This is a genomic window from Microbacterium sp. NPDC055903 (assembly GCF_053615555.1).
In genome coordinates, this window is record NZ_JBSHCA010000001.1 from 1,922,489 (window position 1) to 1,976,616 (window position 54,128).

Sequence of the window (54,128 nt, forward strand, 5' to 3'; positions counted from 1 at the left end):
ATCGTCCCCGCCGTGCCTGCGGAGACCTGAGCAGGCGACGCACCCGCGCGGGCGTCATCGGCTCCGCCGCTAAGATTCCCCCGTGGCATCCAAGAGGCAGAGCTCCCCCAAGAAGCGCCCCCGTACGACGGGGAACCCGGCCAAGCGCCCGGTCGTCGAGGCACCGCCGGTCACGGCGCACGACTGGATCGGCGCCGCGCGGCTGCGCACCCTTCCGCTGGCCGTCGCCCCCGTCGTGATCGGCACGGGAGCGGCGCAGCTCGTCGACGGGCTCTTTCATTGGGTGATCGCGCTGGCGTGCCTCGCCGTGGCCGTGCTGCTGCAGATCGGCGTCAACTACGCCAACGACTACTCCGACGGCATCCGCGGGACCGATGCGCACCGCGTCGGTCCCGCCCGGTTGACGGCCTCGGGGCGGGTGAAGCCCCGCGCCGTGCTCACGGTTGCGCTGGCGTTCTTCGCGCTGGCGGCGATCGCGGGGCTCGCCATCGTCATCCGGACGCAGCAGTGGTGGATGCTCGCGGTCGGCGCCGTGTGCATCGTCGCCGCCTGGTTCTACACCGGCGGCAAGCGGCCGTACGGGTACATCGGGCTCGGCGAGGTGTTCGTGTTCGTGTTCTTCGGTCTCGTCGCCACCCTCGGCACGACCTGGGTGCAGGCGCTCGCGCTGCCGCAGGAGGCATGGTGGGGAGCCATCGCCGCCGGCCTGTTGGCGTGCGCCGTGCTGCTCGCGAACAACCTCAGGGACATCGAGCAGGACGGTGTCGCCGGAAAGCGCACCCTCTCGGTGCTGATCGGGCGTCGCGGCACCCAGGTGCTCTACACGGTGTTCCTGCTCGTGCCGTTCGTGATGTCGACGCTGCTCGCCCTGCTGTACCCGATCGCGTGGCTCGCGCTCATGGCGCTGCTGGCCGGGCTCCCCGCGCTCGCGATCGTCTGGAGCTACCGCAAGGCGAACGAGCTGGTGATCGCGCTGGGGCTGACCTCGCTGACCGCCCTCGTCTACGCAGGCGCCCTGTACTGGGCCTTCACGGGCTGACGGCTCGCAGGAGCAGCGTCACCTCTCGGCGGTCCCGGCATCCTCGCCGGTGGCCGACGCGTCGTCGAGTGCGGCGTCCTCTGCCGCTGCGTCATCCGCCGCGGTGCCGAACGCGCGGCCCTCGGCGCGCGCCTCGCGCCGCTCGTGGATGACACCGGATGCGTCTGAGAGCGGTCGCCGCAGGAACAGGAACGACAGGCTCGTGCCGATGAGCGCTGCGAAGATCGCGGTGAGCCACCAGAACTCCCGCAGGATCGGGAAGAACAGCCACATGATCGCCAGCGGGACGAGGAAGGCCAGCAGCCGCAGCACGGAGTAGACGAACAGGGGCGGCAGCTTCTTCATCCCTCCAGCTTAGGCGCGCTCATCTGGGCGACCGGCGGGTGAGCACGCTCGTCTCGCGTCACGCGACGTCATCCGCAGACTCCGGGCGTTATCCCAGGCGCCGAGGCTGGCCGCCCTCATCGCGGGCGGGTAACGTCGTCTGCGTTGCACACATCGCGGCGATCCGGGCGGTCCCGGGCTCCGGTTCATACCTGAGAGCGTTGCGGGTTCGACTCCCGCCGTCGCGTCCAGGCCATCGATATTCCGGCATACTGGCATCAAACCCCGCCAGAAACTCGAGAATCCGACGACGATGACCGCAACCGTCCTGCTGCCGCTGATCCGCGCGCAGAGATGGGACGAGGTGGGCCGAGCGCTGGATGCGACCTTCTACCGCCACCTCTTGACGGACCCTGTTCCATTGCGCGCGGCCTTCGAGCTGCTGCCGGAGGAGTGGTTCGAGCGGTATCCGAGGCATCGCATGACCAGAGCGATCGCGACGACGGCCGGTCCTCGTCAGCTCGTCGATGACGACGCCTTCGACGCTTTCGTCCAATGGGTCGACTCCCAGTCGGCCCCGCAGACGAGGGATCTGCTGGGGATCGAAGGCACGCATCTGCGTCGGTTGATCGCCGTGGGGAACATCACCGGTGCGGTATCGCATGCGGGACGCATCCGACAGCTGATCCACGACGCCGCCGACACCCGCGGGTTCGAGGACGTCCTGCCCGCGCTCCTGCTCCGCGTCGGTCAGGTCCATGTGCTGGACGGAGATCTCGCCGCCGCCGCAGACAGCCTCATCACTGCGCGCAGGTTCGCGCTCGCCGACGTGCCGCATCCCGTCGATCGCCATCTGCGCACTCATCTCGCCCTCATCGACGCGCTTCACGAGCAGTACGGGGAGGCGGCCAGGAGATTGCCTGCGCCGGCAGCGCCCGTCGATGAATGCCGTTCGCCGATGCAGGAGCAGCTGCACATCATCGAACTCCTCGTCCGGGCGTTGATCGTCGTCTGCTCAGGGTCGATCCGGCAGGCGGAGGCTGCACTCGCCGCGATCGCGCACGAGGACGAGCTCAGCGACCTGTGGTGGGTCGGCGTGCTCGCACGCGCTCGCGCGATCGCGCAGTGGCGGAATCCGCGGGACGGGATCACGCTCATCCGCCGAGCGCTGCGCGACCACGCCTCGAGCAGTGCGCCTGCCCTTCTGGCTGGGCAACTGCTGCGCGCTGAGCTCGCAGGGTTGCACCAGGCGACGGGTGCACTCGCCGCCGCGGAGGAAGCGCTCGATCCACTGGATGATGACAGCGACGTCTTCGCGGTGCGGGCGGCCAGGATCCGGGGGCTGCTGCTGCGGGGCGACACGGATCGTGCCGAGCAGCTCCTGCACTCCTGCGATCGGGCGGATGCCGAGCGCCCCAGCGGCATCGCCCTTGCGCTGACGATCGCACGGCTGAGAGGGCGGCCCGTCGAAGCATCCGCGCTCGCGCAGTTCGCCGGTGTGTGGCGGGCGGCAGATGCGCCGCACGCCCTTCATCAGCTTCCCGTCCCCGAGCGGGGCAGGATCCTCTCGGAGCTGTTCCCCGAGAGGGAGGCGTTCCGATCTCGGTACGACTATCCGGCGCTGACGAGCATCCCGCGGCTGTCGGCGAGGGAGTGGGCCGTCCTGCGTGCGCTGCGGGAGTCGTCCGCCACCGCAGAGATCGCAGAAAGACTGCATGTCTCGGTCAACACGGTGAAGACCCACCGGCGGAACCTCTACGCGAAGCTCGGTGTACGGCGCAGAGAGGATGCTCTCGTGCTGGCCGAGCGGCTGTGGGGTGAGCAGTTCACCGTACGAGGGTGAGGGGCGGGGGTGAATTCCGTGCCGTTCCCTTCTTCCGCTCCGTTCCTGACGATTGACTGGACGGGCGTGGGCCGTCCGTCCGCGCATCGACTGATCCGGGGAGGAATCAGAGCATGTCCATGATGGGCAAGAGAGCGCGCCTGCACAGGCGCGCGAGACAGAGGTCGGTAGGACGAGCGTTCGCTGCCGGAATCGGCGCGATCGCGCTGGTCGGCGCATCCCTCATCGGCGTTGCGAACGCCGCCGCAGCCGCGCCGGGCACGCCGGGCACGCCGCAGGCCAACACCGTCGTCTTCGAAGAGGACTTCGAGAACGGACCTGGCACGGCGCCGCAACTCCTGACGGCGTACGTCGGCGACGGCGGACAGACATACACCGCAGCCCCATCCTGGTTGACCGCGTGCAACGGCATCATCGTCAACTTCAACATCCCGCACACGACGGTCGGGAACTGCGCCAATTCCGGCGACTCGGCCAACCTGCGCCAGCTGGCATACGTGCTCGGCGTGCACAGCGGCTCTGCGACACCGGGAGCGAACGACGTCGTCGCCGCCTACACCGAGAACAACCCCGGGGCCAACGCCATCGAGTTCGAGACGGTGGAGAACATCACGCTCGCCTCGGCCTCCGGGCGCTTCCTGACGTTCAGCGTGGACACCGCGGCCGTCAACTGCCAGGTATCGGCTCCGATCTACCAGTTCTCATTCCTGGATGAAGAGGGCACCGAGACGAACGTCGGAGGACAGCTCAACGCCTGCACCTCGGGGACGACGGCCACCGCACCGGCCATCGGATCGCTTCCTTCGCGTGCGCTCAACGTCGGCACGTACACCTCGAACGGTTCCGTGCTCTTCGACGGCGCCACGCTCGGAATCCGGATGAGGAACGCGAACGGATCCGGTGTCGGCAACGACGCCGCCTTCGACAACATCCGCATCCTGGACGTCACACCTCAGCTCGACAAGTCCTTCAGCCCGGCATCGCTGGTCGCCGGAGAGACGACCACGCTCACGCTGACGGTGACGAACACGGACGATCTCGCCGCGAAGAACGGCTGGTCCTTCACGGATGCGCTGCCCACTGGTCTGACGATCGCGGACGGCTCGGCAGCGACCACCTGTCCCGCGGGGATCGTCGACGCACCGGTCGGCGGCACCACGATCACGGCTTCGGGCAACCTCTCGGCAGGCATGGCCTCGTGCACCGTGTCGGTGAACGTCACCTCGCCAGAGGCCGGGTCGTTCACGAACGGTCCGGACAACATCACGAGCACAGGGCTCAACCAGCCGGCCGACACCACCGTCGAGTTCGTCGAGCAGGCGCCCGCGATCCGGGTCGTGAAGTCGGCATCGCCGTCCTCCGAGGAGGAGTTCACGCTCGGCCAGGAGATCACCTACTCGTTCATCGTCACCAATACCGGAAACGTCGCCCTCGCCGACGTCGAAGTGCAGGAGGGCGACTTCACGGGATCGGGTGAGCTGTCCGACGTGGTCTGCCCAGAGGGCGCAGCCGAGCTCGCACCCGCCGCTTCGATCACCTGCACCGCCGAGTACACGGTGACGCAGGAGGATCTCGACGCCGGGTCGATCACGAACAGCGCCACGGCGACGGGCACGCCGCCCCAGGGGGAGCCTCCCGTCTCGGAGCCTTCCGAGGTCACCATTCCGTCCGTCACGCCCGCTCCGGCCCTCACGATCGACAAGTCCGCCGACGTGGAGACCGTATCCGAGGAGGGTGAGGTCATCACCTACTCGTTCCTCATCGAGAACACCGGCAACGTCACGCTCAACGACGTCTCCGTGACCGAGGGCGATTTCTCGGGCACCGGCGAGCTGTCGGAAATCGTGTGCCCCGCTGCCGCGGGCTCGCTGGCGCCGGGAGCCGATGTCACGTGCACGGCGACGTACGTCGTCACGCAGGCGGATATCGACGCCGGCTCGATCACCAACGCCGCCACGGCCACGGGAACTCCGCCGAACCCGGGGACGACGCCACCGGTCTCGCCCTCCGACGAGGTCACGGTCGACGCGCCACCGGCTCCTGCGATGACGATCGACAAGAGCGCCGATGTGGAGACCGTCACGGAGGCGGGCGAGACGATCACGTACTCGTTCCTCGTCACGAACACCGGTAACGTCACCCTGACGGACATCGCGATCCTCGAAGGCGAGTTCTCCGGCACCGGAGAACTCTCCGAGATCAGCTGCGCCGCCGCCGCGGCGTCGCTGGCCCCCGGTGCCGATGTCACCTGCGAGGCCACGTACACGGTCACGCAGGAGGACGTGGACGCCGGCTCGATCACGAACGCCGCCGTCGCGAACGGCACGCCGCCCAGTGGTGAGCCGATCGAATCGCCGTCGGACGAGCACACCGTCGACATCCCCGCCGCACCGGCGATCACGGTCGTGAAGTCGGCCGATGAGGCCGCCCAGGCGGACATCGCCGTCGGACAGGAGATCACCTACTCGTTCCTCGTGACCAACACGGGCAACGTGACGCTCACCGACGTGGCCGTCCAGGAGGGCGAGTTCTCGGGCGCGGGCGAGCTGAGCGCGGTGCTGTGCCCGGAGGATGCCTCCGTGCTCGCGCCGGGCGATCAGGTCACGTGCACGGCGACCTACACGGTGGTTCAGGCAGACGTCGATGCGGGAACGGTGACCAACACCGCTACCGCCACGGGGAACCCGCCGAGCGGCGAGGCTCCGGTGTCGCCGGAGTCGGCGGTGGCTGTTCCGAGCGCCCCGGCGCCCGGCCTGGACGTCGTGAAGACGGCGAGTGTCGAGGAGGCCTCGACCGTCGGGCAGGCGATCACGTACTCGTTCGTCGTGACGAACACCGGCAACGTCACGCTCGAAGACGTCTCCGTGGACGAGGGCGAGTTCAGCGGTACGGGCGCCTTGTCGGCGATCGACTGCCCCGAGGGCGTCGCCTCGCTGGCGCCGGGAGCGCAGGTCACGTGCACGGCGACATACAGCGTGACGCAGGCCGACCTGGATGCCGGATCGATCAGCAACACGGCGACCGCCGGGGGCACGACGCCCGGTGGGGAGCCGTTCTCCTCTGATCCCTCGACCGCCGAGGTCGAGACGCCGGGAACGCCCCTGGCCTCGACCGGCGGTGCGAACGTGCTCCCCTGGGGCATCGGGGCCGGCGCGCTCCTGATGCTCGGAGCGGCGCTCGTCCTGCGGCGTCGATTCGCTCGCGCCGACTGAGGCGCGGTGACCAGTGAACGGCCGGGTGGACACGATCCGCCCGGCCGTTCCGGTCCGCAGACAGCCCCGATGACGCGCTCCCGGCCACCGCGCAGACAGCGCACCTAGACTGGAACCGTGCTCCGACTGTTGTTCATCGCCGGCATCATCGCCGTCGCGTTCTGGGTGTTCAGCATCGTCGACTGCGCCGTGCAGCCGGCGACGCGGCATCGCGGTGTGTCCAAGGGCGTCTGGATCCTCATCGTCGTGCTCATCCCCGTGATCGGCGGCATCCTCTGGTTCACGATCGGCCGCTTCCGGGCGGGGGGACGCAACGCGCCGCGCACCGTCGCCCCCGACGACGACCCCGCGTTCCTGCGCAGCATCAGCACCACGGAACAGGATGCCCGCATCCGCCGCCTCGAGGAAGAGCTCGCCCGCCTCGACGACGAGACGGACGGCACGACCGACGACCCCCGCTCGTGAGCGCATCTCCGGCGACGGACGCCGCCGCCACGCTGCTCGCCGCGCTCATCGAGCACGGCGTCCAGGACGTCGTGCTCTCGCCAGGATCGCGCTCGCAGGCGCTCGCGCTCGCCGCCTCCGGATACGCCGCGCAGGGCGCGCTGCGCCTCCACGTCCGCATCGATGAGCGCGTCGCCGGGTTCACGGCGCTCGGTCTCGGACGCGAGCTCGGCGCGCCGGCCGTCGTCGTCTGCACATCGGGTACGGCGGCCGCCAACCTGCTCCCCGCAGCCATGGAGGCCTTCCACGCCGGGGTGCCCCTGATCCTGCTCACCGCCGATCGCCCGCCGGAGCTCCGCGGGGTCGGAGCGAATCAGGCCACGGCGCAACCCGGCATGTTCGAACCGTGGGCTCGGCTGTCCGTCGACGCGCCCACCCCTGAGCCCGGCGACGCCATCGACTGGGCGGACCTCGGAGCCCGCGCGGTCGCCGTCGCGATGGGTGCGGAGAGCGCAGACGCCCGCGCCGGAATCCGAGGGCCAGTGCATCTGAACCTCCCATATCGCGAGCCGCTCTCGGATGCCGCGGACGGCGAGCAGGCGCCCGCCGTCCGCGGTGCCGCGCCGAGCCCCGCGTCGGAGGCTCCTCTCGTCGTGCCTCGTGGTCCACGCACCGTCGTCATCGCCGGCGCGGATGCCGGTTCGGATGCGGAGCAACTCGCGCACGAGGGCGGATGGCCGCTCATCGCCGAGATAGTCAGCGGTGCCCGCTTCGGCAGGAACATCGTGAACGGCTATCGGGAGCTGCTGCGGATGGCGGAGCTCGGCGGTCGCATCGAGCGCGCGCTGGTGTTCGGGCATCCGACGCTGAGTCGCGAGGTGACCGGGCTCCTGCGTCGCGGGGACGTCGAGGTGATCGCCGTTCGTCGAGGGGGAGAGGCGCTCGATCTCAATGGCCGTACCCGTGACGTTCCCGCCCTCGCCGTGGAGGCGGGCGAGCGCGACAGCGCGTGGCTCGGCGCGTGGCTGACCGCCTCATCGCGCGCGGCGGTCGATCTCAGCGAGACCGCGCCGGATGCCGAGGGGCTCGCCTCCAAGGATGCGGGGGAGCGCCGCGACGCCGTCCGCGGGGAGCTGGCCGCGATCCGACGTCCGCTCGACCGCGAGCTGCTGGTGGATGCCGTATGGCGGGCGACCTGGCCGCACGACCGACTCGTCTTCGGCTCCTCGCGTCTCGTCCGCGTCGCCGATGCGGTGCTGGGCGGCAAGAAGGTGCCCGTGCACGCCAACCGGGGACTCGCCGGCATCGATGGAACCATCGCCACCGCGACCGGCATCGCGATCGCCGGCCAGGCGGGCGGCGCGCCGGGGGTCACCCGCCTCGTGCTCGGGGATCTCACGATGCTGCACGACGTCGGAGCGCTGCTGCTTCCCCCCGATGAGGACGAACCCCGCATCCAGGTGATCGTCGGCAACGACGGCGGCGGGACGATCTTCGACTCCCTCGAGGTCGCGGCCAGCGCGTCGGCGTCGGACCTCGACCGCGCGTTTTACACGCCGCACACCGTCCGCCTGGAGCACCTGGCTCTCGCGTACGGGTGGGAGTACCAGCGCGTCACCACCAGGGCGGCGCTCGATCAGGTGCTCACGCGCCCCGTGGGCGGGCGCCAGCTCATCGAGGTACCGCTGGCACGCTGAGCGGGGGCTGTGCTCCGCGCCCGTGCTCGGGCAGGATGGGCGCATGAGCAAGCGAGGCTGGACGGGCGAGGCATCCGAGATCCTGAAGGTCGGGGCGGGTTTCCGCCTCGACGGCGTCGACACCGCGAGCACCCCGGGATACGACGGGGGCAAGGCGCAGGGGGCGAAGGACCTCGCCGAGGGGCTGGAAGCGCTCGGGGCGCTGCAGGAGCGGCTGTTCGCCGCGAGCCGTGTGGGAGTCGCGACCGATGCGGTGCTCCTCGTGCTCCAGGCGATGGACTCCGCAGGCAAGGGCGGGATCGTCCGTCATGTCGTCGGCGGCGTCGACCCCCAGGGCGTGGCGCTCACCGCCTTCAAGGCGCCGAGCGAGGAGGAGCGCGCGCACGACTTCCTCTGGCGCATCGAGCGCCGGCTGCCGGAGCCCGGCTTCATCGGCGTCTTCGACCGGTCGCACTATGAAGACGTCCTCATCGCGAAGGTGCGCTCGCTGGCGGGGCCGGCGGAGATCGAGCGACGCTACGGCGCGATCAACGACTTCGAGGCGCGCGTCGCGGCGTCGGGCGCCCGGATCGTGAAGGTCATGCTGCACATCTCGCCCGAGGAGCAGAAGGAGCGGCTGATGGAGCGCCTCGACCGCCCGGACAAGCATTGGAAGTACAACCCCGGGGACGTCGACGAGCGGATGCTGTGGCCGGCGTACATGGCGGCCTACCAGACCGTGATCGAGCGGACGTCGACCGAGGTCGCGCCATGGCACGTCATCCCCGCCGACCACAAGTGGTACGCCCGCCTTGCCGTGCAGGAGCTGCTGCTCGCCGCGCTCGAGGAGATCGACCCGCAGTGGCCGCTGGCGGACTTCGATATCGCCGCCGAGAAGGCGCGCCTCGCCGCGACCTGACGGTCGCGCAAACGACGATCCGCTCAGGCCAGCGCGTCGACCAGCGGTCGGAACTTCACCCTGGTCTCCAGGAGCTCCGTCTCGGGGTCGGAGCCCGCGACGATGCCCGCTCCTGCATACGCCGTCACCGTGATCGCGTCGTCGGCGGCTCCCTGCGAGAACTGCGCGCAGCGAAGGGCGATCGCCCACTCGCCGTTGCCCGCGGCATCCACCCAGCCCACCGGACCGGCGTAGCGGCCGCGGTCGAAGGGCTCCAGTTCGCGGATGGCCGCGAGGGCGGCATCCGTCGGCGTCCCTGCGACGGCGGCAGTCGGATGCAGCGCGCCGACGAGGTCGAGCGCGGACTCCCCGGTGCTCAACTCGCCCTCCACATCGGTGGCGAGATGGAAGAGGTTGGGGAGCTTGAGGAGGAACGGCTGTTCGCTCGCTGCCAGGGCTCTCGTGTGCGGGCGCAGCGCCGACAGCACGCTCTGCACGGCGTACTGGTGCTCGTCGAGGTCCTTCGTGCTGGAGGCCAGGGATGCCGATGCGGCGACGTCGGCGTCCGGATCGGCACCGCGGCCGATGGTGCCGGCCAGGACGCGGGCGGTCACGGTCCCGTCCTGCACGGTCACGAGTGTCTCGGGGCTCGCGCCGATGAGGCCGTCGACGGCGAAGGTCCATGTGTCGGGGTAGCCGGTCGACAGAGCGCGCACCAGTCGCCGCAGGTCGGATCCCGCAGGGACCGTTCCGGCCAGGTCCCGTGCCAGCACCACCTTGCTGAGCTCGCCCGCCCTGATGCGTCCGACGGCGGTGGCGACGGACGCCTGGTAGCGCTCCGGGGACTGCGCGCCGGGGCCGACCGTGCCCGCCCAGTGCGGTCCGTAGCCGCGCTCCGCCGGCTCCGAGGACGGTGGCTCCTCGCCGTCGCGGTGGACGAGGGTGAGCCAGGTGCGGCCCTGGTGGCGGCCGATCAGCGCGGCGGGCACGCGCAGGATGCTGTCCGCGGTGGAGTCCTCGTCGAAGGTCAGCGCACCGAGGGCGACCAGCCCCGTGCCCGGCAGGCCGATCGGGTCATCGATCACGGCATCCGTCGTCAGATCCCGCCAGGCATCGGCGACCACTGCGGCGCGGACCCGACCCGTGCGCGCCGGCACGCGGATCTCGGCGACGACTTCGGCGCCGAGGGCGACGATCCCGTCGCCGCGACGGAGCCATGCGAGCGGGAAGGAGGGATCCGCAGAGGCCAGGGGGTCTTCGACCGGATCGATCTCACGGGTCTGCACGACCAGCCTGCTGCTCACCCCTCCAGGATAGTTCTCCGCCGTCGCGGGGAGCGTCCGCTTCGACGGGCTCGGCGAGCGGTGCCCGCTTCGACAGGCTCAGCGAGCGGTGTGCCCGCTTCGACAGGCTCAGCGAGCGGGAAGCTCCCTGAGCCTGTCGAAGGGTGCGGGCGCATAAGGTTGCGGGATGAGCGAATCCCGCCCCGCATCCGGAACCGAGATGATCATGCAGTGGCGCAAGTGGGACGGGTCGCCGCACTGGCGGCATGAGTGCGTCTACCTCGGATGGGACGAGTGGGGCGACTGGATCGGTCAGCCGACGGGCTGGTCGAGTGCGAGGCCGGGTGCACAGTTCGACGCGGAGGGGCCGAACGTCTCGCTGATCCCCCCAGCCGGAGATCACGTGCTCACCGTGAACCGGAACCACCCGCGGAACCTCCGCGTCTACATCGATCTCGCCTGGGACGTGCGCTGGAGCGAGACCCTGCTCGTGACGGGCATCGACATGGACCTCGACGTGATCCGCCGCACCGACGAGCAGGGCACCTACGTCGACGACCGGGACGAATGGGCCGAGCACAGCGCCCGCTTCGGATACCCGGCGGACGTCATGAGGCACCTGGAGGCGCTGACCCTCGATCTCCAGAGCCGGGTCAGAGCCGAGACCGCACCTTTCGACGACGCCACGGCTGACACCTGGCTCGACCGCCTCGTCGCTCTGGGTCTCGAGCGCTGACGAACCGTCCAGCCTCCGCGCCTAGACTCGAAGGGTGACTGAGCCCAATCGCGCCGACCTCGGCAAGGATCCCGCGCGCGTGAGCGGCATGTTCGACCAGGTTGCCGCGGGCTACGACCGCACCAACGTCGTCATGACGTTCGGCAACGACGCGTTCTGGCGCCGGGCGACCACCCGTGCGGTCGCTCCGAAGCCGGGGGAGCGCATCCTCGATCTCGCCGCAGGCACGGCATCCTCCTCTGCGTCCCTCGCCGAGAGCGGAGCGGACGTCGTCGCCGCCGACTTCTCGCCGGGGATGCTCGCCGAGGGCCGGCGCAGGCACGGTCACCTGCCGAATCTCTCCTTCGTCGAGGCGGACGCCACCGACCTCCCGTTCGCGGATGACGCGTTCGACGCGGTGACGATGTCGTACGGCCTCCGCAACGTCCAGGATCCCAAGAAGGCGCTGCGTGAGCTCCTCCGGGTGACCAAGCCGGGCGGGCGCCTCGTGATCAACGAGTTCTCCACCCCGCCGAACCCGCTCTTCCGTGGCCTCTACCGGTTCTACAACGCGCAGATCCTGCCGAAGGTCGCACGGCTGGCAGGAACCAACGCCGAGGCGTACGACTACCTCAACGAGTCCATCAAGGACTGGCCGGACCAGCGCGCGCTCGCCGGATGGATCAGGGATGCCGGCTGGACGAACGTCGCGCATCGCGACCTCAGCCTGGGCATCGTCGCGCTGCACCGTGCGGTCAAGCCGGCCGCGGCGTCCGACGCGCCTGGCGCATAGCCGGTTACGGGTAGGCTGGCAGACGTGACTTCGAGCCCCGCAGCCCCGGGTTCGCGCCTGGCGAGCCGACTCGGCTTCAGCGACCGCGTCTTCATCGGCCCCGCCGCTCGTCGTGTCGCGAAGCAGATCGAAGACGGCCTCGAGCTCGTCGAAGAAGGGCTCGCCGTCGACCTGAGGGTCGCCGACTCCGTGGCGGATGCCGCCAGTCGCTATCTGCTCGAGGCGGGCGGCAAGCGGGTGCGCCCCGTCCTCACGCTGCTGACCGCGCAGCTCGGCGAGGGGAACATCCCCGCCGTCATCGACATCGCCAAGGCGCTCGAGATGACGCACCTGGGCTCGCTGTACCACGACGACGTCATGGACGATGCGGATCGCCGTCGCGGAGTGCCCTCGGCGCACGCCGTCTGGGGCAACAGCGTCGCCATCCTCACCGGCGACATCCTCTTCTCCCGGGCGAGCCAGCTCATGGCGAAGTACGGCGACCGCGCGATCAAGCTCCAGGCCGACACTTTCGAGCGTCTCGTCCTCGGTCAGCTCCACGAGACGGTCGGCGCTCAGCCGGGTGACGATCCGATCGAGTTCTACCTGCAGGTGCTCGCCGACAAGACCGGCTCGCTCATCGCGGCCGCGACGCAGGCGGGTGCGGTGTTCTCCCATGCGCCTGCCGAGTACGAGGAGCCGCTGCGCCTGTACGGCGAGAAGGTCGGTGTCGCGTTCCAGCTCATCGACGATGTCATCGATCTCTCTGCCAAGCCGGAGGACACCGGCAAGGTGCCTGGCACTGATCTGCGCGCTGGTGTTCCGACCATGCCGTATCTGCTGCTGAAGGCGCGGACGGATGCCGAGGCGCAGGCGCTCGCCGCCCGCATCGACGACGGCGTCGCCCGCATCGCCGATGGCGCGGACCCCGCCGTGCTCGATGCCGCGCTCGACGAGCTGCGCGACCACGCCGTGACGCAGGAGACCCTCGAACTCGCCCGCACCTGGACCCGCGACGCCATCGCCCTGCTCGCGGCCCTGCCGAAGGGCACCGTGCGCGAAGCGCTGACCCGCTTCGCCGAAACCCTCGCCGACCGCAGCAGCTGATCGCCCCAGCGGCTCGCGGACGCGCGTCCGAAAGGAACCACCATGACCAAGCTCAGGCTGGCCATCGTCGGGGCAGGCCCGGCCGGCATCTACGCCGCCGACATCCTGCTCAAGACCGAGCGCGCCTTCGACGTGTCGATCGACCTGTTCGAGCAGCTGCCCGCGCCCTACGGGCTCGTCCGCTACGGCGTCGCGCCGGATCATCCGCGCATCAAGGGAGTGATCAACGCCCTCCGGGACGTGCTCGACCGCGGTGACATCCGCATCTTCGGCAACGTGACCTTCGGCGAGGACATCACCCTCGACGACCTCAAGAAGCACTATAACGCCGTGATCTTCGCCACCGGCGCCATCCGCGACACGAGCCTGGACATCCCCGGCATCGACGCGGAGGGGTCGTTCGGCGCGGCGGATTTCGTCAGCTGGTTCGACGGCCACCCCGACTTCCCGCGCGAGTGGACGCTGGATGCCTCCTCGGTGGCGGTGCTCGGCAACGGCAACGTCGCGCTCGATGTCGCCCGCATCCTCGCGAAGCACGCCGAGGACCTGCTCCCGACCGAGATCCCCGCGAACGTGCACGAGGGTCTCGAAGCATCCGCCATCACCGATGTGCACGTCTTCGGACGTCGTGGTCCGGCGCAGGTGAAGTTCACCCCGCTCGAGCTGCGTGAGCTCGGCGAGCTGCGGGATGTCGACATGGTCGTCTACGACGAGGACTTCGACTACGACCAGGCGGCGAAGGATGCCATCGCCAGCAACAAGCAGGTCAAGGTCATCGATCGCATCCTGCAGGAGTGGCGCACCAGGCCCGGTGTGAACAACGCCGGAGGGTCCGCGTCGCGCCGGCTGCACCTGCACTTCTGGGCGAAGCCCGTCGAGGTCCGCAAGGACGATTCCGGGCGTGCGGTCGCCTTCGTCTACGAGCGCACCCAGCCCGACGGTCAGGGTGGGGTCGTCGGCACCGGTGAGATCCGTGAGGTGCCGATCGGGCAGCTCTACCGCGCCATCGGCTACTTCGGCTCGCCGCTGAAGGACGTCCCGTTCGACAAGAAGCACGGCGTGATCCCGAACCACGAGGGACAGGTGCTCGCGAAGGACTCCAACGAGCGCGTGCCCGGCGTCTACGCCACGGGATGGATCAAGCGCGGACCGGTCGGGCTCATCGGGCACACGAAGTCCGACGCCATGGAGACGATCCAGCACCTCGTCAACGATCAGGGTTCCTGGTGGCGCCCCGAGGATCCCTCCGAAGAGGCGATCCCCGCGCTGCTCGCCGCTCGCGGCGTGCAGTGGACCGATCTCGACGGCTGGCACCGCCTGGACCAGCACGAGATCGCGCTCGGCCAGCCGCAGGAGCGCGCTCGCGTCAAGGTCGTCCCCCGGGACGAGATGGTGCGCATCTCCCGCGGGGAGTGATCCGGCATCTCTGCGCTCCCCGGAGCGCATGTCCGGGGAGCGGGGGATAGTCTGGCGCCATGACCGACTGGGCCCCGGATGTCCTCGGCGACGAGTTCGAGCAGCTCACGCTGCCGCTGGAGCCCGATGCCGAGGGCGAGGTCGTCGCCACGCTCGTGCGGGCTCTGCCGAAGCCGTTGCCGTGGTGGCGCTTCGGGCAGGTGTCGACCGGTGGATTGCACGACGTGGACGTTCTCTATGTGCACGGCTGGTCCGACTACTTCTTCCAGAAGCGCCTCGCGCGGTTCTGGACCGCGAGGGGCGCGCGGTTCTTCGCGTTGGATCTGCGCAAGTACGGTCGGAGCCTGCGGGAGGGCCAGACGCCGGGCTACATCACCGATCTCGCCGACTACGACGAGGACATCGCCGCGGCGCTCTCAGCGATGTCACGGGACCCTGGACGTCGCCTGGTGCTCTTCGGGCATTCCACCGGCGGCCTGGTGCTGAGCCTGTGGGCCGAGCGCAATCCAGGGGCGGCGGATGCCGTGATCCTCAACGCGCCATGGCTGGAGTTCCAGCTCGGGGCCGTCCGGTCGGCGATCGCTCCTGTGGTCGAACTGGGGGCGCGCTGGTGGCCGAAGGATGCCGTGCCGCAGGTGGACCTCGGCTTCTATGCGCGGGCGCAGGCGGAGGTCGCGGACGCGGACGATCCCGTCGAGGTGAACACGGCGTGGCGCCCGATGCAGGCGATGCCGGTGCACGCCGGCTGGCTCCACGCGATCCTCCGTGGGCATGCCGCGGTCGCCGCAGGGCTCTCGATCCAGGCGCCGGTGTGCGTGCTGCTGTCGGCGCGATCCGCTGTGCCGACGCGCTGGTCGTCGGAGCTCACCCGTGCGGACAGCGTGCTCGTCGTCGACGAAGTCGCCTCCCGCTCGCTGAAGCTCGGTTCCTCGGTCACGGTGGAGCGCATCGATGGGGCGCTCCACGACGTCTTCCTCTCGGAACGGTCGGCGCGCGCCGATGCCTACCGGCGCCTCGGCGCATGGGTGGGCGGTTGGAATGCCGTCAGCCGACGCCGTGCATCTCACGGGTGATGCGCTCGGCGGCATCCGCGTCCCGCGCGTGCAGCGCCTGACGCAATTGTGCGTAGAGCGCCTGCGCGCGTGCGCGATCGTTCTCGTCCTTGAACATTCCTTGCAGGTTCCGCGCGAGGGCGAGGCTCGCCTCATCCATCAGCTGGTGCTGCAGAGAATTCCCGGAGATCTCGGAGAGCCGGGTGAACAGCGCGTCGCGGGCGAGCGAGCTTTCGGTCGGATCGCCCACGCTGTCGATGAGCTCGACCATGAGCTCGTCGATCTCTGCCGCCTCGGCATCCGTCATCCGCTCGCACGCGAGCTTGGCGACGAATCCGGACTGGTACCCCGCGAAGACGCGGGAATCCGTCTCGATCTGCTCGGTGACCTCGGTGACCTCGGTGTACCGGCTCGGGTACATCCGGACCAGTCCGATGCGCTCGAGGCGTTGCAGCGCCTCTCGGATCGGCATGCGCGAGACATGCAGATCCGCGGCGATCTCCGCGTCCTTGATCCGCTCGTGCGGAGCGAGATCGCCGTTCACGATCGCCATCCCCAGATGACGGAAAACCTCTTCAGCCAGCAGTTGCTTGGTCCGGCCTATGGTTCGTGAGTCCCCCATGGTACTGCCCCCAAATAACTTCAGTCCCGAGTCCCCTCGGTACTCCCCGGAGAGCAACTACATCACGAACAGCGATCGGATGCCAATCCCTTTGGAGAATGTGGCCGGCGGTGGTGGGAGCCACGCGCCGGCCACAGGCGACGACGGGTGTTCGCACGGATCACGCAACCCCGTTCCGATCCCCATCGGATCACTGCTCCCCCACGGAGCAGCGACATCGTTCGGACTAGTCTCCGCGATCCACGACGATATTCCGGAATGCGATCCGGCGTCAGATCAGCTCCGCAATGAGGCGCTCGACCCGCGATCGGATCTCGTCGCGGATCGGTCGGACGGCGGCGATGGCCTGGCCGGCCGGATCGTCGAGCTTCCAGTCCTCGTAGCGCTTTCCCGGGTAGAACGGGCATGCGTCCCCGCATCCCATCGTGATGACCGCATCCGATGCCTGCACGGCCTCCGTGGTGAGGACCTTGGGCTGCTCTCCGGCGATGTCGATGCCGATCTCGCGCATCGCCTCCACCGCAACGGGATTGATCTGCTCGGCGGGGACGGACCCGGCCGAGCGCACCTCGATGCGATCGCCGGCCAGGGCGCGCAGGAACCCGGCCGCCATCTGCGAGCGGCCGGCGTTGTGCACGCAGACGAACAGGACGGACGGTGCGCGGGTATCGGTCACGGCGACTCCTCGGTTGCGGGGTTCAGCAGCTCGGCGATCAGAACGCGCACGCGTGCGGTGATGTCCGCGGTGATCGCAGCGGTGCCCTCGAGCGAGGCCAGCGCAGGATCACCGACCGGCCAGTCGTCGTAGCGCACGCCAGGCAGGATCGGGCAGACGTCACCGCATCCCATGGTGATCACGACATCGGCGGCGCGGACCGCGTCATCGGTGAGGGGCTTCGGGAAGCGGTCGGCGGCGGCGGACCCCTCGATCCCTTCGAGCATCGATCGCACGTGGGGATGCACGGACGCGGCGGGGGCCGATCCCGCAGACCGCGCCGTGATGGCTCCGTCCGACAGCAGGTTCACCAGTGCGGCGGCGAGCTGCGATCGACCGGCATTCGCGACGCACACGAACAGCACCTGCGGCGCGCCGTTGCGGTCGCGGGTGAGATCGGCGAGGCGCTGACGGGCGAAGCGCTCGGTGGTCCGCAGCACCGCGGCGCTGTCCGACGCGGTGCGGATGAGCGCTGTGTACGACTCCCGCACGAGATTCAGCACCGCTCCGGCATCCGCTTGAGGATGCTCATCGGCGAGCCTGCCCGACAGAGCGGTGATGTCCGCGTCGCGATCGGCGAAGGGCCGCGATGTCGGCTCGGCGGCAGCAGGAAGCGCGGCCTCCGGCGCGAAGGCGTCGAGGAGGGTCGTGACGGCGGTGCGCCGGCGGCGGTCGATGCGGTACCACACCCAGGTGCCGCGTCGTTCCGAGGCCAGGAGTCCGACGCCCTTGAGGACTTTCAGGTGGTGCGAGATCGTGGGCTGCGAGACCTCGGCGAGCTCGGCGAGGTCGTCCACGCAGGACTCGCCTCGCGGATCCGAGGCGATCGCGGAGAGCATCCGCAGCCGCAACGGATCGGCGAGCGCCTTGAGCACGGCGGAGACGGATGCGGCGGCATCCTCTCCGATGGAACGATCGGCGGCGTGGTCGCCGATCTCGTGCGTTGCCGCCCTCATGCGGACGTCCTCTCACCTGTGCGGGGGTCGGTGCCGAACCATGCACGCGCTGCCCAGAGCGACACGTACACGAGGCCGACGAGGACGGGGACCTCGATGAGCGGGCCGACGGCGCCGGCGAGCGCCTGACCGGAGGACGCCCCGAAGGCTCCGATGGCGACTGCGATGGCGAGCTCGAAGTTGTTGCCTGCCGCGGTGAACGCCAGTGTGGACGAACGCGCGTAGCCGAGGCCGAGTGCCTTGCCGGTCAGCAGCCCGACGAACCACATCACGGCGAAGTACAACAGCAACGGCAGCGCGATGCGTGCGACGTCTCCGGGGTGGGAGAGGACCTGTTCGCCCTGCAGAGCGAACAGCAGGACGATCGTGAAGAGCAGCCCGTAGAGCGCCCACGGGCCGATGCGGGGGAGGAATCGCTGCTCGTACCACTCGCGCCCGCGTGCGCGCTCACCCAGGAACCGCGATGCGAACCCGGCGAGAAGCGGGATGCCGAGGAAGATCAGCACATTGAGGGCGATCTCGCCGATCGAGATGTCCAGGCCCTGCGTGTCGAGACCGAGCCATGAGGGCAGCACGGTCAGGTAGAACCAGCCGAGGAGCGCGAAGGCCACCACCTGGAAGAAGGAGTTGATCGCCACGAGCACGGCGGCGGCCTCGCGATCGCCGCAGGCGAGGTCGTTCCAGATGACGACCATGGCGATGCACCGTGCGAGGCCCACGAGGATCAAGCCGGTGCGGTATTCGGGGAGGTCGGGCAGGAATATCCACGCCAGGGCGAACATCAGGGCGGGGCCGACGAGCCAGTTGAGCAGCAGCGAGGAGATCAGCAGCCGACGGTCCCCGGCGACGGAGGCGATGCGGTCGTACCGCACCTTGGCCAGCACGGGATACATCATCACGAGCAGCCCGATCGCGATCGGGATCGAAAGTCCGCCGATCTCCATCGCCGAGAGGATGCCCGACAGTGGCGGGAAGAGCCGGCCGAGCAGGATGCCGGCGATCATCGAGAGCCCGATCCACAGCGGGAGCCACCGGTCGAGAACGGGCAGGCGTGTGCGTGGTGCCGAGGTCGTCGTGGGGGCGGTCATCTCATCCATCTCGATGTCGATTGCATAGATGCGCGTCTATATTGACATACATCTATGCAGATCGGAAGGCGGTAAGATCACGAGGCGCCGACGGGGCGTCGGCCGATCGAGAGAAGCGTCGGTGTGCAGCATCCCGCGTCGCCTTCCGAGGCTCCAATGCCGCCGCAGACCCCGGTCGCGGGCAGCGTCAGCTCATTGCGCGCTGCCGCCTCGGCGTCGCCGGCGAGATGGGCGACCACGCTGCGAACCTGCTCGAACCCGGTCAGGGCGAGGAAGGTCGGCGCGCGTCCGTACGACTTGGCTCCGACGATGAACAGTCCTTGCTCCGGCTGGACGAGCTGCGCCGCGCCGGTGGCGGCGACCGTGCCGCAGGAGTGGATGTTCGGATCGATCTCCGACGCGATGCCGGCGACCGCGTCCAGCGCCTCGTCGAGATCGATGCGCATTTCGCGCAGGATGCTCGTGTCGGGGCGGAAGCCGGTGAGAGCGTAGACGTGCCCGACTCCGGTCAGCACTCGCCCGTCGTCGGAGCGCACATCCAGTGCCGCTCCGCGCTGCTCGAATGCGGAGACCCTGAACCCGGTCACGATCTCGACCAGGCCGTCGTGGACGGCCTTCCTCGCCCGTGTGCCGAGGGCGGCGCGCTCGGGAAGGGCGTCGTTCTGTCCGCCGCCGAAGGTGTTGCCGGTGTCGGTGCGGCGAAGTGCCCAGATCACTCGCGTCCTCGGATCGCGCTCGGCGATCCCGATGAGCTGCAGGACCGACTGGATGGCGGAATGTCCTGCGCCGAGGACGACGACGGTGCGTCCAGCATCCGCCGCAGGGTCGGCGGGGATCCTATAGGTGATGAGATTCCGCTCTGCCGCCACGGCCTCGCCGATCGCGGGGAGGCCATCGCCGCCCGCAGGATTGGGTGTGCTCCAGGTGCCGCTGGCGTCGATCACGGCGCGGGCGAGCACGGAGCGTTCCACGCCGTCGCTCTCGAGTGTGCGGACGACGAACGGCTGGGCGGCGCGGTCGTCGTCCATGACCTTGTCGCGTCCTCGGCGAGTGATACCCGTCACGGTGACGCCAAATCTCACGCGTTCGCCGAGTGCGGTCGCGAGGGGAGCGAGGTAGGTGTCGATCCACTCCTGTCCGGTGGGGTACCCGCTCGTCGGCGACGACCAGCCTGATGCGGTGAGGAGGCGTCTTGCCGCGGCGTCGGTCAGCTCTGGCCAGGCCGAGAAGAGTCGGACGTGCCCCCAGTCAGAGACGGCGGCACCTGCGGAGGCGCCCCGTTCGAGCACAAGTGCGTCGATGCCGTGCTCGGTCAAGTGCGCGGCGGCCGCGAGGCCCTGCGGGCCGGCTCCGATGACGATGACAGGCAGCTCTTGCATCAGCACTCCTCAAATTGATGATTCTCAATATGATGAGCGTGGGGCATGCATTGAAGAATGTCAATACGTTAGAGTGGAGGGATGGAAACCTCTTCGATGACGGCGCAGACCTCGTGCTGCGTTCCGCGGGTCACGACCTCGCTCTCCGTCGAGGATGCAGAACGTGCCGCGCGCGTGTTCAAGGCGCTCGGCGATCCCACCCGGGTCCGCCTGCTCTCGCTGGTCGCAGGCGCGGAGTCCGGCGAGATGTGCATCTGCGATCTCATCGAGCCGGTCGGTCTCACGCAGGGCACCGTGTCCCACCACATGCGTCTTCTCGTAGAGGCGGGGCTTCTCACCAGGGAACAGAGGGGGAAGTGGGCTTACTTCGCGCTAGACGCCGATGCGCTCGCCGCAGCGGGGGATGCCCTGCGGGTGTCCTGATCTGACGACTCCGCTCCGCGCTGAAGCGAGCGGGCGCGCAGGCCTCAGCGGTAGTTGACGAACTGCAGATCGACGTCGAGGTCGCTGCCCTTCAGGAGCGCGATGACGGCCTGCAGATCGTCGCGGCTCTTGGACTGCACGCGCAGCTCGTCGCCCTGGATCTGGCTCTTCACGCCCTTGGGGCCCTCGTCGCGGATGATCTTGCCGATCTTCTTCGCGTTCTCCGAGGAGATGCCGTCTTTCAGGCTCGAGACGATGCGGTACTCCTTGCCGCTGGCGAAAGGCTCGCCCGAGTCCAGGCTCTTCAACGAGATGCCGCGCTTGATGAGCTTCGACTGGAAGACGTCGAGCACCGCCTTGGCGCGCTCCTCGGAGTTGGCCTTGATGAGGACCTGCTCGCCGCTCCATGCGATCGACGCGTCCGTGCCCTTGAAGTCGTAGCGCTGCTCGATCTCCTTGCGGGCCTGGTTCAGGGCGTTCTCCGCCTCCTGGTGGTCGACCTTCGAGACGATGTCAAAAGAGCTGTCAGCCATACAGAGCAGTGTACCGAGCGGCATCCGACCGTGCTGGAGGAGCGGCGAGGAATCACCGCGCGGTCGCGCGCGCCGCGACGCCTGGCGCATAGAGCTCGGCGACGATCCGTGATTCATGGAAACGCTTCCAAGCGGCGGACGCGCACCTTCGCGTGCCAAAGCGCCGGAGGTCTCCCGGATGCCCGTTGCAAGAAGGGCCTGTCTCGATGCATACTGTAAGCGCTTGCAGTCCTGCAGGTCACCGCACTCAGAGAGGCACACACCAATGAAGGTGAACAAGAGGGGCATCGTCGCCGCAGGCGCCATCGCCATCGTTTCCACCCTGACGCTCGCCGGCTGCTCCACGGGATCCGAGAGCGAGACGCCCGCCGAGGGCGAGGGCACCGGGACGCTGACGGTCTGGGTCGACGCCGAGCGCGTCGACGCGCTGCAGGGAGCCGCGGACTCCTACGAGGAGAAGACCGGCGTCGCCGTCGAGCTCGTCGGCAAGTCCGTGGACGATATGAAGGACGACTTCATCCAGCAGGTCCCCACGGGCAAGGGACCCGACATCGTGATGGGCGCCCACGACTGGCTCGGCGAGCTCTCCACCAACGGCGTCGTCGCACCGCTCGAACTCGGCGACTCCGCCGAGGGCTACCTCCCCGTCGCCCTTCAGGCGGCCACCTACGACGGCACCGTCTACATGCTCCCCTACGCGGTCGAGAACATCGCGGTGCTCCGCAACGCGGAGCTCGTCCCCGACGCCGCCACAAGCTGGGACGACATGCTCGCCAAGGGCACGTTCGTCGTCGAGCAGGGCGCCGAGGGCAACCCCTACCACCTCTACCCCTTCCAGACCGCGTTCGGCGCCCCTGTGTTCGGCACCGACGAGTCGGGCAGCTACGACGCCACCGACCTGCAGCTCGGCAGCGACGGCGGCTTCGCGTTCGCCGACTGGCTCGCCGCGCAGGGCGCAGCGGGCACGCTGAACACCGACATCGACGGCGAGATCGCCAAGCAGCAGTTCCTCGACGGCACCGCCGCCTTCTGGCTGACCGGCCCCTGGAACGTCGGTGCGGCAGTGGATGCCGGCATCGACGTCGCCATCGACCCGATCCCGAGCCCGACCGGCGAGGCCGCCTCGCCGTTCGCCGGCGTGAAGGGCTTCTTCGTCAGCTCTGAGTCCGAGAACAAGGTCGCCGCCAACGACTTCCTCGTCAACTACATCGGCACCGAAGAGGTCCAGCTCTCCCTGTTCGAGGCAGGGAACATCCTCCCCGCCCTCACCGCGGCGGCCGACTCCGCGGCATCCGACCCGATCATCGCCGGGTTCCAGGCCGTCGGTGCCGACGCGGTGCCGATGCCCGCGATCCCCGCCATGGGCTCGGTGTGGCAGTTCTGGGGCGTGGCGGAGGCCGCGATCATCAACGGTGAAGACCCGCAGACGACGTGGCAGAAGCTCGTCGACGACGTCACCGCGGCGATCCAGTAACGACAGACAGCGAATCCGCCGGGGTGGGCGCGCGGCGCCCGCCCCGGCGGCATCACGACGGGGTAGAGATGACAGACACCGCTGAGCCGACGGCTCCTCCCACCAAGCGCCAGCGCCAGGCCGCAAAGATCGCCGAAGCAGCATCCGGCAACATCGTCTGGCTGCTGCTGAAGATCGTCCTGCTCGCGGTCGTCGACGCCGTCGCGCTGTACGCCGCGTTCGTGCTCTTCACGCACCAGGAATGGCTGGTGCTCGGCCTCGTCGTGGCCGTGACGGTCCTCGTCAACTGGATCTACTTCTCGCGCAAGCGCATCCCGGCGAAGTACCTCACGCCGGGGATCATCTTCCTCGTCGTCTTCCAGGTGTTCACGCTCGTCTACACCGGGTACATCGGCTTCACCAACTACGGCACCGGGCACAACGGCACCAAGGACCAGGCGATCTCCTCGCTGCTCGCCTCCGCGCAGGAGCGCGTGGAGGACTCGCCCACCTACCCCGTCACCGTCGTCGAGCAGTTCGGCACGCTCGGCCTCCTCGTCACCGATCCCGACACCGGTGAGGCGTCGGTCGGCACCAACGAGCAGCCGCTCACCGAGGTGGACGCCACCGTCGAGGGCGGTAAGGCCGTCGCCGTCGACGGCTGGACCACGCTCAGCTTCGCCCAGGTGCTCTCGCGCTCGAACGAGCTCGAGGACCTCTCCGTCGCCTACAGCGACGACCCCAACGACGGCAGCATCCGCACTCCTGATGGGCAGAGCGGATACCTCTACATCTCCAGCCTCGAGTACGACGAGGCATCCGATGCGATCATCGACACCGCCTCCGGGACCGTCTACTCCGACATCGGGACCGGCGCCTTCACCGCCGACGACGGCACCGAACTGCTGCCCGGCTGGCAGATCACGGTCGGCTTCGACAACTTCGTCCGCGCCGTGACGGATGCCTCGATCCGCGGGCCGCTCATCTCGGTCACGATCTGGACGTTCGTCTTCGCGATCATCTCGGTGGCCTCGACGTTCTTCCTCGGCCTCCTCCTCGCGCTCGTGTTCAACAACACCAAGATGCGCTTCCGCAACGGCTACCGGATCATCCTGATCCTGCCCTACGCGTTCCCGGCGTTCCTCTCGGCCCTCGTCTGGGCCGGCATGATGAACGAATCGTTCGGCTTCATCAACCAGGTGATCTTCGGCGGGGCCGAGATCCCCTGGCTGACCGACCCGACGCTCGCGAAGGTCTCGATCCTCATCGTGAACCTCTGGCTCGGCTTCCCGTACATGTTCCTCGTCTGCATGGGCGCCCTGCAGGGCATACCCGAGGATGTCAACGAGGCGGCCGTGATGGACGGCGCGAACGCCTGGCAGATCTTCCGGCGCATCAAGCTGCCGCTGCTGCTCGTGACCGTCGCGCCGCTTCTGATCTCGTCCTTCGCGTTCAACTTCAACAACTTCAACCTGATCTACATGCTCACCAACGGCGGGCCGCGCTTCAGCGACGTGTCGATCCCGGTCGGACACACCGACATCCTCATCTCGATGGTCTACAAGGTGGCCTTCACCGGCCAGAACCGCGACTACGGCCTGGCCTCGGCCTTCACCATCCTGATCTTCATCGTGGTGGCGACGATCTCGATCATCAGCTTCCGCAAGACCAAGGCGCTCGAGGAGCTGAACTGACATGACCGCGGACATCCTCACCCCTCGTCGCCGCTCCTTCGGCGCCTGGTTCGCCGACACCGGCTGGCGCCACGTCGTCGCGATCGTCGTCAGCGCCTTCGCGCTGTTCCCGCTGCTGTACGTGCTGTCGGCCTCGCTGAACCCGAACGGCACGCTCACCGGCTCCAACCAGCTGTTCTCCGCGATCGGGATCGACAGCTATGTGCGCATCCTCAGCGACCCGCAGAACCCCTATGGGCTGTGGTTCCTGAACACGCTGCTGATCGCCACGGTGACCGGTTTCGTCACGGTGTTCATCGGCGCCTGCGCGGCGTACGCCTTCTCGCGGATGCGCTTCGCCGGCCGCCGCGTGGGCCTTGTCACGATCGTCGTCGTGCAGATGTTCCCGCAGCTGCTCGCCGTGGTCGCAATCTTCCTGCTGATGTCGACGCTCGGCGACTGGTTCCCCGCGATCGGGCTCAACACCCACACCGGGCTGATCCTCGTATACCTGGGCGGCGCTCTCGGCGTGAACACCTACCTCATGTACGGGTTCTTCAACACGATCCCGAAGGAGCTGGACGAGGCGGCGCGCATCGACGGCGCAGGCCACGCGCGGATCTTCTTCACGATCATTCTCCGCCTGGTCGCACCGATCCTGGCCGTGGTGGGGCTGCTGAGCTTCATCGGCACGGTCAACGAGTACGTGATCGCGAGCGTCATCCTCATCGACCCAGAGCAGCAGACGCTCGTGGTCGGTCTGACCAAGCTCGTCGCCAACCCGCGGTACGCGGACTGGTCTGCGTTCTCGGCCGGTGCGGTGATGGCGGCCATCCCCGTCATGATCCTGTTCCTCTTCCTGCAGAAGTACATCGTCGGCGGGCTGACCGCCGGCGCCACCAAGGGCTGAGGATGCCGGAAACCCGCGTGTCACACGCGGGCGCTACCCTGGGCATCCCCGCAGAAGAACGGTGAAGAGATGGCGATGTTCCTGCCCCACCACGACGGCTCGCTGCTGCACGTCTCGAACCTGGCGCCGTCCTTGGGAGAGACCGTCCATGTGCGGCTGCGCGTGCCGGATGGCTACGGCCCGCTGAACGCGGTGCGCACCCGCTCGAACCCCGATCACGAGCCCGAGTGGACCGATGCCGTCCGGATCGGTTCGGCGGGCGGCTGGGACTGGTGGGAGGCGCCCGTCACGGTGCGCAACCCCCGGCACGGCTATCGTTTCGTCCTCGTCCACGCGGACGGCGCGGTCGAATGGCTGAACCAGGCGGGAATCAGCCGCATCGAGACGCGCGACGACGACGACTTCGCCCTCGTCGCGCACCCGGCGCCGCCGCAGTGGCTGTTCGGCAGCGTGATGTATCAGGTGTTCCCCGACCGGTTCGCCCGCTCCGCGCAAGCCGACGAGCACCCGAGACCGGACTGGGCCATCCCCGCGCACTGGGACGATCCCGTCGACCCCGTGGTGCCTGGTCGGTCCGGGCAGTTCTACGGAGGGGACCTGCCGGGGATCGTCGAGCATCTCGACCACCTCGTCGATCTCGGCGTCGACCTCCTGTACCTCACACCGGTGTTCCCCGCCGCATCCAACCACCGCTACGACGCCTCGAGCTTCGACGTCATCGACCCGCTCCTCGGTGGCGACGAGGCGTACGCGCGGCTGATCTCCGAGGCGCATGCGCGCGGAATCAGGGTGATCGGCGACCTCACCAGCAACCACTCCGGTGATCGGCATGAGTGGTTCCGTGCCGCGCAGGACAACCCGGATGCCGTCGAGGCGGAGTTCTACTACTTCACCGACGAAGAGAACACCGCATACGAGTCGTGGCTGGGCAACAGCTCGCTGCCGAAGTTCGACTGGTCGAGCGAGCTGCTGCGCGAGAGGTTCATCACGGGCGAGAACTCCGTGGTCGCGAAATGGCTGAAGCCGCCGTACGGCATCGACGGCTGGCGCATCGATGTCGCCAATATGACGGGCCGTCTCGGTGATGTCGACCTGAACGCCGAGGTGCGGCAGCTGTTCGCCGCGACCGTGCGCGCGATCAATCCGGATGCCATCCTCCTGGGCGAGTCGACCAACGACGCGGCGAGCGATCTGCAGGGAGACGGCTGGCACGGCGCCATGACGTACCCCTCGTTCACGAGGCCGCTTTGGGGATGGCTGAGCGAGCCGAGCGGCGAACCGTGGATCGACTGGGACGGCAGCGAGCGCACCGAGCCCTGGTTCTTCACGCAGCCCATCGGAGGCATCCCTCGGTACACGGCGAAGGACTTCGCGGATGCCGTGACGCGGTTCACCGCAGGCATCCCGTGGCGCGTTCGCCTGGGCAACATGCAGCCGCTCGACACCCATGACACCGCCCGCTTCGCGACCAACGCCGCGTCGGGCACCATGCCGATCGCCGTCGGTCTGTCGATGACGCTTCCCGGCGTCCCCGTGGTCTTCGCCGGCGACGAGTTCGGTCTCACAGGTGCCGATGGGGAGTCCAGCCGGACGCCGATGCCGTGGGGAGGTGAGGACGAGCCCGCCGTGGCTGCGCAGCTGAGGCTGTACCGCTCGCTCATCGCGCTGCGCCGGGAGCATCCGGTGCTGGCGACGGGCGGCATGCGCTGGCTGCACGTCGACGACGAGACGATCGTCTTCGTGCGGGAGTCCACGGAGGAGACCGTGCTGGTCCTCGCCACCAGCGCGGGTGCGGATGTCGATCTGCCGGCCGATCTGGTGCTCGGAGCGGATGCTGCCGAAGAGCTCCACGGCGCGGCGACTCTCGCCTTCGCCGAGGACGGCTCGGTGCTCATCGTCGCGGAAGGTCCTTCGTTCGCGGTGTGGTCGCTGCCCGGCGTCGTCGCGCCCGGACAGCGGTGAGCTCTGACGCCGGCGCTCGCTGACGCAGTCGCGCAAGGAATCGGTCGTGCCCTGACGTGGTCGTGCCCTGACGTGGTCGTGCCCTGTCGAGGTTGTGCCCCTTCCGACCCGAATGACCCAGCGACGAGGAACCTTGGTCTCTATCGTGCGATGCATGCTATCTTGTGATGCATGGCAGCGGATGTCGGGGCGCAGATGCGCAAGGGAGTGGTCGAGTACTGCGTGCTCGGTCTCCTCTCGCGCGAGCCGATGTACGGCTGGCAGCTCGCCGAGGCGCTCACACAGGCCGGGCTGATCGCCAGCATCGGCACGCTGTACCCATTGCTCGGCAGGCTCCGAGACAACGGCTGGGTCAGCACCTTCGACCAGCCGGGCGCTTCCGGACCCGTCCGCAAGTACTACCGGCTGACCGAGGCCGGCATCGCGCAGCTCGCGCAGTTCCGCGCGCACTGGACGCCCTTCGCCCGTGTCGTCACGGGCATCGTGGGAGAGGAAACACCATGATCGACATCGACGCAGACCGTCTCCGTGCGGACTACCTGGCACGCCTCGACACGGCGATGAGCGCTCTTCCGCACGGTGTCGCGGCCGAGATCCGCTCCGGCATCGAGGAGGAGCTCGCCGGCCTCGACGCCGCGGCCACGGCCGCACGCATCGCGCAGCTCGGCGACCCGGTGGCCATCGCGCGCGAGGCGCAGGACGAGGTACCGGCCACGCCCGTCGTCGTGGTGTCTGCTCCCGTCGCCGCGCCGCCGGCGCCGAGGCCCCCTGCGACGACGACCAGGGGCTTCGCGATCGCGGCGGCGCTGACGCTGAGCTTCGGCGGGATCGTCGTACCGTTCATCGGCTGGGTCGTCGGGGCCGTGCTCGTGAGCCTCAGCCCGCTTTGGCGCACCTGGGAGAAGGCGGTCGCGATCGCCGTCCCGTTCGTGACCGCCACCGTCTCGATCCTCATCGCCTCGTCGTTCTCCGTCGTGACTGCCGTCGACCAGTCGGGGAGCTTCGCCGCGCCGGAGTCGAATCCGCTCGTTCCTGCCTCGTACGACCTGGTCTGGAGCGGCGCGCTCGTCATCGGTGTGCTGCTCATCCCGGCATCCGGGCTCTGGCTGCTCTGGCGCCTGCGCGGCCGCACGACGCGCTGAGCATCCGTCGAGCCGGTGTCCGGTCACATCTCCGGCGGGATGCTCTCGCGGATGCCGCCACGGGCGTGACCGGCTGGCGGGTCAGGAACGCCACGGGCGGGTTCGGAGGCATCCACCCACCTGAAGCGTGACCGGACATGGGGTGGAGGCCGAGCGAGGCCCCTCGCCGGTGGGCGGGAGACCCGGCGGCGTTGCTCACCGCTCCTCGGTGCGCCCGGACGTACCGTTGAGGCATGGCTCGAGTCGGGGGACGCAACGCGGCGATCGCGTGGATCGCCGGCCTCTTCAGTGCGGCGATCATCGGTGGTCTGCTGTGGCTCGCCTTTCCGGCTGGACCCGTGCTGATCGAGATGATCGGCGACGGCCTCCGACAACTGACCGTGCCGCGCTGAGCTCGCGAAACTCGGCATGCCTGCGCCCCCGCCGCGGCGGCCGGCGATACCCTCGCACTGCACACATCCGATGAGAGGCGCCCCCATGAGTGACCCCGAGGTTCCACAGCCCGAGCGGCCGAGCGACGTGAACGACGTCGTCGACAGCGCCAAGGCCGGACTCGACGCCGCCGCCGCGGCCGGCGCAGACGTGCCTGCCGAGAGCGCCGATGCGCCAGACTCCGTGGCTGCCGATGGCGCCGTCGAGACGCCGGCCGAGTCCGGTTCCGACGTGCCTGCTGAGACTCCCGCAGCCGCTGAGCCGGCCATCGACCCCGATCTCGCCGCCTTCGAAGAGATGGAGCGCGCGCACCCCGGTACCTTCACCGCATCCGAGCCGGTGTTCACCGAGCCGGAGCCCGTTCAGGCGGACTCGACCCCGCGTGAGGAGCCCACCGAGGTCATCGCCGCATCCGCACCCGTGACGAGCGTCTATGACGCCCCGTCCGATGCCGAGACGCAGCTCGTTCCGTCCGAGCCCGTCGTCAGCCCGATCTCGCCCGTGCCGCAGCCGATCTTCGTCCAGGCTCCCGAGCCGCCTCGTGAGCGCGGCAACCGCGGCACGGCGGGTCTCATCGGCCTCCTCGCGACGGTCGCCTTCGCGGTGCTGTTCCTCGCCGTGACGCTCGGGCTCGGTGCCATCGCGGGCGATGTGAGCGGCGAGAACTTCGGCGAGGCGGCGCTCGCCCCGCTCACGACGTGGGGATTCTGGACGCCGGTCGTCGTCTTCTTCCTGGGCTTCTGGTTCCTCGGCGCGATCATCAACCGCGGACGCTGGGGGCTCTGGGTCGTCTTCGGCCTCATCGTCGGTGTCATCGCCTACTTCGGGTTCATCCTCGGTCAGCTCTTCGAGGCGCCGTTCTGGCTCATCACCGCATCGCAGGGCGCGGAGCTGGTCGGTGAGCAGCTGTACTCGCCGCTGGCGATCGCCGCCTTCGTGCTCGGACGCGAGCTCACGATCTGGTTCGGTGCCTGGGTCGCGCGCAGCGGCGCACGCAAGACCGAGCTGAACGCCGAGGCGCAGCGCGAATACGAGCGCACGCTCGAGGCCGGTCCGACGCTTCCGAGGTGACCCACGGACACCACGCCTGAAGACCCCCGGGGACGCGAGTCGCCGGGGGTCTCCGTCGTCCTGGTGCTGGTCGTCTCGACAGCGGGCTTCTTCGCTCTGGCGGTCTTCGCGCTCGGTCTGGTCACGGTGCTCACCGACGCCGACATCATCGCCGTGCCCGGTCTCGGTCAGGCGCCCGGCGTGGTCGGGATGCTCGTGGCGATCGGCGTCTTCGCTGCGGTCCAGGCCGCTGCGCTGCGGATCACCCGACCCGTCTACCGCTCGGTGTGGGCGACGTCGCTGGCGACGGGGCTCGCCCACCTGCTCGTCGTCGGCGCGGGTGCGCTGATCGCGGCGGGGGATGCCGTCACCGCCCTGGTCGTCATGGGCGGGCTCGTGCGCGGGGGTGCGAGTCTCGCCGTCGTCGTGTCCGCCGCCGTCGCGGCGTGGGCGGGAGTCGCCCTCCGGCGCACGCGTGCCAGGCATCCGAGATGGCCGTGGGAGCAAGACGAGGAGTAGACCGGCGTGCAAAGCGGGATCAGCGCCGCATCGCGCCGTACGCTGTAGGGGTGGAGCGCTCGCTGGAGACGCAGGTCGACCAGGCCGTCGAGGCCTGGCTGCGCTGGGTGCCGCGCTGGGAGCCGGCCACCCACCGCGGCAGGGTTGCGCCCTGTCGACGATGCCTCGGCTCGCCCATCCTCTCGGCGGTCGGGATCGGCGGCAATGTGCCGCACGGCGTTCAGCACGGGCTGTCGACCCGCATCAAGACGATCGTCGATCGGGCCGTCGCGGAGTACACCGCCCGCAACCTGCCGATGCTGCAGCGCGAGCTCGACCAGCAGGCCGCGCGCAACCGGGCCCGCAGCTATCGCCCGGCCGAGGACCTCGCCCCGGAGTACGACGGGATGCCGCTGGATCCTGAACCCGTTCCCGGCGCGCCCTTCCTGTTCACGATCGCCGGCCTCGCCGACGAGTCGACATCGGAGCTGCCGCCGCTTCCTCCGCTGAGCGACGAGGCGAAGACGGCGCTGCGCCAGGAGGTCTCGCTCGCCGACGAGTACGCCAACATGATCGGCCGGGAGATCTGCGGGATCCTGCTGCGTCACCGCCTCGCGGTGCAGGCCGCGATCTCCCAGTACGTCGAACCGCAGATCGAGGCTCTGCTGGCGGAGCTCACGCAGTCGCTGGACGCACCCTTCGACCCCGACGCGCCCTGATTCTCGGCCGCGGCGGAAGACCCGCTGCGGAGACGGCAGCCGCACGTTCGCTGGGAGTCGCTGCGTCCGACTTGGTCCTCGCGTGCGCGTCGTCTATCGTTTTTCGATAGATATCAGCCGCTTGTCGATAGGTGTGAAATGCAGCCCCGTGTCACTCTCGCGCTCAAGGCCCTCATCGCCGTGATGATCGCGCTGCTCGTCGTCGCCCAGATCGCGATGGTCCCCGGTGTCGCGGCGGTCACCGCCGACAACAATCCGGATCTCGCCTTCCTGCGGGTTCCCGGCATCATCGGGGCCGTGCTGTTCCTCGTGCTCGTCCAGATCGTGCTCGTGTGCATCTGGCGGCTGCTGTCGCTCGTGCGCGAAGACGAGATCTTCAGCCCGCGCGCGTTCCGCTACGTCGACATCATCATGGGCACCCTCATCGCCGCGGCCGTCCTCATCGCGGGCGCTCTGATCGTGATCTACAGCGCGAGGGCGGTGAACCCCGGCATCCTGCTGCTCGGCATCCTCGGGATCGTCGTCGGCGCGGCCCTCGCGCTCCTCGTCGCCGTGCTGAGGGGTCTCCTGCGCAAGGCGCTGCAGCTCGAGCAGGACCTCTCCGAGGTCGTCTGATGCCCATCGTCATCGATCTCGACGTGCAGCTCGCGCGCAAGAAGATGAGCGTCCAGGAGTTCGCGGACGCCATCGGCATCACCCCCGCCAACGTCGCCGTGCTCAAGAACGGGCGCGCCAAGGCCGTCCGGTTCACCACGCTGGATGCGATCTGCCGTGTCCTGGAGTGCCAGCCGGGCGACATCCTGCGCTGGACGGAGGAGGAGTCCTGATGAGCACCTCGATCACCACGTGGACGGAGGATGTCGCACGGCGGCTCCTCGATGTCGAGATCTGCCCCGCGTGCTCTGCCGCACGCCTGCACGAGGGACGCTGCCCCGCCTGCGGCGCCGACCTCAGCGGAGACGAGGGGATCGGAGTATGGCGGGCATCCGAGGAGGCCGCGCGGATGCTGCGCGCACGGGACGCCCTGCTGCAGCGCGTTCCCCGTCTGGCCGCCGCCCCGCCGAGGACGGCGGCGCCGCTGCCGCAGCCCGCCGCGCCGCGCCCTGCGCCGGCGGAGGCGCGCGCGGCGACGGGAGGGAACACCTCCCTTCAATCGGTGCTCGCCGTCGCCGGCGCCGGGCTCTTCGGCATCGCCGCGATCGTCTTCACCTTCCTCAACCCCGATCTCACCGACCGGGCGCTGCGCAGCGGCGTCGTCGCACTCGTGACCCTCCTGTTCCTCGGCGCCTCCCTGCTGCTCGCGCGCCGCGGCCTGCAGTTCTCCGCCGAGGCGATCGGCGCGCTCGGTCTCGTGTTCGTCTGCATCGATGTCTGGGCGTTCGCCCAGCTCGGCGCGGGGGTGAAGGACACCTGGCTGCTGGCGTCGCTCGCGACGGCCATCGCCGCAGCGGCGCTCGCTGTCGGCGGGTCGCGCGTCCGCATCCGATCCTGGTCGTGGGGCGGCCTGCTCGGTCTGTCGCTGGTTCCTGCGATGCTCGGCTATGCGGCGGGCGACACGCTCGGCGCGGCGATCGGACACCTCGGCACCGCCTTCTTCGCCGGAGCGCTGGCGAGCAGGACAGCGCGCATCGGCGGCTTCGCGCGGGGGACCTCGGTCGCGGTGCAGCTCGTGGGGGTGCTCACCGCACCCGTGCTCACCCTCGCGTCGTTCCTCGATGAAGCGCGCCCCGTGTCGGGATTCGCCGGTCTCGCCGTGGTGTTCGCACTCGCCGCCGTGCATGCGGCATCGGCGGCCCGACACGCGATCCCGCGGCTGTGGAGCTTCCTCGCCGGCGGCGCCGCAGTGGGCGCCGTCGTGTCCGCCGTGCACGCCGTCGAGGTGACGACGCTTCTCCCGGCGTGGTGGTGGGCCCTCCTCGGCCCTGTCTCCGTCGCGGCTTTCGGCTCGATCGCGCTCGTGCGGACCCCTCCCGGAGTGCGTCGCGCCCCGCTCGCATCGGGGGCGCTCGTCCTGCCGGCACTGCTCCTGGTCGTGCCGCTGGGGTACGCGGTGAGCGCCGGTCTGCGGGTCCTCGGGGATCTCGTCACCGGTGCCTCCCTCACCGGGATCCTCGATACGGTCGCCTGGCCGTACATCGTCGCGCTGCTGGGTGCCTCCGTCGTCCTCGCCGTGTTCGGCCGGCTCGCGAGCGGCAGGGGCGAGCTGCAGAAACTCAGAAGTGCGATGGATGCGGTCGCCGTGATCGCCGCTGCGGCAGCGGTCTTCGCGTTCGCGTCCCTCCCGGTTCTCCCGATCGCGCCGCGCATCCTGATCGTCCTTGCCGCGATCGCGCTCACCGCCGTCCTCCACGTCGTCGTCGGCGGTCGTCCCGCGGGCGGCGCGACCGCGGAGCCCGTCTCGATCGTGCCGGCACGCATCGCGCTGATCATCGCGATGCATCTCCTCCTCGCGGCGGCGGCGGCGCTCTCCTGGTCGGACGCCGCGTCGGCGCCCGCGATCGGCGCCGCCGTGCTGATCGTGCTCGCCCTCGTGGCCCGCTCCGTGCCGTCGAACCGGCGTTTCCTGCACGTCGGAGCTGGATTCGGCTACGCTCTGATCTGCCTGGCCGCCGGGCTCGGGTTCACCGCTCTCAGCCCCGTCGCGGTGCTGTGTCTCACGACGTCCGCCGGTCTCATCGGCGCGATCGTCGCGACGTACCTGCGCGGGGTGCAGCCGGCCTCCTGGTACGCGATCCTCGTGGTGACGAGCGTGCCGTTCATGCTCGGCATCGCCCAGGTGATCGTGGAACGGAGCGGATGGACGGCCCTGTCCACCGGTCTCATGTGGGCGCTGTGCCTCGCACTGCTGTTGACGAGCAGGCCGGGCCTCACCGCCCTCCTGCGGGTGGCCGCCGCCGCGCTCCTCGTGCCTGCTGCATCCGTCGTGGTGCTCTGCCTCGGTGCCCAGCTGCTGGCCACCAGCGGATCGCCGGTCGTCCTGCCCGTCATCGCCGTGATGATCTCCGCCGTCCTCGGTGCCGGGGAGCCGATCGTCCGAGGGCTGCGACGGGCGGGGCGGGGTGTGGGCACGGCGCGCGCCGCGCGGATCGCGATCGAGGCATCCGCTCTCCTGACCGGCGCGATCGCCGTCGGCCTCGCACTCGTCCGCGAGGCGGCAGGCCTCGGTACGGCCGCGATCGTCCTGCTCGTGCTCGCTGTGGGCGGGGCGGCGGCAGCACTGCTGGCCCGGCGCCGCTACGGCTGGTGGCTGGCCGGTACCGCCCTCACCGGTGCGCTCTGGTGCGGGTGGGGCATCGCCGGGGTGACGCTCGTCGAGGCGTACGTCCTGCCGCCGGCGATCGGTGCCGCCCTTCTCGGCATGCTCCTCACGCTCAGGGGCGGGCGAGGCGAGGGCCTGTGGGTCGCGGGCCTGGGAGCGGCCATCCTGCCGAGCCTCGCCCTTGCGATCGCGGAGGCGGACGCCGGGGATGTCGCACCATGGCGCCCCCTGGCGCTCTTGACCGGGGCATGGGCGCTCGCCGGCGTCGGGGCCCTGTGCGCACGCAGCGGCGCTGCGAGCGGGCAGCGCATTCCGGCGCACGTCGCCGCGATGCTCGCCGCCCTCGCGGGCCCTGTCCTCGGCGCCCGCCTCGGCCTCGGCACGCTCCTTCCCGGAATGCACGGGCTCTCGCTGTTCGCGCTGTGCGCGGCTGCGGGTGTGCTCGCCGCCGCCGCGATGGCACTGGCCGCATCCGGCATCCGAGGCGCCGCGGCGGTGTCCGGCGGTTCGCGCGCCGCCCGTTGGCTGAGCGCACCGGCGGCGATCGCGCTCGCCGCGAGCACCTGGCCGGCGATCGAGCGCGATTGGGGAGCGATCTGGGCGATGTGGGCGTTGTCGATCGCGCTTCTCACGGTCATGGTCGTGGCCGCGACGCGCAGCGAGCGCACCGTCCTTCCGCCGGTATGGCTCCTGTTCGCCCTCGCTTTCGTGACGGCGATCGTCGCCTGGAGCCCGCGGGATCTGCGGGTGGAGTGGTTCTCGCTCCCGCTCGGCGCCTTCCTCCTGATCGCCGGATCACGGGGCATGCGCGATCGTGCGCCTGCCGGGGCGGGCAAGCGATCGCTGGATGCCTGGCCGTCCGGCAGGGGAGGGTCCTGGCGGCTGCTTGCGCCGGGGATCGTCGTGATGATGAGCGCATCCGTCGTGGCGACGTTCACCGACCCGCTGACCTGGCGCGCCGTGCTCGTGATGGTCCTCGCGCTCGCCGCCATCCTGGTCGGGGCCGCGAGGCGCCTCGCCGCGCCGTTCGTGATCGGCATGATCGTGCTGCCGATCGAGAACGTCTTCGTCTTCGCGGTGCAGATCGGCCGCGGTATCGAGTCCATGCCGTGGTGGATCACGCTCGCCGTGATCGGCGCCGTCCTGCTGATCCTGGCGGTCACCTATGAGCGCAAGGACGGCGGAGGGGGAGCGCGGATGCGCGACCTGCGCTGAGCGCGTAGCACGAGATCGGCGCTCATTTGACCGCTTGCGTTACGCGGCATTACACTTGATCAGGTGTGTGCACGTCTCGGCGTGCCTGCACACGGGCTCCGGTCCATACCGGTCTGCCCCCACGGCATACCCATCACACCAAAAGCGCGTCGGTTCCGGCGCGCCGGTGGGTCATGATGTGAAATCCATCGCGCTGTCACCGTGCAGCACAACAAGGAGAGAACGTGCCAACCATTCAGCAGTTGGTTCGCAAGGGTCGCTCGCCGAAGGTCTCCAAGACCAAGGCGCCCGCCCTGAAGGCGAACCCGCAGCAGGCCGGGGTCTGCACCCGCGTCTACACCACCACCCCGAAGAAGCCGAACTCGGCGATGCGCAAGGTCGCCCGTGTGAAGCTGCGCAACGGCACCGAGGTCACCGCCTACATCCCCGGTGAGGGCCACAACCTGCAGGAGCACTCCCTGGTGCTCGTCCGCGGCGGTCGTGTGAAGGACCTCCCCGGTGTGCGTTACAAGATCGTCCGCGGCGCCCTGGACACCCAGGCCGTCAAGAACCGTAAGCAGGCTCGTTCCCGCTACGGCGCGAAGAAGGGTTGAGTTAGATGCCTCGTAAGGGTCCGGCCCCCAAGCGCCCCGTCGTCAACGACCCGGTATACGGCGCCCCCATCGTCACCTCGCTGGTGAACAAGATCCTCGTCGACGGCAAGAAGTCGCTCGCCGAGTCGATCGTCTACGGCGCCCTCGCCGGCGTCGAGGCCAAGAACGGCCAGGACGCCGTCGCCACGCTCAAGAAGGCGCTCGACAACGTCCGCCCCACCCTCGAGGTCCGCAGCCGCCGCGTCGGCGGTTCGACCTACCAGGTGCCGGTCGAGGTCAAGCCGCACCGCGCGAACACCCTCGCGCTGCGCTGGCTCGTCAGCTACGCCAAGGGCCGTCGTGAGAAGACGATGACCGAGCGTCTGCAGAACGAGATCCTGGACGCGTCGAACGGCCTCGGTGCCGCGGTCAAGCGCCGCGAGGACACCCACAAGATGGCCGAGTCGAACCGCGCGTTCGCTCACTACCGCTGGTAACAGCCTCGCCGGAGTCGGGCCCAGAGCCTGTCGAAGGGCCCGACTCCGGCACCCTCCCTCTCCTCGCAGCATCCCTGCAAGACAGATAAGGACACTCCTGTGGCACAAGACGTGCTCACCGACCTGAGCAAGGTCCGCAACATCGGCATCATGGCGCACATCGATGCCGGCAAGACCACCACCACCGAGCGCATCCTGTTCTACACGGGCGTGAACCACAAGCTGGGCGAGACGCACGACGGTGCTTCGACCACCGACTGGATGGAGCAGGAGAAGGAGCGCGGCATCACGATCACGTCTGCCGCCGTGACCTGCTTCTGGAACAAGAACCAGATCAACATCATCGACACCCCCGGTCACGTGGACTTCACGGTCGAGGTGGAGCGCTCGCTCCGCGTCCTCGACGGTGCCGTCGCCGTCTTCGACGGCAAGGAGGGCGTCGAGCCCCAGTCCGAGACCGTGTGGCGTCAGGCCGACAAGTACAACGTCCCGCGCATCTGCTTCGTCAACAAGATGGACAAGCTCGGTGCGGACTTCTACTTCACCGTCGACACCATCGTCAGCCGCCTCGGCGCCAAGCCGCTGGTCCTCCAGCTGCCCATCGGCGCGGAGAACGACTTCATCGGCGTCATCGACCTCATCGAGATGCGCGCGCTGGTCTGGCCCGGCGACGCCAAGGGTGACGTGACCATGGGTGCGTCGTACGAGATCCAGGAGATCCCGGCCGACCTCAAGGACAAGGCCGACGAGTACCGTCAGACCCTCCTCGAGACCGTCGCCGAGACCGACGAGGAGCTTCTGGAGAAGTTCTTCGGCGGCGAGGAGCTCACGGTCGCCGAGATCAAGGGCGCCATCCGCAAGATGGTCGTCGCGAGCGAGATCTACCCCGTGCTCTGCGGCTCCGCGTTCAAGAACCGCGGTGTGCAGCCGATGCTGGACGCCGTCGTCGACTTCCTGCCGTCCCCGCTGGACGTGCCCGCCATCGAGGCGCACGACCCGAAGGACGAGGAGAAGATCATCGAGCGTCACCCCGACGCGAAGGACCCCTTCGCGGCGCTGGCGTTCAAGGTCGCGGTGCACCCGTTCTTCGGTCGCCTCACCTACGTGCGCGTCTACTCGGGCGAGCTCGAGTCCGGCGCCCAGGTCATCAACTCGACCAAGGGCAAGAAGGAGCGCATCGGAAAGATCTTCCAGATGCACGCCAACAAGGAGAACCCGGTCGACAAGCTGACCGCCGGCAACATCTACGCGGTCATCGGCCTGAAGGACACCACCACCGGTGACACCCTCGCCGACATCGCGCAGCCGGTCGTCCTCGAGTCGATGACGTTCCCCGAGCCCGTCATCGAGGTCGCGATCGAGCCGAAGACGAAGGCCGACCAGGAGAAGCTGGGTCTCGCGATCCAGAAGCTCGCCGAAGAGGACCCGACCTTCCGCACGGAGCTCAACCCCGAGACCGGTCAGACGACCATCAAGGGCATGGGCGAGCTGCACCTCGACATCCTCGTCGACCGCATGAAGCGCGAGTTCCGCGTCGAGGCGAACGTCGGAAAGCCGCAGGTGGCCTACCGTGAGACGATCAAGAAGGCCGTCGAGAAGCACGACTACACGCACAAGAAGCAGACCGGTGGATCGGGTCAGTTCGCGAAGATCCAGTTCACGATCGAGCCGCTCGAGCTGGACGCCGAGAAGACGTACGAGTTCGAGAACAAGGTCACCGGTGGTCGCATCCCGCGCGAGTACATCGAGCCGACGAACCAGGGCTTCCAGGACGCCATGGCGACCGGTGCGCTGGCGGGCTACCCGATGGTGGGCGTGAAGGCGATCCTCATCGATGGCGCGTCGCACGACGTCGACTCCTCGGAGATGGCGTTCAAGATCGCCGGCTCCATGGGCTTCAAGGAGGCCGTGCGCCGCGCGAACCCCGTGCTGCTTGAGCCGCTGATGGCCGTCGAGGTGCGTACGCCCGAGGAGTACATGGGCGACGTGATCGGCGACCTGAACTCCCGTCGTGGCCAGATCCAGTCCATGGAGGATGCCGCAGGCGTCAAGGTCGTGCGCGCCCAGGTGCCGCTGTCCGAGATGTTCGGCTACATCGGCGACCTGCGCTCGAAGACCTCGGGTCGCGCCGTGTACTCGATGGAGTTCGACTCCTACGCCGAGGTCCCGCGGGCCGTGGCGGACGAGATCGTCCAGAAGACCAAGGGCGAGTAAGCCCTTGTCCCCGGATGCTCCGGCTCACTGCAGTCGGAGCATCCGGGACACTCACAACTTCACATCCCCTCTCTACTAAACTGAGAAACCTAAACCCGTAGAGAACCGGTCACAATCCAGTGCCCGGCACCCTCTACACGACGTCCTGAGGAGGACCCAGTGGCTAAGGCCAAGTTCGAGCGGACCAAGCCGCACGTGAACATCGGAACGATCGGTCACGTCGACCACGGCAAGACCACGCTCACCGCAGCGATCTCGAAGGTTCTTGCTGACAAGTACCCGTCGGCGACCAACGTTCAGCGCGACTTCGCGTCGATCGACTCCGCTCCCGAGGAGCGCCAGCGCGGTATCACGATCAACATCTCGCACGTCGAGTACGAGACGCCGAAGCGCCACTACGCGCACGTCGACGCCCCGGGTCACGCCGACTACATCAAGAACATGATCACCGGTGCTGCTCAGATGGACGGTGCGATCCTCGTCGTCGCCGCCACCGACGGCCCGATGGCTCAGACGCGTGAGCACGTCCTGCTCGCCAAGCAGGTCGGCGTTCCTTACCTGCTCGTCGCGCTGAACAAGTCCGACATGGTCGACGACGAGGAGATCCTGGAGCTCGTCGAGCTCGAGGTCTCCGAGCTGCTCGCCTCGCAGGGCTTCGCCGAGGACGCTCCTGTCGTCCGCGTCTCGGGCCTGAAGGCTCTCGAGGGCGACGAGAAGTGGGTCCAGTCGATCCTCGACCTCATGGAGGCCGTCGACGAGAACATCCCCGACCCGGTGCGTGACAAGGACAAGCCGTTCCTCATGCCCGTCGAGGACGTCTTCACCATCACCGGTCGTGGAACGGTCGTCACGGGTCGCGCCGAGCGTGGCACGCTGGCCATCAACTCCGAGGTCGAGATCGTCGGCATCCGCCCGACGCAGAAGACCACGGTCACGGGTATCGAGATGTTCCACAAGCAGCTCGACGAGGCATGGGCCGGCGAGAACTGCGGTCTTCTCCTCCGTGGCACCAAGCGCGAGGACGTCGAGCGCGGCCAGGTCGTCGTCAAGCCGGGTTCGGTCACGCCGCACACCGACTTCGAGGGCACCGCTTACATCCTGTCCAAGGACGAGGGTGGCCGTCACAACCCGTTCTACACGAACTACCGCCCGCAGTTCTACTTCCGCACCACCGACGTCACCGGCGTCATCTCGCTGCCCGAGGGCACCGAGATGGTCATGCCCGGCGACACCACCGACATGACGGTCGAGCTGATCCAGCCGATCGCCATGGAGGAGGGCCTCGGCTTCGCCATCCGTGAGGGTGGACGCACCGTCGGCGCCGGTACGGTCACGAAGATCATCAAGTAAGTTCGCTTGCTTCTCGCAGGGGTCGGGCCTTCGGGTCCGGCCCCTGTGTCGTTCCCACGCTCTTCCCTTCCCGCGCCTGCGCGGGCAGAATGAGCTTGGCCGTCGGAATCCCGGCGGCGGAAGACCTCGGATGGGGGAAGCAATGGGAATCGAAGACATCGTCGACAAGGGCAAGGAATTCTTCGAGCAGAACAAGGACAAGGTCGAGGAGGCCCTCAAGAGCGAGCAGGCCGAGGGCATCAGCGACAAGATCCTCGACGGCGTTTCGGACTTCGCCAAGAAGGTGGCCCCTGGTGCTGCCGACCAGATCGACGACGTCCGCTCGAACGTCGACAAGGCCGTCGGAAACGAGTGAGCTGAGACTTCTGAAAGGGGCGGGATCCTGCGGATCCCGCCCCTTTTCGCTGCCGCGCGCAGCGCGCGACACGCCCGGGTTTGCAGAAGTGAAATCGGGCATGGCAGAATAGACAGGTTCCACATTCCGTGGGTGCGCTGTGCGCGCCGGGCGGATCACCACCAGGGCAGTGCATAGACGGCATCCGTTTCGGATCGCAGGGTTCTAGGCCGCGGGTGGCAGAACACACCCAACACCTCCACCAGGAGGTTCTGCCGCGCGCCGAGAGGCGTGCGGGCTGACAGAAGAACAGTGGTGCGCCCTTCGACAGGCTCGGGGACCGACAGGTCCGAGAGTCGGACGGAGGGGGAGTGCCGAGGCGCGAACAGCGCCGTCGTGCGTCCAATGCCCCTGGGTCACCCGGCCCAGGACGGTAAGACGCCTTAAGAGAGAGAGCAGACAATGGCGGGACAGAAGATCCGCATTCGCCTGAAGTCGTATGACCACGAGGTCATCGACACGTCCGCACGCAAGATCGTCGACACCGTGACCCGTGCGGGCGCGACGGTCGTCGGACCCGTGCCCCTTCCGACCGAGAAGAACGTCGTGTGCGTCATCCGGTCGCCCCACAAGTACAAGGACAGCCGCGAGCACTTCGAGATGCGCACCCACAAGCGTCTGATCGACATCGTCGACCCGACGCCCAAGGCCGTCGACTCGCTGATGCGTCTCGACCTGCCCGCCGATGTCAACATCGAGATCAAGCTCTGAGGCTCGCCATGGTTGACATCAACGCAAAGATTTCCAAGGGACTGCTGGGCACGAAGCTCGGCATGACCCAGGTGTGGAACGAGAGCGGCAAGCTCATCCCCGTCACCGTCATCGAGCTGGCGCCCAACGTGGTCACCCAGATCCGCACCCCCGAGAAGGACGGCTACAACGCCGTCCAGATCGCGGCCGGTCAGATCGACCCGCGCAAGGTCACCAAGCCCCTCACCGCTCACTTCGAGGCAGCCGGCGTCACGCCGCGTCGTCACGTCACCGAGATCCGCACCGCGGATGCCGGTGAGTACACCCTGGGCCAGGAGCTCACGGTGGACGGCGTCTTCGAGGCCGGTCAGCTGGTCGACGTCGTCGGCACCAGCAAGGGCAAGGGCTTCGCCGGTGTCATGAAGCGCCACAACTTCAAGGGCGTCTCCGCTTCGCACGGTGCGCACCGCAACCACCGCAAGCCCGGCTCCATCGGCGCATCGTCGACCCCGAGCCGCGTCTTCAAGGGCATGCGCATGGCCGGCCGTATGGGTGGCGAGCGCGTGACCGTCCTGAACCTCACGGTGCACGCCATCGACGCCGAGAAGGGACTCATGCTCGTCAAGGGCGCCGTCCCCGGTGCGCGTGGCCGCGTCGTCTACGTCCGCAACGCAGTGAAGGGTGCCTGATCATGGCTGACTCGACTCTCGCGCTCGACGTCCTCAAGGCCGACGGCAAGAAGGCCGGCTCCATCGAGCTGCCCGCCGCGATCTTCGACGTCAAGACGAACATCCCGCTGATCCACCAGGTCGTCGTCGCACAGCTCGCCGCTGCGCGTCAGGGCACCCACTCGACCAAGCGTCGCGGTGAGGTCTCCGGTGCGGGCCGCAAGCCGTTCAAGCAGAAGGGCACGGGTAACGCTCGTCAGGGCTCCATCCGCGCTCCGCACATGACCGGTGGTGGCATCGTCCACGGCCCGAAGCCGCGCGACTACTCGCAGCGCACCCCCAAGAAGATGATCGCCGCCGCCCTGCTGGGTGCGCTGAGCGACCGCTTCCGCGGTGAGCGCCTGCACGCCGTCGAGGGCTTCGGTCTCGACGCCGCTCCTTCGACCAAGACCGCGGCGGCGCTGCTCGCCCAGGTCGCCGGCCCGAAGAACATCCTGGTCGTCACCCAGCGTGACGACGAGGTGACCATCAAGTCCGTCCGGAACCTCCCGAACGTGCACTGGCTCACCTTCGACCAGCTCAACGCCTACGACGTGCTCGTCTCCGACGACATCGTCTTCACCAAGGCCGCGCTCGAGGCGTTCATCGCCTCGAAGACCGGCGCTACCGAGGAGGTCTCGGCATGACCGAGCAGGCAAACGTCCTGGCGACCGCTCTCAACAAGGACCCGCGCGACATCATCCTGAAGCCGGTCGTGTCCGAGAAGAGCTACTCGCTCATCGACGAGGGCAAGTACACGTTCCTCGTCGACCCGCGCGCCTCGAAGACCGAGATCAAGCTCGCCATCGAGAAGATCTTCGGCGTCAAGGTCGCGGCTGTCAACACGATCAACCGCGTCGGCAAGGCCCGTCGCACCCGCTTCGGCACCGGCAAGCGCAAGGACACCAAGCGCGCCATCGTGACCCTGAAGTCGGGCACCATCGACATCTTCACGGCAATCGGCTGATCCGGGGGATAAGGACAATCATGGCTATTCGCAAGTACAAGCCCACGACCCCCGGTCGTCGCGGTTCGTCGGTGGCCGACTTCGCCGAGATCACCCGATCGACGCCTGAGAAGTCGCTGCTGCGCCCGCTGTCGAAGACCGGTGGCCGCAACAACCAGGGCCGCATCACGACCCGTCACATCGGTGGTGGCCACAAGCGCCAGTACCGTGTCATCGACTTCCGTCGCAATGACAAGGACGGCATCAACGCCAAGGTCGCTCACATCGAGTACGACCCCAACCGCACCGCGCGCATCGCGCTGCTGCACTACTTCGACGGTGAGAAGCGCTACATCCTCGCCCCGAACAAGCTGTCGCAGGGTGACATCATCGAGTCGGGCGCCTCGGCTGACATCAAGCCGGGCAACAACCTGCCGCTGAAGAACATCCCCACCGGTACCGTGATCCACGCGATCGAGCTCCGCCCCGGCGGCGGCGCGAAGCTGGCTCGCTCGGCGGGCACCTCGGTGCGTCTCGTCGCCAAGGACGGCCCCTACGCGCAGCTCCGTCTGCCGTCGGGCGAGATCCGCAACGTCGACGCGCGCTGCCGCGCCACGATCGGTGAGGTCGGCAACGCCGAGCAGTCGAACATCAACTGGGGCAAGGCCGGCCGCAAGCGCTGGAAGGGCGTCCGCCCGACCGTGCGTGGTGTCGCCATGAACCCGGTCGACCACCCGCACGGTGGTGGTGAGGGCAAGACCTCCGGTGGACGTCACCCCGTCACGCCGTGGGGCCAGGCTGAGGGCCGCACCCGTCACGCCAACAAGGAAAGCGACAAGTACATCGTGCGTCGTCGCAACGCCGGCAAGAAGCGCAAGTAGGAGTAAGAGAAGATGCCTCGCAGTCTTAAGAAGGGCCCCTTCGTCGACGAGCACCTGCTTCGCAAGGTGGTCGTGCAGAACGAAGCCGGCACGAAGAACGTCATCAAGACCTGGTCGCGCCGTTCGATGATCATCCCGGCCATGCTGGGTCACACCATCGCCGTCCACGACGGTCGCAAGCACATCCCCGTGTTCGTGACCGAGACCATGGTCGGTCACAAGCTGGGCGAGTTCGCGCCCACCCGCACCTTCCGCGGCCACGAGAAGGACGACAAGAAGGGGCGGCGCCGCTAATGGTCGAATCCATCGCACGCGTGAAGCACATCCGCGTGACCCCGCAGAAGGCTCGTCGTGTCGTCGCGCTCATCAAGGGCAAGCAGGCCCAGGAGGCTCTGGCGATCCTGAAGTTCGCACAGCAGAGCGCCAGTGAGCCGATCTACAAGCTTGTCGCGTCGGCGATCGCCAACGCGCAGGTGAAGGCGGATCGTGACGGCGAGTACCTCGACGAGCAGGACCTGTACGTGAAGAACGCGTACGTCGACGAGGGCACGACGCTCAAGCGTTTCCAGCCCCGTGCTCAGGGTCGGGCTTTCCAGATCAAGAAGCGCACGAGCCACATCACGGTCGTGCTCTCGACGCCGGAGGTTGCCGCGGCAGCCGATGGCGACAGCAAGAAGAAGGCGAGCAAGTAATGGGACAGAAGGTTAACCCGTACGGCTTCCGCCTCGGTATCACGACCGACCACGTCTCGCGTTGGTTCTCCGACTCGACGAAGCCGGGTCAGCGCTACGCGGACTACGTGGCCGAGGACATCAAGATCCGCAACCTGCTGAAGACGCAGCTCGACCGCGCCGGTGTCTCGAACATCGAGATCGAGCGCACCCGTGACCGCGTGCGCGTGGACATCCACACCGCGCGTCCCGGCATCGTCATCGGACGTCGTGGAGCAGAGGCCGAGCGCATCCGCGGCGACCTCGAGAAGCTCACCGGCAAGCAGATCCAGCTGAACATCCTCGAGGTCAAGAACCCCGAGGCCGACGCTCAGCTGGTCGCGCAGGGCATCGCCGAGCAGCTCTCTGCTCGTGTGGCGTTCCGTCGCGCGATGCGCAAGGGTCTGCAGGGCGCTCAGCGCGCCGGCGCCAAGGGCATCCGCATCCAGGTCTCCGGCCGCCTCGGCGGCGCCGAGATGAGCCGTTCGGAGTTCTACCGCGAGGGTCGTGTGCCGCTGCACACGCTGCGCGCGAACATCGACTACGGCTTCTACGAGGCGAAGACCACCTTCGGCCGCATCGGCGTGAAGGTCTGGATCTACAAGGGCGACCTGACCAACAAGGAGCTCGCTCGCGAGCAGGCCAACGCACCCAAGTCCCGTCGTGACGACCGTGGCGACCGTCGCCGTGGTTCGCGCAACGAGGCCCCCGTCGCAGAAGGAGCGTCAGCCTGATGCTTATTCCCCGTAAGGTCAAGTACCGCAAGCAGCACCACCCCAAGCGTGATGGCCAGGCCACCGGCGGCACGAAGGTCTCCTTCGGCGAGTTCGGCATCCAGGCTCTCACCCCGGCGTATGTGACCAACCGTCAGATCGAGTCCGCTCGTATCGCGATGACGCGTCACATCAAGCGTGGCGGAAAGGTGTGGATCAACATCTACCCCGACCGCCCGCTGACCAAGAAGCCCGCTGAGACCCGCATGGGTTCCGGTAAGGGTTCGCCGGAGTGGTGGGTCGCCAACGTCAAGCCGGGTCGCGTCCTCTTCGAGGTCGCCGGCGTCAACGAGCAGCTCGCTCGTGAGGCACTCACCCGTGCCATCCACAAGCTGCCTCTCAAGGCACGAATCATCAAGCGCGAGGAGGGCGACGCGTAATGGCGATCGGCACCAAGGAGCTCGCTCCCAGCGAGCTCGACACGTTCGAAGACCAGCGCCTCGTCGAGGAGCTGCGCAAGGCCAAGGAGGAGCTGTTCAACCTCCGTTTCCAGTCGGCCACCGGCCAGCTGGAGAGCCACGGCCGCATCCGCGCCGTCAAGCGCGACATCGCGCGCCTGTACACCGTGATCCGCGAGCGCGAGCTGGGCATCCGTGCGACGCCCGCTCCGGTCGAGGCTCCGGCCAAGAAGGCGTCCAAGGCAAAGGCGAAGAAGTCCGAAGAGGCTGAAGCGCCCAAGGAGGAGGCCGAGTAATGGCTGAGAAGAAGGTTGCAGCCGCCGAGGCCGAGCACGCAGCCCACGACGTCCGCGACGCGGACGCCCGTGGCTACCGCAAGGCCCGCCGCGGTTATGTCGTCAGCGACAAGATGGACAAGACCATCGTGGTCGAGGTCGAGGACCGCGTGAAGCACCCGCTTTACGGCAAGGTCATCCGCCGCACCTCGAAGGTCAAGGCGCACGATGAGACGAACTCCGCCGGCATCGGCGACCTCGTCCTCATCAACGAGACCCGCCCGCTGAGCGCCACGAAGCGCTGGCGTCTGGTGGAGATTCTGGAGAAGGCCAAGTGATTCAGCAGGAGTCCCGCCTCAAGGTCGCCGACAACACCGGCGCGAAGGAGCTGCTCACCATCCGCGTGCTCGGCGGCTCCCGCCGTCGCTACGCCGGCCTCGGTGACACCATCGTCGCGACCGTCAAGGACGCGATCCCGGGCGGCAACGTCAAGAAGGGCGACGTCGTCAAGGCGGTCATCGTCCGTACCGTGAAGCAGACCCGTCGCCCAGACGGTTCCTACATCAAGTTCGACGAGAACGCCGCCGTCATTCTGAAGAACGACGGGGAGCCCCGCGGCACCCGTATCTTCGGGCCGGTCGGTCGTGAGCTTCGTGACAAGAAGTTCATGAAGATCGTCTCGCTCGCACCGGAGGTCATCTGATCATGGCGAACATCAAGAAGGGTGACCTGGTTCAGGTCATCACCGGCCGCAAGCAGGACAAGGGCGGCGACCGCGGCAAGCAGGGCAAGGTCCTCGAGGTCCTCGTCGAGTCGAACCGTGTGATCGTCGAGGGCGTCAACTACGTCACCAAGCACACGCGCGTCGGCCAGACGCAGCGCGGCACGAAGACGGGTGGCCTCGAGACCGTCGAGGCTCCCATCCACATCTCCAACGTCGCGGTCGTCGACCCGTCGACCAAGAAGCCGACCCGTGTCGGCCACCGGGTCGAGGAGCAGACCAAGGACGGCGTCAAGCGCACCGTCCGCGTCCGCTACGCGAAGAAGTCAGGTAAGGACCTCTGATGAGCACCGACACTGCCGCGGTGGCTGGCAAGATCCAGCCCCGCCTGAAGCAGAAGTACAACGACGAGATCAAGAAGGCTCTGCAGGAAGAGTTCGGCTACACGAACGTCATGCAGATCCCCGGCCTCGTCAAGGTCGTCGTCAACACCGGTGTCGGTGAGGCGGCTCGCGACAGCAAGGTGATCGAGGGTGCGGTCGACGACCTCACCAAGATCACCGGTCAGAAGCCGATCGTCACGAAGGCCCGGAAGTCGATCGCGCAGTTCAAGCTGCGCGAGGGACAGCCCATCGGCGCGCACGTCACCCTCCGTGGTGACCGCGCCTGGGAGTTCATCGACCGCCTGGTCTCGCTCGCCCTGCCCCGCATCCGCGACTTCCGCGGGCTGTCGGCCAAGCAGTTCGACGGCAACGGCAACTACACCTTCGGTCTCCAGGAGCAGAGCGTGTTCCACGAGATCGATCAGGACCGGATCGACCGCGTGCGCGGTTTCGACATCACCGTGGTGACGTCGGCGAAGACGGATGACGAGGGTCGTGCGCTGCTGCGTCACCTCGGCTTCCCGTTCAAGTCGGACGACGCCAAGGCGTGAGCATCGACCGGGTGGGGTGCGTGAGCATCCCACCCGGTCGCGTACAATTGAAGATTGCGTGCTCATCGCAGGCCGTCTGTCGTGTAACGGCAGCCGGAACCTCATGAACGAAAGAAGAACACAATGACAATGACAGACCCGGTCGCAGACATGCTGACCCGTCTGCGCAACGCGAACTCGGCGCACCACGACTCCGTGACGCTGCCGTCGAGCAAGCTCAAGACGCACATCGCCGAGATCCTCCAGCAGGAGGGTTACATCGCCGGTTGGGACGTCGCCGACGCACGCGTGGGCAAGAACCTCACGCTGACGCTGAAGTACGGCCCGAACCGCGAGCGCTCCATCGCCGGCATCAAGCGCGTGTCGAAGCCCGGCCTGCGCGTCTACGCCAAGTCGACCGAGCTTCCCAAGGTCCTCGGCGGCCTCGGCGTCGCCATCCTGTCCACCTCCTCCGGTCTTCTCACCGACCGTCAGGCAGAGCAGAAGGGCGTGGGCGGAGAAGTTCTCGCCTACGTGTGGTGATCTGAAATGTCGCGTATTGGACGACTTCCCATCGAGATCCCCGCGGGCGTGACCGTTTCGGTCGACGGCCGTGAGGTCGCGGTGAAGGGCCCCAAGGGTGAGCTCACCCTGACGGTCGCGAACCCCATCGAGGTCGCCGTCGAGGAGAACCAGGTCCTGGTCTCCCGCCCCGACGACGAGCGCGAGTCCCGGTCGCTGCACGGCCTGACCCGCACCCTCATCAACAACAACATCATCGGCGTGACCGAGGGCTACACCAAGGGCCTCGAGGTCGTCGGAACCGGTTACCGCGTTCAGCAGAAGGGCGGCTCGGTCGAGTTCGCGCTCGGCTTCTCGCACCCGGTGCTGGTCGACCCGCCCGCCGGCATCACGCTCACGGTCGAGGGCACGAACAAGCTCACCGTGAGCGGCATCTCGAAGCAGGCTGTCGGCGAGGCAGCTGCGAACATCCGCAAGATCCGCAAGCCTGAGCCGTACAAGGGCAAGGGTGTCCGCTACGCGGGCGAGGTCGTGCGTCGCAAGGCCGGAAAGAGTGGTAAGTAACCATGGCTCTCAAGTCAAAGTCTGACGCCCGTTCGCGTCGTCACGCCCGTCTCCGCAAGAAGATCGTCGGCACCGAGCAGCGTCCGCGCCTCGTCGTGAACCGCTCCGCCCGTCACGTCTTCGTGCAGCTGGTCGACGACAGCAAGGGCCACACCGTGGCCTCCGCATCCACGCTCGAGACCGACCTGCGCGGTTTCGAGGGTGACAAGACCGCCAAGGCCCGCAAGGTCGGCGAGCTCGTCGCCGAGCGCGCGAAGGCCGCCGGCGTTTCCGAGGCCGTGTTCGACCGTGGCGGCAACCGCTACGCGGGTCGTGTCGCGGCGATCGCCGAAGGCGCCCGTGAAGGGGGGCTGGCACTGTGAGTGACATCAAGGAGAACGAAGTGACCGAGACGGCTGCTGCCTCGACCGAGGCCGCCGAGCCCGCTCGCGAGCAGCGTGAGGGCCGCCGCGGCGGCCGTGACCGCAACCAGGGTGGCCGTGACCGCAACTCGCGCGACCGCGGTGACAACCAGTTCCTGGAGCGCGTGGTCACCATCAACCGCGTGTCGAAGGTCGTGAAGGGTGGACGTCGGTTCAGCTTCACCGCCCTCGTGGTCGTCGGTGACGGCAACGGTCTGGTCGGCGTCGGCTACGGCAAGGCTCGTGAGGTTCCCCTCGCGATCTCGAAGGGCGTCGAAGAGGCCAAGCGGAACTTCTTCCGCGTGCCCCGCGTCGGCAGCACCATTCCTCACCCCGTCCAGGGCGAGGCCGCTGCCGGTGTCGTGCTTCTTCGTCCGGCTGCCGCCGGTACCGGTGTTATCGCCGGTGGTCCGGTCCGCGCCGTGCTCGAGTGCGCCGGCATCCACGACGTGCTGTCGAAGTCGCTCGGCTCGTCGAACACGATCAACATCGTGCACGCGACGGTGGAGGCACTGAAGCAGCTCGAGGAGCCCCGTGCGGTCGCCGCGCGTCGTGGCCTCGAGTTCGATCAGGTCGCCCCCGCGCGTCTGGTCCGTGCGGAGGCCGAGGCCATCGCCGCACAGAAGGTAGGTGCCTGATGGCTGCGCGCCTCAAGGTCACGCAGATCAAGTCCAAGGTGAGCGAGAAGCAGAACCAGCGCGACACGCTGCGCAGCCTCGGTCTGAAGCGGATCGGTGACTCCACCGTCCGCCCCGACGACGCGCAGACGCGCGGCTACGTCCGGACCGTCGCCCACCTCGTCAAGGTTGAGGAGATCGACTAATGGCTGAGAAGAACGAAGCCGTCGAGGCCGAGAAGGCCCCGAAGAAGGCTGCCGCTCCCAAGGCCGCAGCCGAGAAGAAGGCGCCGGCGGCGAAGAAGCCGGCTGCTGAGAAGGCTCCCGCAGCCGCCAAGGCCGACAAGGCCGAGGCTGCTGCGAAGAAGCCTGCCGCGAAGAAGCCTGCTGCCAAGAAGGAGGCCGAGACCACGCGTCCCGGCGTTCTGAAGGTGCACCACCTGCGTCCGGTCCCCGGTGCCAACACCGCCAAGACCCGCGTCGGTCGTGGTGAGGGCTCCAAGGGCAAGACCGCCGGTCGTGGCACGAAGGGCACCAAGGCCCGCAACACCGTGCGCGTCGGATTCGAGGGTGGGCAGATGCCGCTGCACATGCGCACCCCGAAGCTCCGCGGCTTCAAGAACCCGTTCCGCGTCGAGTACCAGGTCGTGAACCTGGAGAAGCTCGCCGAGCTCTACCCGAAGGGTGGAGAGGTCACCGTCAGCGACCTCGTCGCCAAGGGTGCGGTTCGCAAGAACGAGAAGGTCAAGGTCCTCGGCAACGGGGACATCGCGGTGAAGCTCACCGTCACGGTCGACAAGGTCTCGGGTTCCGCCGAGCAGAAGATCGTGGCTGCGGGCGGGTCCGTCAAGTAACCACCTGCACAGAGGGGTCGGAGAGTTCTCCGGCCCCTCTTGTGCGTTACTCTGGAGTTTCGGCCGTCCTACGGGGATCGGCGACCTTTCAGGAGGAAAGCCCTTGTTTAGCGCCATCGCGCGGATCTTCCGCACGCCCGACCTGCGTCGGAAGATCGGTTTCACCCTGGCGATCATCGCCATCTACCGTCTCGGCTCGCACATCCCGGCTCCGTTCGTGCACTTCCCGAACGTCGAGCAGTGCCTCGCCCTCAACGCCGGCACCGAGGGGCTGCTCAGCCTCGTCAACCTCTTCTCCGGCGGCGCTCTGCTGCAGCTGTCGATCTTCGCCCTCGGCGTGATGCCCTACATCACCGCGACGATCATCACGCAGCTCCTGCGCGTCGTCATCCCGCACTTCGAGGCGCTCCACAAGGAGGGCCAGGCCGGCCAGGCGAAGCTGACGCAGTACACGCGTTACCTCACGATCGCCCTCGCGCTGCTGCAGTCGACGACCCTCGTGACGGTCGCCCGCAGCGGCCAGCTCTTCGGCACGACGGACATCGCGGCCTGCCAGAACCTCCTCACCAACGACGTGTGGTGGGCGCAGCTGCTCATGATCATCGCGATGACCGCCGGCACCGGCCTCATCATGTGGTTCGCCGAGCTCGTCACCGAGCGCGGCATCGGCAACGGCATGTCGCTGCTCATCTTCACCTCGATCGCGGCGACCTTCCCGTCGGCCATGTGGATGATCTGGGAGAGCAACGGCTTCGAGGTCTTCCTCCTCGTGCTGGTCGTCGGCATCGTCGTGATGGGCCTCGTCGTCTTCGTCGAGCAGTCCCAGCGGCGCATCCCCGTGCAGTATGCGAAGCGGATGGTCGGACGCCGCACCTATGGCGGCACGAACACCTACATCCCGATCAAGGTCAACATGGCGGGTGTGATCCCGGTCATCTTCGCCTCGTCGCTGCTGTACATCCCGATGCTCATCGCGCAGTTCAACACTCCGCAGGACGGCACGGAGCCGGCCGCGTGGGTCACGTGGGTCTCGCAGTACTTCACCACGGGCGATCACCCGCTGTACATGGCGGTGTACTTCCTCCTGATCATCGGCTTCACCTACTTCTACGTGGCGATCACGTTCAACCCGGTCGAGGTCGCGGACAACATGAAGAAGTACGGCGGCTTCATCCCCGGCATCCGCGCAGGGCGCCCGACGGCCGAGTACCTGGACTACGTTCTCACCCGCATCACGCTGCCCGGCTCGCTGTACCTCGGCCTCATCGCCCTGATCCCGCTGGTCGCGCTGGCCACGGTCAACGCGAACCAGAACTTCCCGTTCGGCGGCGCGTCGATCCTCATCATCGTCGGTGTGGGTCTCGAGACCGTCAAGCAGATCGACGCGCAGCTGCAGCAGCGCCACTACGAAGGGCTGCTCCGATGACGCACTCCGCTCGACTCCTCATCGTCGGCCCGCAGGGCTCTGGCAAGGGCACGCAGGGCGTGCGCGTGGCGGAGGCGTACGGCATCCCCGTGGTCTCCACCGGCGACATCTTCCGCGCGAACATCAAGGGCGGCACGGAGCTCGGCAAGCAGGTCACCGAGATCCTCGACCGTGGCGATCTCGTTCCGGATGCTCTGACCGGCGAGATCGTGCGCGACCGTCTCTCGCAGGAGGATGCCGTGAACGGCTTCCTCCTCGACGGATATCCCCGCAATGCCGCGCAGGTCGCCGACCTCGACGCCTACCTGTCGGGTCGCGACGAGTCCCTCGACGCCGTCATCCTGCTCGACGTCCCCCGTGATGAGAGCATCTCGCGATTGAAGCTGCGTGCCGAGGAGCAGGGTCGCTCGGACGACACCGAGGATGCGATCGCGCACCGCCTCGACATCTACGAGAACGAGACCGCACCGATCCTCGCCGTCTACGGCGAGCGGGGCATTGTCGACCGCATCGACGGTGTCGGCTCGCTCGACGAGATCACCGAGCGCATCACCGCGGCGCTCGACGCCCGCGGTCTGCGCGCGACGGTCTGACCGTGTTCCGCCGCTCGATCTACAAGACGCCGGCCCAGCTCCGGTCGATGATCGAACCCGGCCTCATCACGGCCGCGTCGCTGGATGCCGCTGCGGCGCTGATCCGTCCCGGTGCGACGACCGCTGAAGTGGATGCCGCGGCCGAGGCGGCGATCCTCGCGCGAGGCGCGGAGTCGAACTTCCAGCTCGTCCGCGGCTACCGCCACACGACGTGCATCTCCGTGAACGAACAGGTCGTGCACGGCATCCCAGGGGAGCGCGTGCTGCAGCCCGGTGACATCGTCTCGGTCGACAGCGGTGCGCAGTACCAGGGCTGGAACGGCGACAGCGCCAGGACGTTCATCGTTCCCGGTGACGCCCCGGCCGAGGTCGTCGCCGCACGGCAGGAGCTGTCGCGCGTGACCGAGGGGTCGATGTGGGCGGGGATCGCGGCGATGGCGACTGCCGGGCATCTCGGCGACATCGGCGCGGCCATCCAGGACTACATCGAGGCGCAGGGAGAGTACGGCATCCTTCGCGAGTACGTCGGGCACGGGATCGGGCGCAAGATGCACGAGGCGCCGAGCGTGTTCAACTACCGCACCCCTGACCCGGGCGCCGAGGTGAAGCCGGGTCTCGTCCTGGCCATCGAGCCGATGGTGACCTCCGGCGGGGAGGCGACCTTCGTCGAGGACGACGACTGGACCGTGACGACGGTCGATGGCAGCGACGGATCCCACTGGGAGCACAGCGTCGCCGTGCACGACGGGGGCATCTGGGTCCTCACCGCCGCCGACGGCGGGGCAGCAGGTCTCGCACCCTTCGGGATCACTCCCGCTCCGATCTCCTGATCGGCCTCCGCCCGCGCTCGCCCCGCGAGCCCGTGAGGAACCATGTTCCGCATGAGAAACCACGCCAGCACTGGTTTCTCACCTTCTTCCTGGTTTCTCACGTTTCTTCTCTCGGGGGCGGTGGTGGAGGGTGGCGAGGAACTCCCGTTGTGCGGGGCGAACCCGCGGGACGGATGCTGCATCCAGAGCCGCGCGAATCGGCTCCACACGGAATGCGCCGGCGAGATCCCACCGGGCGAACGGATGGCCATGGCGTCGCAGACGATCCTCTCTCCGCTTCTCCCGTTCGAGCATCCGCGCAGCCGTGGCGGGGTCGTCGAGCCTGTACTTCCCCCAGCCATCCGACTCCCCGATCGTCCCGGTGCTCGGGAAATGGAAGTCCACCCGGTCGTCATGTCCTTCGTAGGTGAATCGACGCTGGATCTCCGGAGTCTCGTACCCGCACCATGCGATCACCGCGCGACTCACGCT

The 54,128-nt window shown here is 68.2% G+C and carries 63 protein-coding genes and 1 tRNA gene (2 of these 64 running past the window's edge); 55 read left to right on the forward strand and 9 right to left on the reverse strand.

The genetic code is table 11. The features are described 5' to 3' along the window. Nucleotides 1-30, forward strand: the 3' end of a protein-coding gene (locus tag ACWGJP_RS08840) for an Lrp/AsnC family transcriptional regulator (protein WP_452329388.1). Its footprint begins 432 nt before the window's first position; only the last 30 of its 462 coding nucleotides appear in the window; the start codon falls outside the window, past its left edge; the stop codon is at nt 28-30. Between the two features lie 52 nt (nt 31-82). Then, nucleotides 83-1,039, forward strand: a complete 957-nt coding sequence (locus ACWGJP_RS08845) for a 1,4-dihydroxy-2-naphthoate polyprenyltransferase (protein ID WP_452329389.1) — start codon at nt 83-85, stop codon at nt 1,037-1,039. Nucleotides 1,040-1,057: 18 nt separating this feature from the next. Here the strand turns inward: ACWGJP_RS08845 and ACWGJP_RS08850 are convergent, their stop codons facing one another. Beyond that, entirely contained in the window at nt 1,058-1,384 is a 327-nt protein-coding gene (locus ACWGJP_RS08850; RefSeq protein ID WP_452329390.1) for a DUF4229 domain-containing protein, read from the reverse strand. Nucleotides 1,385-1,538: 154 nt separating this feature from the next. On the opposite strand from ACWGJP_RS08850, the gene ACWGJP_RS08855 reads away from it, so the two are divergent. From ACWGJP_RS08855 to ACWGJP_RS08880, 6 genes are all read left to right on the forward strand, one after another. Next, a tRNA-Met gene (locus tag ACWGJP_RS08855) sits at nt 1,539-1,614 on the forward strand. 62 nt (nt 1,615-1,676) lie between these two features. Then, nucleotides 1,677-3,206 carry a response regulator transcription factor gene (locus tag ACWGJP_RS08860; RefSeq protein ID WP_452329391.1) on the forward strand — a complete coding sequence of 510 codons (1,530 nt, stop codon included), beginning with the start codon at nt 1,677-1,679 and terminating at the stop codon, nt 3,204-3,206. 119 nt (nt 3,207-3,325) lie between these two features. Next, nucleotides 3,326-6,418 carry a DUF7507 domain-containing protein gene (locus tag ACWGJP_RS08865; protein WP_452329392.1) on the forward strand — a complete coding sequence of 1,031 codons (3,093 nt, stop codon included), beginning with the start codon at nt 3,326-3,328 and terminating at the stop codon, nt 6,416-6,418. Between the two features lie 117 nt (nt 6,419-6,535). Then, entirely contained in the window at nt 6,536-6,883 is a 348-nt protein-coding gene (locus ACWGJP_RS08870) for a PLD nuclease N-terminal domain-containing protein (RefSeq protein WP_452329393.1), read from the forward strand. Further along, complete coding sequence (gene menD / locus ACWGJP_RS08875; RefSeq protein WP_452329394.1) at nt 6,880-8,559, forward strand: 2-succinyl-5-enolpyruvyl-6-hydroxy-3-cyclohexene-1-carboxylic-acid synthase; 1,680 nt, start codon at nt 6,880-6,882, stop codon at nt 8,557-8,559. Before ACWGJP_RS08870 ends, menD begins: the two co-directional genes overlap by 4 nt. A 43-nt stretch (nt 8,560-8,602) precedes the next feature. After that, entirely contained in the window at nt 8,603-9,457 is an 855-nt protein-coding gene (locus ACWGJP_RS08880; protein ID WP_452329395.1) for a PPK2 family polyphosphate kinase, read from the forward strand. A gap of 23 nt (nt 9,458-9,480) precedes the next feature. Here the strand turns inward: ACWGJP_RS08880 and ACWGJP_RS08885 are convergent, their stop codons facing one another. Then, on the reverse strand, nt 9,481-10,740 hold the full coding sequence (locus tag ACWGJP_RS08885; RefSeq protein WP_452329396.1) for an isochorismate synthase: 1,260 nt from the start codon (nt 10,738-10,740) through the stop codon (nt 9,481-9,483). 166 nt (nt 10,741-10,906) lie between these two features. Here ACWGJP_RS08885 and ACWGJP_RS08890 point away from each other — a divergent pair, with 166 nt between their 5' ends. The 5 genes from ACWGJP_RS08890 to ACWGJP_RS08910 are packed head-to-tail and all read left to right on the forward strand — an operon-like array spanning nt 10,907 to nt 15,802. Continuing rightward, nucleotides 10,907-11,455 carry a DUF402 domain-containing protein gene (locus ACWGJP_RS08890; protein ID WP_452329397.1) on the forward strand — a complete coding sequence of 183 codons (549 nt, stop codon included), beginning with the start codon at nt 10,907-10,909 and terminating at the stop codon, nt 11,453-11,455. Nucleotides 11,456-11,489: 34 nt separating this feature from the next. Then, on the forward strand, nt 11,490-12,227 hold the full coding sequence (ubiE, locus tag ACWGJP_RS08895; protein ID WP_452329398.1) for a bifunctional demethylmenaquinone methyltransferase/2-methoxy-6-polyprenyl-1,4-benzoquinol methylase UbiE: 738 nt from the start codon (nt 11,490-11,492) through the stop codon (nt 12,225-12,227). Between the two features lie 24 nt (nt 12,228-12,251). Beyond that, nucleotides 12,252-13,313 (forward strand): polyprenyl synthetase family protein, encoded by a 1,062-nt coding sequence (locus tag ACWGJP_RS08900; protein ID WP_452329399.1) that lies wholly within the window; start codon nt 12,252-12,254, stop codon nt 13,311-13,313. A 42-nt stretch (nt 13,314-13,355) separates the two neighbouring features. Beyond that, complete coding sequence (locus ACWGJP_RS08905; protein WP_452329400.1) at nt 13,356-14,729, forward strand: FAD-dependent oxidoreductase; 1,374 nt, start codon at nt 13,356-13,358, stop codon at nt 14,727-14,729. 59 nt (nt 14,730-14,788) lie between these two features. Further along, nucleotides 14,789-15,802, forward strand: coding sequence for an alpha/beta hydrolase (locus tag ACWGJP_RS08910; RefSeq protein ID WP_452329401.1), 1,014 nt, complete (start codon nt 14,789-14,791; stop codon nt 15,800-15,802). Here ACWGJP_RS08910 and ACWGJP_RS08915 read toward each other — a convergent pair. The 5 genes from ACWGJP_RS08915 to ACWGJP_RS08935 all read right to left on the reverse strand — a co-directional run bounded on the left by ACWGJP_RS08915 (nt 15,774) and on the right by ACWGJP_RS08935 (nt 20,541). Beyond that, nucleotides 15,774-16,334: a GntR family transcriptional regulator gene (locus ACWGJP_RS08915; RefSeq protein ID WP_452329402.1), complete on the reverse strand. Its 561-nt coding sequence runs from the start codon at nt 16,332-16,334 to the stop codon at nt 15,774-15,776. The genes ACWGJP_RS08910 and ACWGJP_RS08915 overlap by 29 nt on opposite strands. Nucleotides 16,335-16,674: 340 nt before the next feature. Further along, the gene (locus ACWGJP_RS08920) at nt 16,675-17,079 is read right to left on the reverse strand and encodes an arsenate reductase ArsC (RefSeq protein ID WP_452329403.1); all 405 of its coding nucleotides are present in this window, start codon (nt 17,077-17,079) and stop codon (nt 16,675-16,677) included. Further along, complete coding sequence (locus ACWGJP_RS08925) at nt 17,076-18,074, reverse strand: metalloregulator ArsR/SmtB family transcription factor (protein ID WP_452329404.1); 999 nt, start codon at nt 18,072-18,074, stop codon at nt 17,076-17,078. Before ACWGJP_RS08925 ends, ACWGJP_RS08920 begins: the two co-directional genes overlap by 4 nt. Then, on the reverse strand, nt 18,071-19,162 hold the full coding sequence (gene arsB, locus ACWGJP_RS08930) for an ACR3 family arsenite efflux transporter (RefSeq protein ID WP_452329405.1): 1,092 nt from the start codon (nt 19,160-19,162) through the stop codon (nt 18,071-18,073). The genes ACWGJP_RS08925 and arsB overlap by 4 nt, the downstream gene beginning before the upstream one ends. A 77-nt stretch (nt 19,163-19,239) precedes the next feature. Next, nucleotides 19,240-20,541 (reverse strand): NAD(P)-binding domain-containing protein, encoded by a 1,302-nt coding sequence (locus ACWGJP_RS08935; protein WP_452329406.1) that lies wholly within the window; start codon nt 20,539-20,541, stop codon nt 19,240-19,242. Nucleotides 20,542-20,622: 81 nt separating this feature from the next. Here ACWGJP_RS08935 and ACWGJP_RS08940 point away from each other — a divergent pair, with 81 nt between their 5' ends. After that, on the forward strand, nt 20,623-20,964 hold the full coding sequence (locus tag ACWGJP_RS08940; protein WP_452329407.1) for an ArsR/SmtB family transcription factor: 342 nt from the start codon (nt 20,623-20,625) through the stop codon (nt 20,962-20,964). Between the two features lie 44 nt (nt 20,965-21,008). On the opposite strand, the gene ACWGJP_RS08945 is transcribed toward ACWGJP_RS08940, so the two are convergent. Further along, nucleotides 21,009-21,497 carry a YajQ family cyclic di-GMP-binding protein gene (locus tag ACWGJP_RS08945; protein WP_452329408.1) on the reverse strand — a complete coding sequence of 163 codons (489 nt, stop codon included), beginning with the start codon at nt 21,495-21,497 and terminating at the stop codon, nt 21,009-21,011. Between the two features lie 265 nt (nt 21,498-21,762). Here ACWGJP_RS08945 and ACWGJP_RS08950 point away from each other — a divergent pair, with 265 nt between their 5' ends. From ACWGJP_RS08950 to map, 41 genes are all read left to right on the forward strand, one after another. Further along, nucleotides 21,763-22,971 carry a sugar ABC transporter substrate-binding protein gene (locus tag ACWGJP_RS08950; RefSeq protein ID WP_452329409.1) on the forward strand — a complete coding sequence of 403 codons (1,209 nt, stop codon included), beginning with the start codon at nt 21,763-21,765 and terminating at the stop codon, nt 22,969-22,971. Nucleotides 22,972-23,039: 68 nt separating this feature from the next. Beyond that, a complete protein-coding gene (locus ACWGJP_RS08955) occupies nt 23,040-24,644 on the forward strand; it encodes an ABC transporter permease subunit (protein WP_452329410.1) in 1,605 nt (534 codons plus the stop codon). A 1-nt stretch (nt 24,645) separates the two neighbouring features. Further along, the gene (locus ACWGJP_RS08960) at nt 24,646-25,533 is read left to right on the forward strand and encodes a sugar ABC transporter permease (RefSeq protein WP_452329411.1); all 888 of its coding nucleotides are present in this window, start codon (nt 24,646-24,648) and stop codon (nt 25,531-25,533) included. Nucleotides 25,534-25,602: 69 nt separating this feature from the next. Then, nucleotides 25,603-27,495: a glycoside hydrolase family 13 protein gene (locus tag ACWGJP_RS08965; protein ID WP_452329412.1), complete on the forward strand. Its 1,893-nt coding sequence runs from the start codon at nt 25,603-25,605 to the stop codon at nt 27,493-27,495. A gap of 171 nt (nt 27,496-27,666) precedes the next feature. Beyond that, nucleotides 27,667-27,999 (forward strand): PadR family transcriptional regulator, encoded by a 333-nt coding sequence (locus tag ACWGJP_RS08970; RefSeq protein ID WP_452329413.1) that lies wholly within the window; start codon nt 27,667-27,669, stop codon nt 27,997-27,999. Next, the gene (locus ACWGJP_RS08975; RefSeq protein ID WP_452329414.1) at nt 27,996-28,637 is read left to right on the forward strand and encodes an HAAS signaling domain-containing protein; all 642 of its coding nucleotides are present in this window, start codon (nt 27,996-27,998) and stop codon (nt 28,635-28,637) included. The genes ACWGJP_RS08970 and ACWGJP_RS08975 overlap by 4 nt, the downstream gene beginning before the upstream one ends. A gap of 233 nt (nt 28,638-28,870) precedes the next feature. After that, complete coding sequence (locus ACWGJP_RS08980) at nt 28,871-29,029, forward strand: hypothetical protein (RefSeq protein WP_452329415.1); 159 nt, start codon at nt 28,871-28,873, stop codon at nt 29,027-29,029. An 85-nt stretch (nt 29,030-29,114) separates the two neighbouring features. Next, nucleotides 29,115-30,140: an ABC transporter gene (locus tag ACWGJP_RS08985; RefSeq protein WP_452329416.1), complete on the forward strand. Its 1,026-nt coding sequence runs from the start codon at nt 29,115-29,117 to the stop codon at nt 30,138-30,140. A gap of 63 nt (nt 30,141-30,203) precedes the next feature. Beyond that, nucleotides 30,204-30,638, forward strand: a complete 435-nt coding sequence (locus ACWGJP_RS08990) for a hypothetical protein (protein WP_452329417.1) — start codon at nt 30,204-30,206, stop codon at nt 30,636-30,638. Between the two features lie 50 nt (nt 30,639-30,688). After that, nucleotides 30,689-31,336, forward strand: coding sequence for a spermidine/putrescine ABC transporter substrate-binding protein (locus ACWGJP_RS08995; RefSeq protein WP_452329418.1), 648 nt, complete (start codon nt 30,689-30,691; stop codon nt 31,334-31,336). A gap of 138 nt (nt 31,337-31,474) precedes the next feature. Then, nucleotides 31,475-31,951, forward strand: coding sequence for a DUF2975 domain-containing protein (locus ACWGJP_RS09000; protein WP_452329419.1), 477 nt, complete (start codon nt 31,475-31,477; stop codon nt 31,949-31,951). After that, entirely contained in the window at nt 31,951-32,163 is a 213-nt protein-coding gene (locus tag ACWGJP_RS09005; protein WP_452329420.1) for a helix-turn-helix domain-containing protein, read from the forward strand. Before ACWGJP_RS09000 ends, ACWGJP_RS09005 begins: the two co-directional genes overlap by 1 nt. Next, complete coding sequence (locus tag ACWGJP_RS09010; RefSeq protein ID WP_452329421.1) at nt 32,163-35,810, forward strand: SCO7613 C-terminal domain-containing membrane protein; 3,648 nt, start codon at nt 32,163-32,165, stop codon at nt 35,808-35,810. Before ACWGJP_RS09005 ends, ACWGJP_RS09010 begins: the two co-directional genes overlap by 1 nt. Before the next feature lie 224 nt (nt 35,811-36,034). Next, on the forward strand, nt 36,035-36,403 hold the full coding sequence (gene rpsL / locus ACWGJP_RS09015) for a 30S ribosomal protein S12 (protein ID WP_018171438.1): 369 nt from the start codon (nt 36,035-36,037) through the stop codon (nt 36,401-36,403). A 5-nt stretch (nt 36,404-36,408) separates the two neighbouring features. Next, on the forward strand, nt 36,409-36,879 hold the full coding sequence (gene rpsG, locus ACWGJP_RS09020) for a 30S ribosomal protein S7 (RefSeq protein ID WP_337316294.1): 471 nt from the start codon (nt 36,409-36,411) through the stop codon (nt 36,877-36,879). Between the two features lie 99 nt (nt 36,880-36,978). Continuing rightward, nucleotides 36,979-39,093, forward strand: a complete 2,115-nt coding sequence (fusA, locus tag ACWGJP_RS09025) for an elongation factor G (RefSeq protein WP_452329422.1) — start codon at nt 36,979-36,981, stop codon at nt 39,091-39,093. 159 nt (nt 39,094-39,252) lie between these two features. Beyond that, entirely contained in the window at nt 39,253-40,443 is a 1,191-nt protein-coding gene (gene tuf, locus ACWGJP_RS09030) for an elongation factor Tu (protein WP_452329423.1), read from the forward strand. 142 nt (nt 40,444-40,585) lie between these two features. Continuing rightward, complete coding sequence (locus ACWGJP_RS09035) at nt 40,586-40,798, forward strand: hypothetical protein (RefSeq protein ID WP_452329424.1); 213 nt, start codon at nt 40,586-40,588, stop codon at nt 40,796-40,798. Between the two features lie 441 nt (nt 40,799-41,239). Continuing rightward, nucleotides 41,240-41,548 carry a 30S ribosomal protein S10 gene (rpsJ, locus tag ACWGJP_RS09040; RefSeq protein WP_017201594.1) on the forward strand — a complete coding sequence of 103 codons (309 nt, stop codon included), beginning with the start codon at nt 41,240-41,242 and terminating at the stop codon, nt 41,546-41,548. An 8-nt stretch (nt 41,549-41,556) separates the two neighbouring features. Then, complete coding sequence (gene rplC, locus ACWGJP_RS09045) at nt 41,557-42,216, forward strand: 50S ribosomal protein L3 (RefSeq protein ID WP_452329425.1); 660 nt, start codon at nt 41,557-41,559, stop codon at nt 42,214-42,216. 2 nt (nt 42,217-42,218) lie between these two features. Beyond that, entirely contained in the window at nt 42,219-42,881 is a 663-nt protein-coding gene (rplD, locus tag ACWGJP_RS09050; protein ID WP_452329426.1) for a 50S ribosomal protein L4, read from the forward strand. Further along, nucleotides 42,878-43,201, forward strand: coding sequence for a 50S ribosomal protein L23 (gene rplW, locus ACWGJP_RS09055; RefSeq protein ID WP_452329427.1), 324 nt, complete (start codon nt 42,878-42,880; stop codon nt 43,199-43,201). The genes rplD and rplW overlap by 4 nt, the downstream gene beginning before the upstream one ends. 20 nt (nt 43,202-43,221) lie before the next feature. After that, entirely contained in the window at nt 43,222-44,061 is an 840-nt protein-coding gene (rplB, locus tag ACWGJP_RS09060) for a 50S ribosomal protein L2 (protein WP_452329428.1), read from the forward strand. 12 nt (nt 44,062-44,073) lie between these two features. After that, complete coding sequence (gene rpsS / locus ACWGJP_RS09065) at nt 44,074-44,355, forward strand: 30S ribosomal protein S19 (protein ID WP_120229702.1); 282 nt, start codon at nt 44,074-44,076, stop codon at nt 44,353-44,355. After that, nucleotides 44,355-44,753 carry a 50S ribosomal protein L22 gene (gene rplV / locus ACWGJP_RS09070; RefSeq protein WP_452329429.1) on the forward strand — a complete coding sequence of 133 codons (399 nt, stop codon included), beginning with the start codon at nt 44,355-44,357 and terminating at the stop codon, nt 44,751-44,753. The genes rpsS and rplV overlap by 1 nt, the downstream gene beginning before the upstream one ends. Then, entirely contained in the window at nt 44,753-45,505 is a 753-nt protein-coding gene (gene rpsC, locus ACWGJP_RS09075) for a 30S ribosomal protein S3 (RefSeq protein WP_452329430.1), read from the forward strand. The genes rplV and rpsC overlap by 1 nt, the downstream gene beginning before the upstream one ends. Beyond that, nucleotides 45,505-45,924 (forward strand): 50S ribosomal protein L16, encoded by a 420-nt coding sequence (gene rplP / locus ACWGJP_RS09080; RefSeq protein ID WP_067354305.1) that lies wholly within the window; start codon nt 45,505-45,507, stop codon nt 45,922-45,924. Before rpsC ends, rplP begins: the two co-directional genes overlap by 1 nt. Then, entirely contained in the window at nt 45,924-46,238 is a 315-nt protein-coding gene (gene rpmC, locus ACWGJP_RS09085; RefSeq protein ID WP_452329431.1) for a 50S ribosomal protein L29, read from the forward strand. Before rplP ends, rpmC begins: the two co-directional genes overlap by 1 nt. After that, a complete protein-coding gene (rpsQ, locus tag ACWGJP_RS09090) occupies nt 46,238-46,555 on the forward strand; it encodes a 30S ribosomal protein S17 (RefSeq protein WP_452329432.1) in 318 nt (105 codons plus the stop codon). The genes rpmC and rpsQ overlap by 1 nt, the downstream gene beginning before the upstream one ends. Further along, nucleotides 46,552-46,920 (forward strand): 50S ribosomal protein L14, encoded by a 369-nt coding sequence (gene rplN, locus ACWGJP_RS09095; RefSeq protein ID WP_067354309.1) that lies wholly within the window; start codon nt 46,552-46,554, stop codon nt 46,918-46,920. Before rpsQ ends, rplN begins: the two co-directional genes overlap by 4 nt. A 2-nt stretch (nt 46,921-46,922) precedes the next feature. After that, the gene (gene rplX, locus ACWGJP_RS09100) at nt 46,923-47,282 is read left to right on the forward strand and encodes a 50S ribosomal protein L24 (protein WP_452329433.1); all 360 of its coding nucleotides are present in this window, start codon (nt 46,923-46,925) and stop codon (nt 47,280-47,282) included. Continuing rightward, the gene (gene rplE / locus ACWGJP_RS09105) at nt 47,282-47,872 is read left to right on the forward strand and encodes a 50S ribosomal protein L5 (RefSeq protein ID WP_452329434.1); all 591 of its coding nucleotides are present in this window, start codon (nt 47,282-47,284) and stop codon (nt 47,870-47,872) included. The genes rplX and rplE overlap by 1 nt, the downstream gene beginning before the upstream one ends. A 123-nt stretch (nt 47,873-47,995) precedes the next feature. Continuing rightward, the gene (gene rpsH, locus ACWGJP_RS09110) at nt 47,996-48,394 is read left to right on the forward strand and encodes a 30S ribosomal protein S8 (protein WP_452329435.1); all 399 of its coding nucleotides are present in this window, start codon (nt 47,996-47,998) and stop codon (nt 48,392-48,394) included. A gap of 6 nt (nt 48,395-48,400) precedes the next feature. Then, complete coding sequence (gene rplF, locus ACWGJP_RS09115) at nt 48,401-48,937, forward strand: 50S ribosomal protein L6 (protein ID WP_452329436.1); 537 nt, start codon at nt 48,401-48,403, stop codon at nt 48,935-48,937. A 2-nt stretch (nt 48,938-48,939) separates the two neighbouring features. Further along, complete coding sequence (gene rplR / locus ACWGJP_RS09120) at nt 48,940-49,299, forward strand: 50S ribosomal protein L18 (protein WP_452329437.1); 360 nt, start codon at nt 48,940-48,942, stop codon at nt 49,297-49,299. After that, nucleotides 49,296-49,976, forward strand: a complete 681-nt coding sequence (gene rpsE / locus ACWGJP_RS09125; RefSeq protein ID WP_452329438.1) for a 30S ribosomal protein S5 — start codon at nt 49,296-49,298, stop codon at nt 49,974-49,976. The genes rplR and rpsE overlap by 4 nt, the downstream gene beginning before the upstream one ends. Further along, entirely contained in the window at nt 49,976-50,161 is a 186-nt protein-coding gene (rpmD, locus tag ACWGJP_RS09130) for a 50S ribosomal protein L30 (protein ID WP_067194508.1), read from the forward strand. The genes rpsE and rpmD overlap by 1 nt, the downstream gene beginning before the upstream one ends. Beyond that, a complete protein-coding gene (gene rplO / locus ACWGJP_RS09135) occupies nt 50,161-50,808 on the forward strand; it encodes a 50S ribosomal protein L15 (RefSeq protein WP_452329439.1) in 648 nt (215 codons plus the stop codon). The genes rpmD and rplO overlap by 1 nt, the downstream gene beginning before the upstream one ends. 103 nt (nt 50,809-50,911) lie before the next feature. Further along, a complete protein-coding gene (secY, locus tag ACWGJP_RS09140) occupies nt 50,912-52,234 on the forward strand; it encodes a preprotein translocase subunit SecY (protein ID WP_452329440.1) in 1,323 nt (440 codons plus the stop codon). After that, nucleotides 52,231-52,827, forward strand: coding sequence for an adenylate kinase (locus ACWGJP_RS09145; protein WP_452329441.1), 597 nt, complete (start codon nt 52,231-52,233; stop codon nt 52,825-52,827). The genes secY and ACWGJP_RS09145 overlap by 4 nt, the downstream gene beginning before the upstream one ends. A 2-nt stretch (nt 52,828-52,829) precedes the next feature. Next, nucleotides 52,830-53,657, forward strand: a complete 828-nt coding sequence (gene map / locus ACWGJP_RS09150; RefSeq protein WP_452329442.1) for a type I methionyl aminopeptidase — start codon at nt 52,830-52,832, stop codon at nt 53,655-53,657. 78 nt (nt 53,658-53,735) lie between these two features. Here the strand turns inward: map and ACWGJP_RS09155 are convergent, their stop codons facing one another. Further along, nucleotides 53,736-54,128 carry the 3' portion of a hypothetical protein gene (locus tag ACWGJP_RS09155; protein WP_452329443.1) on the reverse strand. 600 nt of this gene lie beyond the right edge of the window, so only the last 393 of its 993 coding nucleotides appear in the window; its start codon lies beyond the right edge, outside the window; it ends in the stop codon at nt 53,736-53,738.

What these genes read in the sequence shown, in the direction of transcription:
- ACWGJP_RS08960 (WP_452329411.1), top strand. Translation starts at nt 24,646, where the DNA reads ATGACCGCGGACATCCTCACCCCTCGTCGCCGCTCCTTCGGCGCCTGG.
- rplX (WP_452329433.1), top strand. Translation starts at nt 46,923, where the DNA reads ATGGCGAACATCAAGAAGGGTGACCTGGTTCAGGTCATCACCGGCCGC.
- ACWGJP_RS08940 (WP_452329407.1), top strand. Translation starts at nt 20,623, where the DNA reads ATGGAAACCTCTTCGATGACGGCGCAGACCTCGTGCTGCGTTCCGCGG.
- ACWGJP_RS08860 (WP_452329391.1), top strand. Translation starts at nt 1,677, where the DNA reads ATGACCGCAACCGTCCTGCTGCCGCTGATCCGCGCGCAGAGATGGGAC.
- rplE (WP_452329434.1), top strand. Translation starts at nt 47,282, where the DNA reads ATGAGCACCGACACTGCCGCGGTGGCTGGCAAGATCCAGCCCCGCCTG.
- rpsQ (WP_452329432.1), top strand. Translation starts at nt 46,238, where the DNA reads ATGGCTGAGAAGAAGGTTGCAGCCGCCGAGGCCGAGCACGCAGCCCAC.
- ACWGJP_RS08905 (WP_452329400.1), top strand. Translation starts at nt 13,356, where the DNA reads ATGACCAAGCTCAGGCTGGCCATCGTCGGGGCAGGCCCGGCCGGCATC.
- ACWGJP_RS08865 (WP_452329392.1), top strand. Translation starts at nt 3,326, where the DNA reads ATGATGGGCAAGAGAGCGCGCCTGCACAGGCGCGCGAGACAGAGGTCG.
- ACWGJP_RS08970 (WP_452329413.1), top strand. Translation starts at nt 27,667, where the DNA reads ATGGCAGCGGATGTCGGGGCGCAGATGCGCAAGGGAGTGGTCGAGTAC.
- ACWGJP_RS08955 (WP_452329410.1), top strand. Translation starts at nt 23,040, where the DNA reads ATGACAGACACCGCTGAGCCGACGGCTCCTCCCACCAAGCGCCAGCGC.
- ACWGJP_RS08985 (WP_452329416.1), top strand. Translation starts at nt 29,115, where the DNA reads ATGAGTGACCCCGAGGTTCCACAGCCCGAGCGGCCGAGCGACGTGAAC.
- ACWGJP_RS08975 (WP_452329414.1), top strand. Translation starts at nt 27,996, where the DNA reads ATGATCGACATCGACGCAGACCGTCTCCGTGCGGACTACCTGGCACGC.
- ACWGJP_RS08890 (WP_452329397.1), top strand. Translation starts at nt 10,907, where the DNA reads ATGAGCGAATCCCGCCCCGCATCCGGAACCGAGATGATCATGCAGTGG.
- rplC (WP_452329425.1), top strand. Translation starts at nt 41,557, where the DNA reads ATGGTTGACATCAACGCAAAGATTTCCAAGGGACTGCTGGGCACGAAG.
- ACWGJP_RS08925 (WP_452329404.1), bottom strand. Translation starts at nt 18,074, where the DNA reads ATGAGGGCGGCAACGCACGAGATCGGCGACCACGCCGCCGATCGTTCC.
- rplB (WP_452329428.1), top strand. Translation starts at nt 43,222, where the DNA reads ATGGCTATTCGCAAGTACAAGCCCACGACCCCCGGTCGTCGCGGTTCG.
- ACWGJP_RS09145 (WP_452329441.1), top strand. Translation starts at nt 52,231, where the DNA reads ATGACGCACTCCGCTCGACTCCTCATCGTCGGCCCGCAGGGCTCTGGC.
- ACWGJP_RS08935 (WP_452329406.1), bottom strand. Translation starts at nt 20,541, where the DNA reads ATGCAAGAGCTGCCTGTCATCGTCATCGGAGCCGGCCCGCAGGGCCTC.
- ACWGJP_RS08910 (WP_452329401.1), top strand. Translation starts at nt 14,789, where the DNA reads ATGACCGACTGGGCCCCGGATGTCCTCGGCGACGAGTTCGAGCAGCTC.
- rplD (WP_452329426.1), top strand. Translation starts at nt 42,219, where the DNA reads ATGGCTGACTCGACTCTCGCGCTCGACGTCCTCAAGGCCGACGGCAAG.
- rpsJ (WP_017201594.1), top strand. Translation starts at nt 41,240, where the DNA reads ATGGCGGGACAGAAGATCCGCATTCGCCTGAAGTCGTATGACCACGAG.
- ACWGJP_RS09010 (WP_452329421.1), top strand. Translation starts at nt 32,163, where the DNA reads ATGAGCACCTCGATCACCACGTGGACGGAGGATGTCGCACGGCGGCTC.
- ACWGJP_RS08980 (WP_452329415.1), top strand. Translation starts at nt 28,871, where the DNA reads ATGGCTCGAGTCGGGGGACGCAACGCGGCGATCGCGTGGATCGCCGGC.
- ACWGJP_RS09000 (WP_452329419.1), top strand. Translation starts at nt 31,475, where the DNA reads ATGCAGCCCCGTGTCACTCTCGCGCTCAAGGCCCTCATCGCCGTGATG.
- rpsG (WP_337316294.1), top strand. Translation starts at nt 36,409, where the DNA reads ATGCCTCGTAAGGGTCCGGCCCCCAAGCGCCCCGTCGTCAACGACCCG.
- ACWGJP_RS08850 (WP_452329390.1), bottom strand. Translation starts at nt 1,384, where the DNA reads ATGAAGAAGCTGCCGCCCCTGTTCGTCTACTCCGTGCTGCGGCTGCTG.
- ACWGJP_RS08945 (WP_452329408.1), bottom strand. Translation starts at nt 21,497, where the DNA reads ATGGCTGACAGCTCTTTTGACATCGTCTCGAAGGTCGACCACCAGGAG.
- rpmC (WP_452329431.1), top strand. Translation starts at nt 45,924, where the DNA reads ATGGCGATCGGCACCAAGGAGCTCGCTCCCAGCGAGCTCGACACGTTC.
- rplW (WP_452329427.1), top strand. Translation starts at nt 42,878, where the DNA reads ATGACCGAGCAGGCAAACGTCCTGGCGACCGCTCTCAACAAGGACCCG.
- rplO (WP_452329439.1), top strand. Translation starts at nt 50,161, where the DNA reads ATGGCTGAGAAGAACGAAGCCGTCGAGGCCGAGAAGGCCCCGAAGAAG.
- ACWGJP_RS08950 (WP_452329409.1), top strand. Translation starts at nt 21,763, where the DNA reads ATGAAGGTGAACAAGAGGGGCATCGTCGCCGCAGGCGCCATCGCCATC.
- rpmD (WP_067194508.1), top strand. Translation starts at nt 49,976, where the DNA reads ATGGCTGCGCGCCTCAAGGTCACGCAGATCAAGTCCAAGGTGAGCGAG.
- rplP (WP_067354305.1), top strand. Translation starts at nt 45,505, where the DNA reads ATGCTTATTCCCCGTAAGGTCAAGTACCGCAAGCAGCACCACCCCAAG.
- rplV (WP_452329429.1), top strand. Translation starts at nt 44,355, where the DNA reads ATGGTCGAATCCATCGCACGCGTGAAGCACATCCGCGTGACCCCGCAG.
- ACWGJP_RS08965 (WP_452329412.1), top strand. Translation starts at nt 25,603, where the DNA reads ATGGCGATGTTCCTGCCCCACCACGACGGCTCGCTGCTGCACGTCTCG.
- ACWGJP_RS08880 (WP_452329395.1), top strand. Translation starts at nt 8,603, where the DNA reads ATGAGCAAGCGAGGCTGGACGGGCGAGGCATCCGAGATCCTGAAGGTC.
- rpsS (WP_120229702.1), top strand. Translation starts at nt 44,074, where the DNA reads ATGCCTCGCAGTCTTAAGAAGGGCCCCTTCGTCGACGAGCACCTGCTT.
- ACWGJP_RS09005 (WP_452329420.1), top strand. Translation starts at nt 31,951, where the DNA reads ATGCCCATCGTCATCGATCTCGACGTGCAGCTCGCGCGCAAGAAGATG.
- ACWGJP_RS09035 (WP_452329424.1), top strand. Translation starts at nt 40,586, where the DNA reads ATGGGAATCGAAGACATCGTCGACAAGGGCAAGGAATTCTTCGAGCAG.
- rplR (WP_452329437.1), top strand. Translation starts at nt 48,940, where the DNA reads ATGGCTCTCAAGTCAAAGTCTGACGCCCGTTCGCGTCGTCACGCCCGT.
- rplF (WP_452329436.1), top strand. Translation starts at nt 48,401, where the DNA reads ATGTCGCGTATTGGACGACTTCCCATCGAGATCCCCGCGGGCGTGACC.
- ACWGJP_RS08915 (WP_452329402.1), bottom strand. Translation starts at nt 16,334, where the DNA reads ATGGCGATCGTGAACGGCGATCTCGCTCCGCACGAGCGGATCAAGGAC.
- arsB (WP_452329405.1), bottom strand. Translation starts at nt 19,162, where the DNA reads ATGACCGCCCCCACGACGACCTCGGCACCACGCACACGCCTGCCCGTT.
- rpsC (WP_452329430.1), top strand. Translation starts at nt 44,753, where the DNA reads ATGGGACAGAAGGTTAACCCGTACGGCTTCCGCCTCGGTATCACGACC.
- rpsH (WP_452329435.1), top strand. Translation starts at nt 47,996, where the DNA reads ATGACAATGACAGACCCGGTCGCAGACATGCTGACCCGTCTGCGCAAC.